This window comes from Brevibacterium sp. HMSC07C04 (assembly GCF_001815905.1).
In the GTDB taxonomy this organism is placed as follows: domain Bacteria; phylum Actinomycetota; class Actinomycetes; order Actinomycetales; family Brevibacteriaceae; genus Brevibacterium.
Window position 1 is genome coordinate 1 of sequence record NZ_KV823238.1, and the last position, 57,302, is coordinate 57,302.

Consider the following 57,302-nt stretch of genomic DNA (forward strand, 5'->3'; position numbering starts at 1 on the left):
CCGCGTTCACAACCTCACGGGGAAGTACACCTAGCCGGGGTCGCCTCCGGTTTTTTCGGCGGCATGCCCGCCACCGGTGCAATTGCCCGCACCGCCGTCAACGTCCGCGCAGGAGCGCGCACCCGCCTGGCAGCTGTGGTGCACGCGCTGTTCCTTGCCGGGGTCGTCTACCTGGCCTCCGGGCTCGTCAGCCAGATCCCGATGGTTGCCCTGGCCGGTGTTCTGCTGGTCACCTCGGTGAACATGGTCGATTATCACAACGTCGGCAGAATCCTTCGCACCAGCAGGCAGGACGCGTTCATCTTTGCGCTCACAGCACTCATCACGGTGTCCTTCGACCTGATCTTCGCGGTGCTCATCGGCATCGCGGTCACCGCCGTCTTCGCACTGCGGGCCCTGTCGAAAACCGCCGCGGTCGAACACGAAGAGATCCCCGAACCCCACCAGCCGGAAGACAAGCACATTGCGATCGTCCGCTTTGACGGGGCACTGTACTTCGGCATCGGCGATCGCATTCTCACTGCCGTCGAGGCCATTGAGGGCATTAACGATGTTGACGTCGTCATCCTCAAACTGTCCCAATTGAGGTTTATGGACTCTTCCGGCGCCCGAGTACTTGCCGAACTCATCAAGGTCTTCGGTCGGCGCAAGATCACAGTCATCGTCAAAGGCCTGCAGGCACAGCACGAGCACCTGGCGAGCTCGACCGGAGTCCTGTCATCGCTTGCCGAAGATGACTACGTCATAGCCTCACTGCCAGACGCAGTTGCCCAGGCCCGCGAAATCGTCGCGGCGAAGCGTGGCTGACTTTCAGCACCGAAGCTATATTGAGACAACTGGATCTCGGCGGCGAAGGAATGCCGGGACCGCTGGGAAGCGCGGAATCGGGGCATGGCCCCCGGCGCGGAAAGGAAAATACAATGCGTGATTCGAGCGGAGAACGCGGCAGTGCCCTGTGGCTTGCGGCAGGCGCCCTGTTTGTCATCGCGGCATGCATCAACGGATTCAGTGACGGGCTCCTCGACGTCCTCCCGTACACGTATGCGCTCATCGGAACCGCCGTTTTCGCAGCGGCAGGCATCCTCGTGGTCCTAGCTGCACCCGGAGAGCAAATCGGAATCTTCCTGCGAAACAACCGTATGGTCATGTATTTGGGACTGCCCCCGATTGTCTGCAGCATCCTCGTGCTGCTTGAAGCGAACATGGTCAGTCCTCCGATGGAGGAAACTCCGGGCTACCTCATGCTGTTCGCCCTGCCCGAGCTCATTGTGGTGGCAGCGATCTGCCTGGCATCAGCTTCTCCCCCAGACGTGTCTGCCGCCGCCACCGACAGTGCCGCGACCGACAGTCCGCTGACCGTCGACACCGAGCAAAGATCGCCCGCCTCGACGTGGATCATGTGCGCGGTCCTCTATGCTGCAGTGCTTGCCGTGAGCGTCGGCGGGACCTTCCTCGAAGGAATGCTCGCCAACAATGTGGCTTTCCCGGCTTCCCGGATTCTAGTGCTGTTGCTTCTGACCGGGGCGCTCACGTGCGCCCTGCGCGCTGATGCACTGATCAGCTTGGCGCAGCAGCAGAAACTGTTTGTCCCGCTGATGGTGCTGTCAATGCCGACGCTCATGGCGGTCTTCTCCCTGGCCATTACAAACTATGGCGGCTATGGCGAGCTCTACGACTTCACCTACCTCGACGTGATCCTCGAGTTCATCGGCGCGCTCGGGCTGCTCGCGTCCATCGTCCTAGTCTCTCTCGGTGCGTGGCGCTCGAGGAAGGCGTAGACCTCGGTGCGGTCAACACCGGGGAACACCCCCGGTGGGACCGCGGCAAGGAGTGATGCGTGGGTGCGGGCGGACGGCCACGAGGCGTCTTCCCACTTGGCACTGAGCTCTTGCGGCGGCTGCGAACAGCAGCTGGGGTCCGGGCACTTCGATGTTGACCGGTGCGGGGTTCCCTGGCCCGTGAACCACTTCACGTGGGCGAAGGGCACACCGACACTGATGGAGAACTCCCCGCCGGGCAGCACCCGAGCTGTGCACCAGAAGGTCCCTTCCGGGGTGTCCGTGTACTGGAAGTACGGGCTGAACCGGTCTTCAACCCGGTACACGGCACGCGATGTGAATCGCTTGCACGCAAACTGCCCTTCCACAGAGCCCAGGGGATCCTGGGGGAAGGGCAGTCCGTCATTGGAGTACGCCTTGTGAATGGTTCCCGTCTTGGCGACCTTCATGAAGTGCACCGGCAGGTCGAGGTGCCGGGTGGCGAGGTTCGTGAACCTGTGCGCGGCCGTTTCGTAGGACACCGAGAAACGGTCGCGCAGCTCCTCAATAGAAATACTCCGGTTTTTCTTGTCGTTCTGCAGCTGTTCGACAGCAGATTTTTCCGGCACGAGCAGAGCTGCGGCCAGATAGTTGACTTCTACGCGCTGGCGGAGGAAATCCTGGAAGCTTTTCGGCGGAGTGTGGCCGAGCACGTGTGAGGCCAGGGCCGTGAGCACGTGAGAGCGCGGATCGCCCAGTGCCTGTGAATCGTTCGACAGGTACAGCCGCTTATTGCGCGTATCCGATACCGAGCGCGTGGAGTCCGGAAGGTCCGGCACGTAGTGCAGGGAATAGCCCAGGTGGTTGGCGATTGCGGCTGTCTGTGCCTGTGACAGGGGGCCGTCGCCCGACCCAATGGCGCTAAGCAGCTGTGCCGCTGCAGCTTCGATGTCCGGGAAGTAGTTGTCCTGGGCGCGCATTTCTTCGCGCAGCACTCGGTTGGCCCGGCGCGCCTCCTCCGGTGTTGCGGCCCGCTGTTCAAGGACTGTCGCCAGGGCCCGCTGCAGTGAGGCAATCGCCTGGAGTTCGTCATTGCCCAATGACTTCGCTCGGACCGTCGGCAGGCCCAGGACGGAGTACAGCGAAGAGTTCTGGCGGCGCTCAACTTCGAGTTCCAGCGCAGCACGCGGATCGGCCGGGGTGGGGTTGAGGAGGTCGTCAACCGAAACGTCCAGCGCATTTGCCAGTGCCCCGAGCATGTCGAGGCTGGGCGCTCGCTTGCCGGTTTCAAAGGCGGAGATCTGCGATGCCGCCCGGCTCACGAGCGCACCCAGTTCCGCCATGGTCATCCCGGCCCGTCTGCGGTAGTGGCGCAGGTTCAGGCCAATCGACAGGGCATCTGCTTCCGCCTGATGCGCGCCTGCTTGAGAGCCTGCCGCAGGCGGTTTATGAGCGTTCGAGGGAGGAAAGCTGCTGTGATGTGGGCTCGTCATGGGGCAATTATGGCACTCGCATCAGCAGAAGCGCGAAAATTCTGCAGAGCAGAAAAACGGAGAAAATTCTTCTGAAAAACTCTTTTGGAGGCGTGCGTCACAGAGAAAGATAGAACCCAACACCGGAACCCGGCAGCGCATAGCCTTCCAGCAATCGCTTCCTCCGGTGCAACGGCTCAAACGGCTCACAAAGGAGAAACCATGACTGACCTGCACAACGCTTCGGCAATCCAGAAGGACTGGGACGAAAACCCCCGCTGGAAGGGCATCGACCGCGACTACACCGCGGAAGACGTCGTCAAGCTCCGCGGCTCGCTCATCGAAGAGCACACTCTTGCCCGTCACGGTGCCGAACGCCTGTGGGAACTGGTCAACACCGAAGACTTCGTCAACGCCCTCGGCGCGCTGACCGGCAACCAGGCCGTTCAGCAGGTCAAGGCCGGGCTCAAGGCCATCTACCTGTCCGGTTGGCAGGTGGCGGCAGACGCGAACCTCGCCGGTCAGACCTACCCCGACCAGTCGGTGTACCCGGCCAACTCGGTTCCCGCTGTTGTGCGCCGCATCAACAACGCCCTCATGCGCGCCGACCAGATCGAAGTCGCCGACGGCAAGAAGACCGTCGATGACTGGTTCGCCCCGATCGTGGCTGACGCAGAAGCAGGCTTCGGCGGCACCCTCAACGTGTACGAACTCATGCGCGGCATGATCAACGCCGGTGCTGCCGGTGTCCACTGGGAAGACCAGCTGGGCTCGGAGAAGAAGTGTGGCCACCTGGGCGGCAAGGTGCTCATCCCGACCGCGCAGCACATCCGCACCCTCAACACGGCCCGCCTGGCAGCCGATGTCGAGAACGTCCCGTCGCTAATCATCGCCCGCACCGACGCCGAGGCTGCAACGCTCATCACCTCGGATGTCGATGAGCGCGACCAGCCCTACATCACGGGTGAGCGCACCGCGGAGGGCTTCTACCGGGTCAAGAACGGCATCGAGCCCTGCATTGCCCGCGCCAAGGCATTCGCCCCGTACGCCGACATGATCTGGATGGAGACCTCGACGCCAGACCTCGAAGTCGCCAAGCAGTTCGCCGAAGCGGTCAAGGCCGAATACCCCGACCAGCTGCTGTCCTACAACTGCTCGCCGTCGTTCAACTGGAAGAAGCACCTGGACGACGACACGATCGCCAAGTTCCAGCGCGAACTGGGCGCTATGGGCTACAAGTTCCAGTTCATCACCCTGGCTGGCTTCCACGCGCTCAACTACTCCATGTTTGATCTGGCTCACGGCTACGCCCGCGAACAGATGAAGGCCTACGTCGACCTGCAGGAACGTGAATTCGGTTCGGAAGACCGCGGCTACACCGCAACCCGCCACCAGCGCGAGGTCGGTGTGGACTACTTCGACCAGGTTGCCAACATCATCAACCCGCAGTCCTCGACGACCGCAATGAAGGGCTCCACCGAGTCCGCCCAGTTCTGACCAAAGAGTCAGAAGAACCCAGAGCACGTCGGCTCTGGCCGTCAAGTCGGAGCCGACGTCAACCCAGAAAAGGAAAACACCGTGTCTCGCATGATTGTCCGCGGAACCCAGCAGCCCGAGTTCGGCAGAGTGCTCTCCACTTCCGCGCTTGAGTTCGCTGCGGCTCTGCACAGCGAGTTCGAGACCGAACTGCGCACAGTGCTGCACAGTCGGCAGGTCTCCCGTTCTGGTTCGGACGTGGGCCGCCTGCCGGCTTCGGGGCAGTCCGCCGAAGCCGAGCGCACGATGCCGGGCTTCCGCGTTGTCGGTGCTGGTCAGGACGTCTGTTCCTCCGCAGACTCCGCGACTGGCACTGCCGACGCGGGAAGCCCGCACGCGGTCGGCACCGCGGATGGCACCAGCAACACCGCGGGGTTTGTCGAGGTGGTTGCTCCTGCTCTGGGTCAGCAGATTTCCGACGCTCTGCGTTCGGGAGCACAGCTGTGGGTGGCTGACTTCCACACCGGGTTGAGCCACCGGTGGAAGAACGTCGTCATCGCTCAGCAGAACCTGAGGGCCGTTGTGCGGGGAGAGGCTTTTGCGCTCGATCCGCACAACGGTCACCGGGTCAGCATCCGCACTCGGCACATGCCGTTGGTGAGCATCCGTCCGCGTGACCTTCACGCCCGCGAAGCCGACCTGGTGTGGGAATCCGACTCCGGGCGGCGGGTGCGCTCGGTTGCCGGTCTTGTCGACTTCGGCCTGTTCTTCTTCCACAATGCGGCCGGTCTGCACAAGCGCGGTGAGCACCTGCGGGTACACCTGCCGGGCATTGAAACAGCAGCTGAGGCCGCCTTGTGGAACAGCGTCTTCGCTTTCGCGGAAGACCGCATGGGGTTTGAACGCGGTTTTATCCGCGCGACCGTCCAGGTGGACACCTTCGGCGGTGCTTCCTTCCTTGAGGACATTCTGTTCGCCCTGCGGGAGCACTGCGAAACCGTCACCACGGGTGTGCGCGCCTACATGTCTTCGCTCATCTCCGCTGCTCGCGACTACTCGGACATTTCGTTCGACGACTGGACGACGCTCGACTTCGACGAACCCTCCGTGACCGCACTGCTTGACCGCGCGGCGGCACTGAGCGCTGAGCACGGTGCCCTGTTCAGCGCCGAGTTCGATTCCACGCGGCCGGAGATGACGCGCATCCGCGTGGGCGAACCCGCCCTGGTTGACGATGCCCGCGAACTGCTGGAGACCACACGCGAACTGGTGGACGCCGGCACCACCAGGTCGACTGCCGACCCGGGCCGCCGCGCCCTCATTGTGGGCGCACGCACCCCGAACATCAGCATCGACGATGTTCACGCCAACATCCGCCGTGTGCTCGGCTACACCGACACCTACCTGTCGGGGCTGGGGGAGTACCGCGAAGACGGTCGGATGATCGGCACCGCCGCGGCGGAACTGTCGCACAGCCAGCTGTGGCAGTGGCTGCGCAACAGCGTGGAGCTCACCGACGGCCGCACTTTCGACACCGCTGTGTTCACGCGTGCTGTCGCAGAAGAACTCGCGATTGTGCCGCTGCACGCCGCCGACTACTTCCACGAAATCGCCGACATGCTGCGCGAAACCGTTGACCACCCCGACTTCACGGAGTCTTTCGTTCGGCTGGCCTACGACCGCTTCCTCGTAGAGCGAGCCGCACGTCGGGCCTCGTGATCCGGTTCCCGCACACGGAACTGAAGCACACACAAAGCGCACACAGAAAAACTGGCGAGGTGCCGCTCCTGGTGAGCGGCACCTCGTCAGTTTCTGCTCGGGTCAGCAGGGGTGTGGGTGGAACGGTCAGCCGTTCTTCAGTGCACTCCAGCGTTCGGCGTGGTCGGCGGCAAGCTGGCGGGCCCGGCCGATATACGTCTGGGGGCGCAGCTCTTTCAGGCGCTTGGCGTCGTCTTCCGGCAGGCCCAGGCCCTCAGTGAATTCCTGCAGCTCCGCCTGGCCGATCCGGTGGCCGCGCGTGAGGTCCTTGAGCTTTTCGTAGGGGTTGTCCATGCCGGGAACGCCGCGCAGATAGGCCGCGCGCATGACCGACTGGACGGCCTCGCCGAGCACTTCCCAGTTGCCTTCGAGGTCAGCGTCGAGGGCGTCGCGGTTGATGTCGAGCATTTTCAGGCCCTTGACTAGGTTGTTCATCGCCAGAATCGAGTGGCCGAACGCCACGCCGATGTTGCGCTGCATTGTCGAGTCCGTCAGGTCGCGCTGCAGGCGGCTGGTGACAAGCGTGTCGGCAAGGGTGTTCAGCAGAGCGCACGACACTTCGAGGTTCGCTTCGGCATTTTCAAAGCGGATGGGGTTGACCTTGTGCGGCATGGTCGAAGAGCCGGTGGCGCCCTCAACGGGGATCTGCTTGAAGTAGTTCATCGAAATGTAGGTCCAGAAGTCCGTCGCCAGGTTGTGGGCGATCCGGTTGAACCTGTCGATGTCGGAGTACAGCTCCGCCTGGAAGTCATGCGATTCGATCTGCGTGGTCAGTGGGTTGAACGTCAGCCCCAGACGGTCTTCCACAAAGCTGCGGGCAATCTCCGGCCAGTCAGCACCGGGAACCGCGACAGAGTGGGCGGCGTAGGTGCCGGTCGCACCGTTGATCTTGCCCAGGTAGACGGTGTCTTTGATCCGCTTGAACTGGCGGGCCAGACGGTGCGCGGTCACCGCGATTTCCTTGCCCATGGTGGTCGGCGTGGCCGGCTGACCGTGCGTGTGGGCGAGCATGGGAACCTCGGCGAGCTCCTGGGCCATGGCCGTCAGCTGATCGATGAGCGCTTCGGCCCGCGGCAGCCACTGGTTTTCAACCGCGCCCTTGAGCCCCAGGGCGTAGGACAGGTTGTTGATGTCTTCGGACGTGCAGCAGAAGTGCACGAACTCGCGCAGGTCATCCCCGCCGAGCTCAGCCAGGCGGTCCTTGATGACGTACTCGACGGCCTTGACATCGTGCACCGTGACCTTCTCAATGTCTTTGAGCTTGGCAATAGTGGCAGCGTCAAAGTCCTCGACCAGCCCGCGCAGGCCCGCCTTCTCTTCTTCTGTCACAGTGCGCACTCCGTCGACCACACCGTTTTCAGACAGGTGGATCAGCCACTCCACTTCCACGTGGATGCGGTCGCGATTGAGTGCGGCCTCAGACAGGTAGTCGACCAGGCCCGCCGCATCGGCACGGTAGCGGCCATCGAGCGGGCTCAGGGCAATAGCGGGATCAAGATCAGCCAAAGTCACGCGAGTCATAGGCCCATCATCCCACGTCTGCTCCGGCGACGATTTCCAGAACCTCGGCTCCATACGCCTCGAGCTTTTTGTCGCCGACCCCGCTGACCTTCCGCAGAGCAGCCGACGACTGCGGCTGGGCAATCGCAATGTGCATAAGTGCGGTATCCGGGAACACCACGTAGGCAGGCACGCCCGCGTTCGCGGCGGTGGTCTTCCGCCAGGTGCGCAGGCGGTTGAAGATCTGCTCCTGGTCTTCTGTCAGGTGGAACTTCCGCACACTTCCTGCCGAGGCGGAGCTCGTCCTGCTCTGCCTCTTCGGCTTGGCCAGTTCGACCCTCACCTCACCGCGCAGCACCGGGTCGGCAGACGCATCGACCATGAACACGCCGTACTCGCCGACCGGCACGGTCCAACCGCGCGCCGTGGTCTGTCGGAATACCGAACGCCACTGGGCTTCGCTCAGATCGGCCCCAATGCCCCACACTGACAGGCTCCCGTGGTCAGACTCTTCCGAGCGCGGATTGTTCTTACCGCGCAGCACGTCAATGATCTGCCCCGTGCCGAAGCGCTGACCGCGCTCGCGCTCCAAGCGGATAATGGTCGACAGCAGCATCTGCACCGGCACAGTCGCATCCCACGCCTGCGGGGGATGAAGGCACGTATCGCAGTTGCCGCACGGGCCGGATTCTTCGCCGAAATACTGCAGAATCTGCTGGCGGCGGCAGCTGAGCGACTCACACAGGGCGAGCATGGAATCCAGGTGGCGGCTTAGATTCTGCCGGTGCTGCGGCGAACCCTCCGACTGGCTGATCAGCCTGCGCTGAGCCACAACATCGCCCAAGCCGTACACCATCCACGCGGTCGCCGGCAGGCCGTCCCGGCCGGCTCGGCCCGTCTCCTGGTAGTAGCCCTCAACGGACTTCGGAAGATCCACGTGGGCGACAAAGCGCACATCCGGCTTGTCAATGCCCATCCCGAAGGCAATCGTGGCGACGATGACAACGCCGTCCTCACGCAGAAATCGCGCCTGGCGCGCCGAACGCTCATCCTGCGGCAGACCAGCGTGATAGGCCATCGCATCGATGCCCTGCTCACACAGATAGTCAGCAAACTGCTCCGTCGACTTGCGCGACAGACAGTAGACAATACCCGCCTCACCCGGATGTTCATCCTTGATCAGCTGCACCAGCTGACGGCGCGGAGAAGTCTTCTCCGCAATGCGGTACTGAATGTTCGGCCGATCAAAACTCGAAACAAAATGGCGCGCCTCACCCATGGCCAACCGCCGCGTCAGTTCATCATGGGCAGCCGGGGCGGCGGTTGCCGTCAGCGCGACACGCGGCACGGCCGGAAAACGCTCGTGCAGAACCGACAAACCCAGGTAGTCAGTCCGAAAATCATGCCCCCACTGGGACACACAGTGCGCCTCATCAATAGCAAACAGCGAAATCTGCGTCTGCTCCAACAGGCGCAGCGTCCTTTCCTGGACGAGCCTTTCAGGAGCCAAGTACAGAAGATCCAAAGCACCCGAACGCAGCTGGGCCTGCACCTCGTGAGCTTCTTCCGGGCTCAGACTCGAATTGAGGTAGGCGGCTTTGACCCCGAGCGCTTCGAGGGCGACAACCTGGTCCTCCATGAGCGCGATGAGGGGCGAGATGACCACGCCGGTGCCGGGGCGCACCAGCGCAGGAATCTGATAGCACAGCGATTTACCGCCGCCGGTGGGCATGAGGACTACCGCGTCGCCGCCTGTGCACAGGTGGTTGATGATCTCTTCTTGTTGGCCCCGAAACGACGAATAGCCGAAGACGGAATCGAGAACTTCGGCGGGGGTTCGCTGTGCGGCAGTCACGGGCACACCCTATCCGTGTCCATGCAGTGTGCGCCGCTGAGTATCGGCTGACTGTGGATAACTGCACGTGTGTCCACAGGCTTCGGTCCACCCTGGCCGGCGTGGGCAGGCCGCGCTGAGGATCGGGCCATGGATGAACTGCACGTGATGATGAAGCAATGGGAAGCCATCAGCGGCGAACTGGCGATGCTGGCAAACGCCGTGGCCGCAGCTGATCCCGATTACTGGGAAGGTGCCGCTGCAGAAGCCTTCCGCTGGCAGCTGCGGGAGCGAGCCCGCGCGTGCTCTGAGGCCGGGCGCATGGCGGACGAGGTCGTGCGGGCTTTCGCCGAGCACGTCAGGAAGGCAGCGTCATGACGTGGCTCGATCTGGACCCTCGCGCTTTCGCAGCGCTTCCGCCAGACCTCGTGGCGCTCCTGCCGCTCGGAATCGTACCGACTCTGACGGAGCCGGCTGTTGGGGAGCCAGCTCACGAGGTGCCGGTTCCGGGGGAGGGGAGTGGCACCTCGGGTGCTGGTGGGGAGGGCTCCCCCGGGAAGCCCGTCAACGGTGCCGAGCTTGCACTCGCAGTTGCCTTCGCCTCGAACCCATTTGTCTTTTCCGCCTATGCGTACGGACCGCCGGGCATTCTGGTCATCCACGCGGTGTTCGACCCGGCAACCGCCGCGGTCATCGTGCGCCGTGACAGGGGCGATGTGGAGGCGGACGGCGGTGCGGCAGACCGTGGTGCGGCCCTACACGGGCGTCTGCTGCGCGGAACATTCTGCGACCTTGGCGACCTCCCGCAGATTGTGGGGGACATCCTTGCCGCGGGCTTCAGCGACGGAGCCTTTGCCGTGGGCGCACTCACCCCTGACGTGACGCCTGGACAGGTTTTCGAGCACATTGAATTCACTGCGGCGGACCGTCCATCCGCCATCGTCGCAGCACTCGATGCGGCGCTCGCCGCGGCTTACGAGTGGGTGGAGTCATGAGGGTTATCGGCGGGGAGCGCGGATTTTCTGCCCGGCTTGAAAACATCCGCAGCGCGGCGGGCACTCTGCGGAACCTGGGTGAGAGCGCTGGCGACGTTGTGCGGGCGTCACCTCAGCCGCCCGGCGTGGGCTCGCTGCTGGACTCTCCGCTGACGTGGGCAAAGGTCGAGTACGCCTGTGCCGAGTTCTTCATGCGCACCCGTGGGCTGGGCGACAGCCTCACGAAGCTCGGTGCGCAGGCGCAGCTGGCAGCGGCGGGCTACGAAGCCGCCGATTCTGCCGCCCACAGGGCACAGCAGTTCGGCAGTTGGGCGGCCGGCTGGGGCCTGGGTGTGGCGGTGCGGGTGACAGCACCGGTGTGGGCGGTTCCGGCGGCCATTGCGGCACTGACAGCGGCCGGATGGACAGCGGCGGCGGACGGGCTTGTCACCCTCATCACCGGGCGCAGTCCCGAACTCGGAAAGAAGGCCATGGCCGCAGCCCGAGGCATCTTCGAGCAGGCGGTGGCAGACAACACAGGCGCGTTCAGCCGGGTGCTTGATTCCGGGCTCTCCGGCTTCGGCACGGGCCTGCTGGGCCTGCCGCCGCTGCCGCCCATCATCGATGCAATGCGCGCTGGCCCGCTGACCCGCTCTCTGGCCAAGACCGGCGAAGCGCGCGGGGCCTTTCCCACCGAACCTCCGGAGGTTCGCTCTCACGCGGCTGCGGCGGGCGGTTCGCCGCGTTCCCTGTCCGGCCTGTACGAACGCCAGGTAGCCGCACACTCCGGTCGCGAAAACGGCAGGGTTCGGGTGGATGCGGTCCGCGGACAGGACGGCAAGAAGCGGTACATCGTCTATGTGCCGGCAACAACCGACTGGAGTGTCAAAGGCGGACGCAACACAACGGACACGGCAACGAACGTGCAGACCATGGCAGAGCGAGAATCAGCCATGCGCCACGTGGTGAAGACGGCAATCAGAGAAAGCGGCATCCAGCCCGAAGACGAAATCATGCTCGTGGGCTATTCGCAGGGCGGAATCGTCGCGGCATCGCTGGCAGCTGATCCCGAATTCCGCAAACAGGCGCGCGTGCGGCAGGTGGTCACCGTCGGCAGTCCCGTCGGCCGCTTCGACGTGGGGAACACCAAGGTGCTGTCGATCGAACAGGACCGAGACGTAGTTCCGGCACTCGACGGAACGGACAACCCTGACAAGCGCACCTGGACCACGATCATCGCGGATTCACCGCCGGTGGACAGCCCCCTGGGTGCTCATTCCTCTGAGGCGTACACCGAGGTCATCCGCGATCTTGAGAGGAGTCGACAGCCGGATATTGTTCAGTTTTCGAAAGACAATCGCGACTTTCTCGGCGGCACCGTCGAAGAGTCGCGCGAATACGAAGGGGTCCGCCAGGAAAAATAAAAGTGCATATTGGCATAGGTCCTCACTTCCGTTAGATTGTGTTCACGATGTGAAACACGTCGCCGACGTGCAGGCAAACAGCCGAGCGCTCGGTTGGTATGGCAAAGAGGCCACAAGCCCATTCGGCCACGATTAGAGGAGACGCAATGACCTCGAATCTCGCAGGCAACACCAGTGCTGCTCAAGATTCAGATCGTCCGATGATTCAGATGCTTTCGCCGGAAGGCAAGCGCGTTCGCTCCGGGGAGTACGATTCCTACGCCGCAGATCTCACAGGCGAGGACATGCGCGATTTCTACCGCGACATGGTGCTCATCCGTCGAGTGGACGCAGAAGGCAACGCCCTGCAGCGCCAGGGTCAGCTGGGGCTGTGGGCCCCGCTGAAAGGCCAGGAGGCAGCGCAGATCGGACTGGGCCGCGCACTGCGCAAACAGGACTTCGTGTTCCCCACCTACCGTGAACACGGCCTGGCGTGGTGCCGCGGAGTTGAACCCGAAACGCTGCTGGGCATGTTCCGCGGACAGCACCACGGCGGCTGGGACCCCCAGGAAAACCGCTTCCACACCTACACGATCGTCATCGGCTCGCAGGTGCTGCACGCCACCGGCTACGCCATGGGCGTGAAGTTCGACGGCGACGTTGCCACCGGCGACCTCGAACGCGACACGATCTCGGTTGCATGCATGGGCGATGGCGCAACCAGCCAGGGCGACGTCTCCGAAGGCCTCAACTTCGCGGCGGTTTTCCACGCGCCCGTCCTGTTCTTCATCCAGAACAACCAGTTCGCCATTTCCGAACCGAACTCCGCACAGATGGCAGCACCGCTGTTCAAGCGCGGAACCGGCTTCGGCGTTCCCGGTGTGCGCGTCGACGGCAATGACGTGCTGGCCATGTACTCCGTGGCCAAGGCAAGCGCCGATTCGATTCGCGCGGGCCTGGGCCCCATGCTGATCGAAGCGTTCACCTACCGCATGGGTGCACACACCACCGCTGATGACCCCACCAAGTACCGTTCGGACGCGCTGACGGAATCGTGGCTCGAAAAGGACCCCATCGACCGGGTTCGCCGCTTCCTGCACCGCGAAGACTACGCCGACCAGGAATTCTTCGACTCGATCGACGAAGAAGCCGACGCGCTTGCCGCCCGGATTCGCGGGGCCTGCATGGCCATGGATCCGCCGGCGCCGTCTGAGATCTTCGATTCCGTGTTCGTCGAAGAGCACCCCCTCATCGAAGCCGAACGGCGTGAGTACCTGGAATACCTCGACTCCTTCGCAGAGGAGGGCGCACTGTGACCGCGGCATCCGCACTCGACTCGGTTCAGAAGATGCCCCTGTCCAAGGGCATCACCGCGGGGCTTCGCAAGGCAATGGACGAAGACCCCAAGGTCGTTCTCATCGGTGAGGACATCGGCAAGCTCGGCGGCGTCTTCCGCGTGACGGAAGGACTCCAGAAGGACTTCGGCGAACAGCGCGTCATCGACGCCCCGCTGGCGGAATCCGGCATTGTCGGCACCGCAATCGGCATGGCCATCCGCGGCTACCGCCCGGTTGTCGAAATCCAGTTCGACGCCTTTGTCTTCCCGGCCTACGACCAGATTGTGACCCAGCTGGCAAAGCTGCACGCGCGCACCCGCGGCAAGCTCAATGTGCCGGTGGTCATCCGCATCCCCTACGGCGGCGGCATCGGCTCGCCCGAACACCACTCGGAGAGCCCGGAAACCGTCTTCGCCCACCATGCGGGGCTTAAGATCATGGCGCCGTCGAACGCACACGACGCCTACTGGATGATCCAGGAGGCCATTAGAAGCCCCGACCCGGTCATCTACTTTGAGCCCAAGCGCCAGTACTGGCTGCGCGGCGACGTCGACCTCGGCAATCCCGCCACCACCGCGTACAGTGCTGAAGTCGTCCGGCCCGGACGGGACTGCACGCTCGTGGCCTACGGCCCGCTCATACCGCAGGCACTCGACGCGGCAGCGGCAGCGGCGGAAGAAGGCGTTGACCTCGAGGTCATTGATCTGCGCGGTCTCAACCCCATCGACTTCCCGGCCATCGAAGAGTCCGTGAAGAAGACGGGCCGCCTTGTTGTTGCCCACGAAGCCCCCGTGTTCCTGGGCTTGGGATCGGAGATCGCCGCACGGATCAGCGAACGCTGCTTCTACCACCTGGAAGCGCCCGTGCTGCGGGTCGGCGCCCCGCACGCCCCGTACCCCGGTTCGAAGCTCGAACAGCACTACCTGCCTGACCTCGACCGCATTCTCGATGCCGTCGACCGGGCCATGGACTTCTAAGGAACCCAATGACAGACACATTTCTCCTGCCCGACCCGGGCGAGGGGCTGACCGAAGCTGACATCATCTCGTGGAAGGTCGCCGAAGGCGACACCGTGACGGTCAACCAGATCCTCGTTGAAATAGAAACCGCAAAATCACTCGTCGAACTGCCCAGTCCGCACGCCGGTGTGATCGCCAAACTGCTGGTTGAAGAAGGCCAGACCGTCGAAGTCGGCACCCCGATCCTCGAGTTCGAAGGCGACGGCACGGCCTCCGGTGACGCTCCCGCAGCCGGTGGCGCTGCGGAGGACACTGCGGCCGACGAAGGCACCGGCCCGAACCTCGTGGGCTATGGAACCACCGCGCAGTCCAAGCGCCGCCGCCCCCGCAAGGGACAAAAGCCGCAGGACCAGCATGCAGCCCCGGCACCGGAAGCCCGTGCGGCTGCGGCGGATCCGGCTGTGCAGCCCGCACCGGAACTGCCAGAGACAGCCGGGCGCGCTCTGGCCAAGCCGCCGGTGCGCAAACTAGCAAAAGACAACGGCATCAACCTGGCCGATGTCCCCACGACCGGCGAAGGCGGCGTCGTCACCCGCGCCGACCTCATGAACTACATGGAGAACGGTCAGGCGAGCTCTGCGCCCGCCCAGACGGCCGCCGTGGCGACAGGCACCTCGGCAGCTGGCGGCCCGGGTGCAGAAGAGCGCATCCCGTTCAAGGGCGTCACCAAGTTCATGGCGCAGGCAATGGTCGACTCGGCGTTCACCGCACCGCACGTCACCGAATTCCTCGACGTCGACGTCACCGCAACCATGGAACTGGTGTCGCGCTTCAAGGCGTCCGGCGTGCTCGGCGACGTCAAGCTGTCACCCCTGGCCGTCGTTGCCAAGGCTGTGACCTGGGCGGTAGCTCGCAATCCGCGGATCAACAGTTCGCTGGAAGGCGATGAAATCGTCGTCAAGCACTACGTCAACCTCGGCATCGCCGCGGCAACACCGCGCGGCCTCGTCGTGCCGAACATCAAGGGTGCTCACACGATGGGCCTGGGCCAGCTTGCAGGAGAAATCCGCGAACTGGCACTCACCGCCCGCGAAGGCCGCACCACCCCGGCCGCGCAGACCGGTGGAACCATCACGATCACCAACGTCGGAGTGTTCGGCGTAGACGCCGGAACCCCCATCATCAACCCCGGCGAAGCCGCCATCCTCGCCTTCGGTCAAGTGCGCCAGCGCCCGTGGGTTGTCGACGGTGAGATCGTGCCGCGCGACATCACAACGCTGGCAGTGTCCGCCGACCACAGGCTGGTAGACGGGGAGATCATCTCGAAGTTCTTGGCTGACGTGGGCCGAGCGCTCGAAGACCCCGCGATCATGCTGGCCTAAGCGGCAGCGCCGATGCGCCGCGGGCTGCGCCGGAGAGCCAGTCCGATTTGGCGCATCGGCGCGCAGCGGCTTAGAATGATTGACTGTTGTGGCCGAATTGCGCCTCAACGCGCTCACACAGCGATGCTGAGCACAGGCCCTTCTCTCACAGGCCTGACACACGCTGGTGAGACATCGTCGGAACACGGGACTATCCACCCCGCAGGTTTCGCACACGCCCTTCACCGGGCAAAGAGCATAACCACCGCTGTGTTCACGTCGACGCGACTGTCGACATGGGAACGTGCCCGGTGGAACTGTGAAGATGTCTCGGCGGCCCTCACGCACACGGCGCGAGGACAGCGCCGCCGGCAGAAGTCAACTGGAGGAGAGTCATGGCAGCAGTCTGCCAGGTAACCGGGGCCACCCCTGGTTTTGGGAACAACGTCTCCCACTCGAACCGCCGCACCCGTCGTCGGTTCGACATCAACATTCAGAAGAAGCGCTACTACGTGCCGTCGCTGCGCCGCAAGGTCACGCTGACGGTTTCGACCCGCGGCATCAAGGTCATTGACGCCCGCGGCATTGACGCTGTGGTCAACGAGCTCATCGCCAAGGGAGTGAAGCTCTGATGGCAAAAGCACAGGACGTACGCCCGATCATCAAGCTGAAGTCAACGGCAGGAACCGGTTACACCTACGTGACCAAGAAGAACCGCCGCAACACCCCCGACCGCATCGTCATGAAGAAGTACGACCCCGTGGTCCGCAAGCACGTCGAATTCCGCGAGGAGCGCTGATAGTCAATGGCTAAGAAGTCTAAGATCGCACGCGAAAAGCAGCGCCAGGTCATCGTCGAGCGCTACGCAGAGCGCCGTGCCGAACTCAAGCGTCAGCTGGTTCACCCTGACTCCACAGACGAGCAGCGCGAAGAAGCACGCCTGGGTCTGCAGAAGCTGCCCCGCGACGCTTCGCCGGTTCGTCTGCGCAACCGCGACCAGGTTGACGGGCGCCCGCGCGGCTACCTCCGCAAGTTCGGTGTTTCACGCGTTCGCTTCCGGGAAATGGCCCACAAGGGCGAACTTCCTGGCGTTACCAAGTCGAGCTGGTAAGGTTTTTCCTGTTCGTCTCGGTTATACCGAAACCTGAGTCCTAGAGGAGGACGCTTTTATGGCTAAGAACCGCAGCGAGCTTGTCGCAGAAGTTGCAGACAAGTCCGGCCTGACGCAGAAGCAGGTCTCTGACGTTCTCGACGGTGTCTTCGATGCCTTCGCAGATGTTGTCAGCAACGGCGAAAAGCTCACAATCCCGGGCTGGCTGTCCGTTGAGCGCACCGAGCGTGCTGCTCGCAAGGGCCGCAACCCGCAGACCGGCGAGGAAATTCAGATTCCCGCCGGCTACTCGGTGAAGCTTTCGGCTGGTTCGAAGCTCAAGGCTGCTGCAGGCAAGCCCTGATCCAGCAGACTGCGAACTTCACGTTCTTGAACTCTGATCGCGGCGTCTAGCGCTGCGGCGAGCACCCACGAGGGGACTCCGACAACTGTCGGAGTCCCCTCGTTGTGTTTCAGGCCCAGAGGGTGAATCCGGCCCACCGGCATGTTGGCCAATTGGGGCGTGTCGATTCGCTCGCGAAGCAGAAGAGCCGCACTAAGGTTGAAACTTCAATAAATCGTTGTTAGTGTTTTCCTTGAAAGTTCACTTAGCTTAGGAGTTTCATCATGGCCGCACTGCCGGCAGGCCTGACCGCAGGCACTTGGAATATCGCCCCCAGCCACTCAGAGTTCGCTTTTCGGGTCCGTCACGCGGGGGTTTCACGCGTGCGCGGTTCCTTCGATGTGATCGGCGGCAGCTTCACGGTGGGGGAGTCCCTGGAAGAACTGTCTGTCAGCGCCCACGCTGATACCGCGTCCGTTGATACGGGCAATGCTGACCGTGACGCGCACCTGCAGCAGGCGGACTTCTTCCTGGCCGAGGAGCACCCTCGGCTGACATTCGCTTCAACTTCGGCTGTGCTCGGGGCTGACGGTGAGTTCACCCTCGTCGGCGACCTCACGATACGCGGTGTGACAAAGAGCGTCGAGTTCGCCGCAAGCTTTAACGGCGCCGCCGAAGATCCCTACGGACAGACGATCGCCGGTTTTGACGCAAGCGCAAAGGTTGATCGCCGCGACTTTGGGATCGCATTTGACGCCGCCATGCCCGGCGGCGACCTTCTGGTGGGCAACCGTGTCGACATTCTGATCGAGCTTGAGGCAGTGAAGGCCTGACCGGGCTCCAGGCCGAAGCGTGCGGGTCCAGGCGGTTGCGCTGAATCGCGGCCACAGGTTGCGGTAGTCTGCCGAACAGACATTGTCACCGCCCAGCATGCACATGTGCGCACGGCCATCACGCGGAGCGCGCGGCTGTGTCGGCCACCCGCTGCAAGCGTCAACATCGTTGTCGACCGAGTTCGCAGCTCTCGTCCAGTGGTGTGCCGAATAGGTTCCGCTGGGCGAGCTCTGCGCTCGGTCTTCAAGGAGGAATGACGTGGCAGAAGTTCCCGCACTCAGGCGGTCTATTGGGATTCTCCGGCACCTGGGGTCCTCGCTGCTGCCGGTCAGTGCCGGCGCTCTCGCCCGAACCCTGAGCATTCCCCGCTCCAGTCTGTACGACCTGCTTTCGGTTCTTGAAGAGTTCGACATGGTGCGCAGGTCTGAGAACGGCTATCTCCTCGGTTCAGGTGTGGGCGAGCTCGATGCGGCCCATTCGCGTCACGATTCTCTGCGGCGAATCGTCCAGCCCGCTGCAGCTGAGGCTGCCGAAGCAGCTGGCGGTTCAGTGTGCGTATCCGTTCTGCGCGGTGGAGAAGCGCACTGCCTGCTGAGGGAAACTGCGACGTGGCTGCCCGGCACCGGGGCGCAGTGTGAAGCCCGCAAGCCCGCCTATCTCACCGCAGCGGGCCGGGCGATTCTGTCGCGGCTGGAGTGGCGGGAAGTTGCGGTGATCTATTCCTCAGAGCCCGTCTTTGCCCAAAGCGCCGGGCAGGAGCTGCCGTCGTTGCGGGAATTCAATGCAGAACTGGCGGAGGTTCGATCTCGCGGCTGCGCGCTTGAGCACCCTTCAATGGGCAATGCCGTCTTGACGGTTGCCGCGCCCATAGTCGATGCCGCCGGGCGGCCGATTGCAGCGTTCGGCGTTTCGGTGTCGCCAGAAGGCATCGTGGCGGATCGTGAAAGGGAGGTCAGCGCACTGGCGATCGAGGCTGCTGAGGGGGTTTCAGCAAGTCTGCGATGAGCGGATTCCAGTAGCCCGGACGATCGGACCAGTGAGAGCGCCCCTGTGTTTTGATTGAAAGCTAATGTATTAATATACGAAAACAGTAAAGGTTAATTTCCCCAAAACGTCTGTTGGTTCACGAAGCGCGCAGATGCATCTCACGTAATCGCGCTCGGGGCTTCGTGTCCCTATTTCTCGGTAGGCTGAGAATCGAAATAATCATCTTCGGTTCGCTGTTACCGTCAACGCCACAGCAGGCGCACGTGCAGAAAGGAGCACGAATGGCGGATGTCCCTGCTCTTCGGCGAGCAGTTTCTATGCTGCGCGCTATATCCGTCAGCAGCGAGCCCATGAGTGCCGGGCAGCTGTCCCGCGAACTTGAGATCCCGCGGTCGACGGTCTACGACATCCTCACGGTTCTCGAAGAACTCAACGTTGTCATCAAACGCAAGATCGGCTATCTTCCCGGGCCCGCTTCATCGGGTTTCGGGGCTGCGTATCTGCGGTCCATGCCGCTGGTCAACGCGGCAGCTCCGGCTATTCGCGCGCTTGCTGACGCTATGGACGGCTGTGTTCACCTGTCTATGCTTCGCGGCAGAAAAGCTCAGATCCTCGCGGTTGACCGCGGCACCGGCGCACCCGTCTGCTCAGACTGGGCCGGCGACATGCAGCCGGTGGAAACATCAGCTCCGGGCCGGGCGATCTTGTCGTGCCTGCCCAGGGACGCGGTTGCTGAACTCGTTGACGACAGCATGGTCGAGCGAGTATTCGAAGAAATCCGAGCGGTTCGCCTGCGCGGCTACGCGGTCGAACGCAGCAAAAACGACAACACGTGGATCATCAGCGCTGCTGTGCAGCCCAGGTCCGGTTCGCTGGTTGCAGCGCTGTCGGTTGTCCTGCCTGCCGAGCAATGGGATAACGACAGCGAACTGCGCGCTTCCAAGGCCGTCAAGCTTACTGCCAAGAGGCTTTCCGACCGCCTGAGCTGACGGTTAGGGTTGATCCGTGACCCTCCGACACGACCCGGCGGACGAACCCTTCTTCCGCGAATGGAACAACGCGCGGCGTCGCGAAACCGGGCGGGTGCGGACGATCACCCGGTCCCGCGCACGTTCAGCTCTGCTTCAGCAGCATTTGGGGCTCACGCGGGATCTTCCAGTCCCTGCCTGCCTTATCGTCGGATCCAAGGGCAAGGGCACAGCGGTGGCGGCAGCAACGGCGACCCTGCACGCTGCAGGCCTGCGCGTGGGAACCATCACGAGCCCGCCCCTGCGGCATAATCGCGAACGGATCCGCGTCGACGGCGCCGCTGCTTCTCAGAGTGACTACGAGGCTGTTTCTCGGCGGGCCGCCCGTGCGCTTGACTGCCTGCCCGCACCGCATGCGGGCTATCTTCCGCCTTCGGGCATGTTCACTCTTGTCGGCCTGCGTTGGCTATTGGATGCCGAGGTGGATGTCCTGGTTGTCGAAGAGGGCCTGGGCGGTCTCAGTGACGATGTTTCGCTGTTCTCGTACCCGGCCGTCGGCGTCACGCAGATCTTCAGCGAGCACCTGGATGTTCTGGGCGGTTCGCTCGATTCGGTTGCAGCTGATCTGCTGGGAGTCATCGACGAAGCCACTGAGCGGGTTGTTGCTTTCTCTCCGCAGCCGCCCCAAGCGCAGACCCGCCTGCCCGCAAATACGGTGCCGATTGAAACGGGGGCGACGCTTGAGCGCAATATCCGCGTTGGTGCTGAAACCGCCCGCAGCCTGTTGGCCGTCAGCTTCCCGGACAGACCGCACCAAGCCCTGCCGAATGCCCGGGAGCTCGCCGACAAGCTGATTCTGCCGGGCCGAGCGTCCCTGCACGCCGTGGATGGGGCACAGTGGTGCATTGATACGTCAATCAGCCCGGAGGGTGTTGCCGACATCCGCGGCCGGGCCGAGCGGATTCTGCGCCCGGGCTTTCGCGTGCTGGCAGCATTTCCCGATGTCAAAGACGTCGAAGGCTGCATAGCTGAACTCGACGGACTGCCGGTGACATTCGTCGGCGCAGGCCGCGAATACCTCAACTACACCCGCTCACAGGCAGGCACGACAACTCAGAAAGCAGCACACGACGCCCGAACCGACGGCTGCGATGTGCTGGCCGTGGGCACCCAGTCCTTCGCCGGCGAGCTGCTGGAACTCCTTGAAGTCGAAACCGACCGCTGGTGGTGAGGAAGGCCCGTCAGTCGTCGTCGACGATCTCGCCTTCGATCACCTGGGGGCCTTCGCCTCGGCCGTTCCAGCCCCCAGCCCGCCCGTCCTGCGTGCGGAAAGCGCGGAAGGTGGTGGTGATCCGGCGGGCCAGCATCAAGCTGAAGACACCGTAGACGCCCAGCAGGAAAGCAGCCAGGTACATGCCGACGGTGATGGTGTCTGCCGGGAAAATCGGCATGACAAACCCGGCGATCACAGCGGCAATGCCGAGCACCAGGCCCAGCCACCACGACCGAACGCCCAGGCTGCGCATGAGAACAGACACGAGAATGACGCCCGTGCCGAACAGAACGGCGACAACGCTCATCACCACAACGAGGAATCCGAGGAGTGCAGTGGGTGCGGCCAGAATGAGAATGCCCAGCAGACCTGACAGCAGCGCGTGACCCAGGGCCAGGCCTGATTTGCGGCGCACCGAGGCGACAAGGGCAAGAACGGCATCAACCAAGAGCCACGTGCCGACCAGGTAGGAGAACACCACCGCGCTGTGGCCGGGCCACACAATCAGCAGAATCGAAGCGATGAGCGCAAAGACACCCTGCAGGACTAAGAAGAGGTTGATCGGTCGGACTGCCACGGTAGATCCCTTCCTCATACAGCTATGTCCAAAAGCGCCTGGCCGGCTGGGTAGGCGCTGACTGCGGCCGGGAGCTTCCCCGGTCGTCCCGACAGGTACACCTGCAGCAGCCGCCCGGTGGGCTGTGCTTCCGAACTGGGGTTCAGCCCCAGCCGGTGCAGTGTCTGCTGGGCAACGGCGCCGTGCGAATCGTACAGCTGCCCGATACCCGGTCTGGCGGCGCGAATGACGTCGGCCACTAGTCCGTAGTGGGTGCAGCCCAGCACTATGTCGGTGATGCCTTCGGGGGTGTCGGCCATTGCTTGGGCGACTGCCGCGCGAATGCTCACGGGGTCAGCTGCGTCAATGGCCTGCGCCAGTCCGAAGGCCGCTGTCTGGTGAACGTCGAGACCGGCGGCAAACTTCCCGATCAGCTCATTCTGGTAGTCGCTGTTCGTTGTGGCCGGAGTGGCCCACACGGCGAAGGGCCGTCCGGTTTCAGCTGCGGGTTTGATGGCGGGCACGGTGCCGATGATCGGAATGCTGAACTCTTTGCGCAGAGCGGGCAGCGCATTGACCGAGGCGGTGTTGCAGGCCACGACGATCGCATCGGGGCTGTGCTGGGCCAGGGTGCGGGCTGAGAACAGCGCCCGCTTGGTGACATCGGCACCGGAGAGTCTGCCGTAGGGGGCGAAGTCCGGGTCCATGGCAAGCACGAGGTCCGCCTGCGGGGCTGCCCGGTGGATGGCGTGGGCAAACGCCGTCAGTCCCAGTCCGGAATCGAAGACGCCGATGGTGGTCATAGCCGCAGCTTTCTGGGTCGAGGTGTCAGCGAGTACGGGTTGTTCTGTTCCGGTCCGGTGGGGTCAGGGCGGGTCTCGGTGGGTGGGACAGCCGCCGGGCCGCTGGGTCCGGCAGGGTCAGCTGACATTTCCGAGGTGGCGATCTCCGCCGGTGTTGTCCGGTGCGGAGTTCTGGGGGCGGGTGGGGTGAACCGGCGCATCTGCTTGAAGTGCGCCTCGGTCAGCCCCTTGCTGTATTCGGGGGCGATCATGAGCAGGCGCTCGCCGAAGAGCACTGTGAAGTGCTCCAGGGTGGCAGGCTGGACCAGGTCGTCGTCAATCCAGATGGCCCGTTCGTCCGGGTGCTCGCGCAGAAACCTTTCGACCGCTTTGGCCTTCCACCACGTGTGCGGATCGTCCGCGTAGTAGTTGAATGACGAGTCCGGCATGGGCTCGACCGCGTAGCGGCCGGTGAAGCCGAGCTTCGGTTCGATCTCTTCCGTGCACAGGTGCGACCACGTGGACAGCCAGACCAGCTGGGCGTGACGGCGCCGCACAAAGCGCTCCATGAGCTGCACGATGTGCGGCCGGTAGTGGAGTTCATAGTTCCAAGCGCGCACAGCTTTGCGCTTTTCCCGCCTGAACCGAGGCTCCGGCACGGGATAGGAGTTGAGGACGCCGTCGACGTCGAGAAAAATCCGCACGGGCGACTGGGCTTGGACCATAAGTTCATGGTAGCCGCGACCGTTGACAGAGCGGACATCCGTGCCGCAGCTCGAGTTGACCCGTGGCTTGAGGACGATAAAGTACAGGTGCACGGTTTTCAGTGTTCATTCAGCTAAGCGGCTGATTGGTTGACGGAACTGTCAGGGTTGATGCGTTCCGGCACTCGTGAGTTCTGTGTGAAAGCCAAGTTGGTGTCAACGGAGACAAAGGAACATCATGCTCAAACGTTTGCGCTCTACGGCTGTTGTTGCAGCAGTCGCCTCAATAGCCCTGGTCGCTTCTGGCTGCGCTGGCGGCGGTGGAGACAAAGGCACAGATATAGTCACGATCGCGACCGGCGGTTCTTCTGGTGTCTACTATCAGGTGGGCGCTGGATATGCGAACCTGCTCAAAGACTCACTGGGTTCTGATGCAACGGTCCAGGCCACTGGCGCTTCGGTCGAAAACGTCACGCTGGTCCACGACGGCAACGCCGAAATCGCGTTCACGCAGGCTGACGCAGTCGACCAGGCAATCAAGGGCGAGGGTCCCTTCGAAGACAAATCCGCAGACAATATTCAGGCCATCGGTGCGCTGTATGACCAGTACATCCAGGTGGTCACAACAGAAAAGTCCGGGATCAAGACCTTTGACGACCTCAAGGGCAAGAAAATCTCAGTCGGCGACGCGAACTCCGGTGTAGAGCTCAATGCGCGCGCTGTTGTCAAGGCCTACGGGTACACCTATGACGACTTCAACGTCGACTACCTGTCCTACGCAGATGCCATTGACGCCATGAAGAACGGCCAGCTTGACGCCGCTTTCTTCACTTCGGGCATCCCGAACTCAGCCGTCAGCGACCTTGCGACAACCGAAAAGGTGGTTGTGCTTCCCCTGGATGGTGAGGGTGCGAAGACTCTGCTCGATGAGTATGACTACCTCGGCGAAGCCACTGTTCCGGCTGATACGTACAAGTCTGCCGAGGACGCCAAGACCCTGACCATTCCGAACCTTCTGATAGCCAGCCCCGACCTCACAGAAGAGGCGGGCTATGAGATGACAAAGGTCTTCTACGACAACCTGGACAAGCTCGAGAAGTCGCACAGCTCGGTTGCGGACATCGACATCGACAAAGCGGCTGACGTCAAGGTTGCCGAGCTGCACCCCGGGGCTAAGAAGTACTTTGAAGAAAAGGGACTTCTGTAGAACCCGCATGGCAGGCCGTAATCCGCTGCCCAGCAGCGCGCGATCGCTGACGCGCCGCGCGCTGCTGGGCGCGGGGCTCGGCCCGGCGGCAGCACTGGTGCTCGCCGCCGATGTCCCCGACCGGCGCCTCGTAGTCAGCTCTGTCCGGCCCGAGAAGCAGACTTTCTACCGTGCGCCGATCGGCGACGGCGACAGGATCACACTCCGATGGATCCACTCGGTGGATCACAACCCCTGGGTGGAGCACTACGCGGTGTATGGACGTGAACTCCGCTTGGACTGCATAGAGCTTCGGACAATGGGGGCGGGAACCCCGTCGAACGCACCCCGGGTGTACCGGTCTGGAAGCTCGCTGCACATGTGCGGCTATGACCGGCCGTACCAATCTCTCAACTGGATACATTCCCACGATGTTGCACACACAGTGACAATTCGTCGACAGCGGGGCAGTGAGTGGTCTTCGGACTTCATCGAGACCACAGATCTTCCCCATCGCGCTTCGATCACCCTGCGTGTTCTCTGAACGTCACGTCCTTACGGGGCAGTTCGCGTTCGGCGTTCATCGCCCTTCACATTTGGAGATTTCATGAATTCGACTGCATCACCGAAATCGACGTCTGATGGCTTCAGCAGCACAGACGAACTCAGCGAAGACGCCCAAGAGCTGTTGGAAGACCTGGACCGGGAGTCGCGCACCCGGCCGTATCAGGACACGTGGCTGAAGACCCCGGTTCTCATAGTCGGAGTGCTCCTGTCGCTCTACCACATGTACATCGCGCTGTTCTCCGGCCCGCCGCAGCTGGTGCACCGCGCCATCCACGTCTCAGCCATCCTCGTGCTGTGCTTTGCCCTCTACCGCCCAACGCGCAAACAGGGCAAAGCAACCGTTCCCTGGTACGACTGGATTCTGGTTGCCATATCAGCCTCAATCGCGGTCTATATTGCGCAGCAGTACAGCCAGATCGTCTCCGCTGGTGGGCGCTTCGACACGATTGACGTGGTATTCGGCGCGCTTCTGGTGTTCGTAGTCTTGGAAGCCGCCCGCCGCCTCACGGGGTGGGCGCTGCCCATCCTGGCCGTGCTGTTCATCGTGTATGGCATCTACGGTCGGATGATGCCGGGGGCATTTAAGCACCGCGGCTACGATCTCGACCGCATTCTCAACTTCATGCTCTCGACGAACGAAGGCGTCTTCTCCACGGCGATCGGCGTTTCGTCCACCTATATATTCCTGTTCATTCTCTTCGGCGCAGTGCTTGCCAAGTCCGGCATGGGAGAGTTCTTCAACAACCTCGCCATGGCCGTAGCCGGCCAGACTCGCGGCGGTCCGGCCAAAGTGTCGGTGATCGCCTCTGGCTTCCTCGGGTCAATCAACGGTTCGGCTATTGCCAATGTTGTGACCACGGGTGCTTTTACGATTCCGCTCATGAAGCGCATCGGCTACCGACCCAACTTCGCCGGGGCGGTTGAAGCCTCCGCTTCGGTGGGTGGTCAGCTGCTTCCCCCGATTATGGGAGCGGCGGCATTCATCATGGCCGAAACCCTGGGCATCCCGTATCAGCAGATTGCGCTGGTCGCGATCGTGCCCGCGCTGCTGTACTACCTGGGCATCATCGCCCAGGTGCACCTGCGGGCCACGCGCGACGGGCTGAAGGGAATCTCAAAGGACAGCATCCCGGCTGTTCTGAGCGTGCTGAAGGAGCGCGGTCACCTGCTGATTCCGCTGGGCTATCTGCTGTTCATGCTGTTCTTTTCGGGCCGCACGATTCTCTTCTCCGCTGTCACAACGGTCATCGTCACCATCATCGTGGCTCAGCTGCGCAAGACCACGCGGATGTCAGTCAAGGACATTCTCGAATCTCTCCGCGACGGGGCGATCACCGCTGTCTCGGTTGCTGTTGCATGTGCGTGCGTCGGGATCATCGTCGGCATCGCAACGCTGACGGGGCTGGGCGTCAAACTCGCCGGAGCGATTGTCGCCATCGGCGGAGGCCTTCTGCTTCCCACGCTCATCATGACGGCTCTTGCCTGCATCATCCTCGGCATGGGACTTCCGTCTATTCCGGCCTACATCATCACTGCGACCATGGCGGCTCCGGCTCTGGGCGAGCTTGGCGTCGAACCGCTGGTTGCGCACCTGTTCGTGTTCTACTTCGGCCTTTTTGCCAACATCACACCGCCGGTGGCGCTGGCGGCCTTTGCCGGAGCGGGCCTGGCCGGGGGCGATCCGATGAAGACCGGCTTTGCGGCCATGAAACTGGCAGTCGCGGGCTACATCGTCCCGTTTATCTTCGTGTACAACCCCGGCCTGCTGTGGCAGAACGTGCCGATCCCGGAAGCCGTGTGGATCACCGTCACCGCAGCCATCGGCGTTTTGGTGCTCGCGGTTGCCGCGGAGGGAATGTTCATGGCCCCCGTTCCGCTTGCGCTGCGGATCGTTCTTGCCGCAGGCGCAATCCTGCTCATTGTGCCCGGCTCGATAAGCGACTTCGTCGCCTTTGGGGTTCTGGCCGCAGGCTTTGCCGTTCAGCTGGTGGTGGCCGCGAAGAAGCAGCGGCTGAGCATCCGCAATATCTGAGAAGAGCTTCAGAGGGGAAACCGGCGATGCTCAAGCAGAACTTCGGAGTGATCGGTGCGGGAATCATCGGGGCTGCAGTCGCGCGGGAACTGACCAAGCGCTTCCCGGGCGCTTCGGTCACGGTGCTCGATAAGGAGCCCCGTGCGGCGCAGCACCAGACGGGCCACAATTCCGGTGTGGTGCATGCGGGGCTGTACTACGAGCCCGGCAGCCTGAAAGCGCGCCTGTGTCGGCGGGGTGTGAGCCTCATGCGCGAGTACGCTCTCGACCGCGGTCTGCCGTACGAAGAGTGCGGCAAACTGGTCGTCGCATTGAATGAGGCCGAAGAGGCTCGTCTCGGTGCCATCTATGAAAGGGCCGTCGCAAACGGGGTTCCAGGCGTCGAGATGATCGGACCCGACGGAATTCGGGATGCGGAGCCCAACGCGGTCGGCCGTTCGGCGCTGCGCTCACCGCAGACGGCCATCATCGACTACGGCGCGGTGACACGAGAGCTTCTTTCTGATGTAGAGCATGCCGGGGGTCAGCTGATCTTCGGCGCAGAGGTGACGGACATCGCCAACTGCGGCGGCGGCTGTGCGGTCGGCGCGCGCCGCGGTGAAGAAACCCTGCGTTTGACCTTCGATCACGTGGTCGTGTGCGCTGGCCTGCAGTCCGACAGGGTCGCCAAGCTGGCAGGCGGTGCTGAACACCCCAAGATCGTGCCGTTCTTCGGCCAGTACTCCCGGCTGTCCCCGGAGTACAGAACCGTTCTCAACGGGCTGGTCTACCCTGTGCCCGATCCCGCGTACCCGTTTCTCGGAGTTCACCTGACTAAGCGGGTCGACGGTGAGATGCTGGTGGGTCCGAACGCATTTCTCTCGTTCGGACGCGAAAACTACAGTGGTCGGCACATTGGAATCTCCGACAGCTTCGCAGTGGCTTCGGACCCGGGCTTCTGGCGGTTTGCCAGCCGAAACGTCAAGGCGGCCGTCCGTGAGTTCGGCGGTGTGATCTCCCGCCGCAGATTCCTGGCGGGCGCAGAACAGTATGTGCCGAGCCTTCGCGGTGCTGAATCGACCCCGATCACCCGAGGCATCCGCGCTCAGGCAATGGATCGCAGCGGGAACCTCGTCGATGACTTTGTGATCGAAAGGATCGGGGAGGCGACTCTCGTCCGCAATGCTCCCTCACCCGGTGCGACTTCGTCCTTGGCAATCGCCGAGAACTTAGTTGACACTACGGTGTTGCGGTGAGCACGGGAACGTCGGATTCCAGCAGAATGCGCTGAGCCTGGGAGCCCAGGATGAATTTGCCGATGGCGCTGCGCTTGCGCAGACCGATGACGATCATGCTGGCCCCGTGCTCCCCGGCGCACCGGTTGAGGGTTTCCACCAGATTGTCTTCGTGTTCCGGCTGCAGAACCTCAGCATCAACACCTGCCCTGCGGGCTTGTTCTTCCAGTGCGGCGGTTTCGGAAGCGTTGAGAGTTGTGACTTCGCTGGCCGCCCCCAGCCGGGGAGAGTTCACCACGAGTGCGCGAGTGCCGCGTGCCTTCGCCTCGGCAAAGCCCGCATCGAGAGCAGCCTGACCTTCCGGCGAGGGGAGATAGCCGATGATGACTGTCATAGGACCACTGTAACGTGGAGCGCATGATCGATCCGCTGTTGGCGCTCGCCCGGGACGCCGCGTTTCTCGGGTGGTCGCGCATGAGTCTGTGGGCTTCGAAGCTGTACCGCGCACACGTTGAAGCCAAAGACGACCCCAACAATCTCGTCACGGAAGCCGATGCTGAAATCGAAGGGCTCGTACGCGGCTACTTTGCGCGGTTCCGCCCCGAGGACACGATCGTCGGCGAAGAATCCGCGGAACTTCTTGAGGCTCACGAGGTGGAAGACGGTTCCGCTGTGCTGTCCGGTCTCGTGCTTCCCACCCTGGCAGAAGACCCGCAGTTCGCGGCGCGTCTACGTGAAATCGAACCACTGGAGTGGCACGTCGACCCGATTGACGGGACCGTCAACTTTGTCCGCGGACTGCCCGCCTACTGCATTTCCCTCGGCGCCCGCCGCCCCGACGACTGTCATCCGGCACACGGCCGGTGGGAGATCGGCCTCGTCGCAGCGCCGGTGCTGGACACCGTCTGGTACGCCCGCGCCGGTGCCGGCGCGTGGGTGCGCACAGGACTGCCGGAGGCTGCAGAACTGGCAACAGGCGCCTCGGCGGACCGGATCAGCGGAACCCCGGCGGGACTGCCGGGGGCGGTTGCCGCGACCGGGTTCGGCTACGCCCCACAGAGGCGCGCTGAACAGGTCAGCAGACTCAGCCCGGTGCTGCAGGAGTTCGACGATGTGCGGCGCATGGGCTCAGCCGCAATCGACCTGTGCCTGGCGGCGGAAGGGAAAGTCAACGCCTATTTTGAGCGCGGCCTGGGCATCTACGACTGGGCCGGGGGAGCGGTCATCGCCCGCGAAGCCGGCCTGCACGTGCAGCTGCCCACCGACCGCAGCGAGCCGGTCATAGTCGCAGACACAGCCGAACGCATGGAGTTTCTGCGGCGCCACGCCTGAGCGCTTGAAGCGAGTGAACGCCGAAATGGCCTGCGCGCAGTCGGGTCAGTAGTACACGGCCAGCGGTCCGCGCGGCCCGTCAACCACCTGGACGGGAGTGTTGAACACGCGGGTGAGGACCTCGCTGCGCATAATGTCCTCCGGCGGGCCGAACTCGACCACCTGACCTTCTTTGACAGCGCAGATGCTGTCGGCGTAGGCGGCGGCGAAGTTGATGTCGTGCAGCACGATCACGACCGTGCGGCCCAGTTCATTGGCCACGCGGCGCAGGTGGCGCATCATGATCACCGAGTGCTGCATGTCGAGGTTGTTCAGCGGTTCGTCCAACAGGACGTAGTCGGTTTCCTGCGCCAGGACCATGGCCACATAGGCCCGCTGGCGCTGGCCGCCGGAAAGCTCATCGAGGTAGCGGCCCTCAAAGCGGCTCAGCCCCAAGAAGTCAATTGCTTCGCTGATCGCGGTTTCGTCTTTTGAGGTAAGACGGCCCTTGGAGTGGGGAAAACGGCCGAAGCCCACCAGCTGGCGCACCGTCAGCCGGGTCACGAAGTGGTTCTCCTGCCGAAGGATCGACACGATCTTCGCCAGTTCGTCGCTTTTGGTGGTCGTCACATCATGGCCGGCAACTGTAATGTGTCCGGAGTCCATGGCCATGAGTCGGCCGATCATCGTCAGCAGAGTCGACTTGCCCGCCCCGTTGGGGCCCACCAGCGCTGTAATGCCGTGCGCCGGGATCTCCAGGTTGACCGGACCGATGCAGACGTCGTCAGCGTATTTCCGCGCGACGTCGGACAGGTTGATCACAGGCGCCCCTTTCGGAGGATGTAGACGAGGAAGAACGTGCCGCCGACGATCTCCATGATGATCCCCACGCTGCCTTCGGCGTAGAACAGGTTCTTGAGCACAAAGTGCGAACCGGCCAGAATCACATAGCCGACGAGCACGCCCATGGGGAACAGCAGACGGTGATCGAAGGTGTCTGCCAGCTGGTAGGTGATCATCGCGGTGAGAAAGCCGAAGAAGGTCATCGGCCCGACCAGTGCGGTGGAAACTGCCATGAGCACAGCGATCAGCAGCAGCGAGCCGATCAGGAGCCGTTTGTGGTTCAGTCCCAGGTTCACGGCCGTCTCACGGCCCAGCCCCATGAGGTTGAGCCTGCGGCCCATGGCCCACAGTCCGCCGCCGGCTGCCAACACAAGCGGTATGGCGATCGGCAGGTAGCGGACATCGGCGTTGGCGATCGAGCCGATCAGGCGGGCGGTGAGAACATCGAATTCGCTCGGGGTCAGCAGCCGCTGCATGAAAGTGGACAGGGCGCCCAGCCCGCCGCCGAGGACAAGACCGATGAGCAGGGTGATCTGCAGGTCGTGTCCGGAAACATCGCGCCCCCGGCCGAATCCGCCGAGCAGCCACCCGTAGAGCAGACCCGCCGCACCGGTCATGACGGCCGCCTGGACCAAGAACGGCACGGTGCCGGTCAGTGCGGCTGTGCCGCCGGCGCCGAGGAAGAACACCGCCGCGGTCTGCACAAGCCGGTACAGGGATTCAAAGCCCATGATCGACGGGGTGAGGATTCGGTTGTTCGTCACAGTCTGGAAGGCAATAGTCGCGGTGGCCTGTGCAAATGCGACGACGGCGATGACCAGCAGGGTGGAGGCCCGCAGCTGTGAGATGGCCCAAAAACCCGGGTGACTGATGGGCACAGGGCTCTTCCAGGCCAGCGTGGCGGCCGTAACCGCCAGGGCAAGCAGACCCAGGACGCCCATCATGATCCAGTAGCGGCGCTTCTTGGCCTTTGTGGGAAGAGCACCGGAGAAGCGTTCGGGGGCCGCCCGCATCGAGTCGGCGACCAGGCACTCCTCAAACAGGATGGGGTGGCCGGCGGGAAGGCGCTCATTGGCCGAAACCCGCGGCGGCAGGGAGCGGGGAGTATCAGGCATGAGACTTCTTCCTCAGCAGGAGGGCAACGAACACGACTGAGCCGACAACACCCAGAATCAGGCTGACCGGGATCTCAAACGGGGCGATGACAATCCGCCCGATGAGGTCTGACACAGTCACCGCGGCAATGCCCATGAGGGCCACCCACGGCAGGTTTGAGCGCAGGTCGTCACCGCGGAACATAGACACGATATTCGGGACCACCAGGCCGAGGAAAGGCAGATTGCCGACGACGACGGTGACAACACCGGTGGCCAGGGCGACCAGGCCGGTGCCCAGCAGAATGACCCGGTTGTAGTTGATGCCGACGTTGACGGCCACGCTTTCGCCCAGCCCGACAACGGTGAAGCGGTCAGCGGCGATGAAGATGGCAATGGCTATCGCAACGACGACCCACAGCGGTTCGTACTGGCCTTTGAGCACCGAGGTGAAGGATCCGGCAAACCAGATTCCGAGGCTTTGCAGCATGTCGGTGGCCAAGGCTATGTAGGTGGAGACTGCACCGACGACAGCGCCGAGCATGAGTCCGACGATCGGCACGATCACGGATGAGCGCAGCGTCACCTGGCGCAGGAAGGCAAAGAAGATGAGTGTGCCGATGAAGCTCATGACGATTGCCCCGGCCATGTGGACCAGCAGGCCCGAATCGGGGGCGATGATCATCGTCAGCAGAAGGCCCAGCCCCGCCCATTCGGTGGTGCCGGTGGTTGTCGGCTCGACAAAGCGGTTCTGGGTCATGAGCTGCATGACGAGTCCGCACATGGCCATTGCCGCACCGGAGAGCACGAGGGCCAGGGTGCGGGGAACGCGTGTGATGCTGAACATTTCGGCACCGCCCTCGCCGAAGATGTCGAAGACGCCCACAAAAAGAGAAGCAACGACCAGCGCCGCAGTCACAGCGACTGCGGCGCCGAATCGCCACGTGAGCAGGGCAGGACGGGTCACTGCTTGTTGAATTCCTCCGCGAGGTTTTCAAGAGCCTCGGTGTAGGTCTGGATAGATTCGTTGACGTAGGTGTCCTCCGGCATGTATAGCACGTGGCCTTCCTTGATGGCGGTCACGTTCTTCAGAGCAGCGGAGTTCGAAACGACGTCCTTTGCCGGGTGGTATTTTTCGCCGTCCTTCATGGTGATGGCGGCATCACGGTCCATGACGATGATCCAGTCAGGGTTGGACTTGGCGATCGCTTCAACGCTGACGTCATCGCCCTCGTGGTCTTCCGAGGCTTCCGGAACGTCAAGGGCGGGCTTCAGGCCGACCATGTCGAACAGCGGGCCGGCGCCGCGGCCCTGGGAAGGAGCGGAGTAGTTGAGGTTGCCGCCGGTGGAGATCAGACCCATGACGGTCTGGTCCTTGTTGTAGCTGTCCTTAGCTGCCTTTTCGGCGTCCTCGAACTTCTTGACGAGTTCGTCAGCCTCTTTTTCTTTGCCGAAGACTTCGCCCAGGGCAGTGGTCTGGCGCTTGAACTCTTCGTCCAGGGGCTTGCCGTCGCGCGGTTCGAGATCGACGATCGGGGTGTCCCCGGCGAGCTCCTTGATCTTGTCTTCGTGCTGAGTGAAGCGCTGACCGGTGATGATCACGTCAGGTTCAGCGGCCACGATCGCTTCGAGGTCGGGTTCGCGGTGGTTGCCCAGGTCGACAACTGATTCGTCTTCGCGCAGCTCCAGCGACTTCGGAACGATCTTGCGGGGAGCTGCAACGGGCTTGACGCCCCAGTCTTCAAGCGTCTGGAAAGAGCGGTTGTCCAGAGCAACAACCTTCTTTGGGTTCTTCGGAACCTCGACGGTGCCGTCGTTCGTTTCGATGCTGACGGTTTCAGCGCTGCCGGATTGGCTGTTCTCAGCGGTGCCGGAGCCGCATGCAGCAAGGGTCAGTGCGAGGGTGCTCGCACCGATGAGTGCGGCGAAGCGTCGTGCAGTCTTCATGATGTTTCTTTCATGTCCGTGTCGGAAGAGTGAAAGTTAGGCGAGGCTTACCTAACGGGCCCGAGAACAGCATAGGCGAAGTATTTCCGAAAGGAAAGCCTAACCTAATGCCCTGGCCCCTGTCGTACCGCCGTGGGCTCTAGACTTGCGGCTATGTCATCACGCCGTCGCCTGTTTCTCGGTGCCCGTTTCCTCACCTTCGACCGCTCCCTGCCGCAAGCATCAGCTGTCCTCGTCGAGGACGAAAAGATTGTCGCTGTGGGGGAGGCGCCTGAGCTGCGTGCCCACGCTGTCGGCGCTGAAACCGTCGACCTCGGCGGGACCGTCGCAGTGCCCGGCTTCGTCGACGCCCACATCCACGGACTGTCACAGGCACTCGGGGCAGAAGAGCTCAGCCTTTTCGGCACCGAAACACTTGACCAGGCAATGGCCGCACTGGCCGACTATGCGGGGCAGGTGCCCGACGGCGAATGGGTCATCGGCGCCGGCTGGGACTTCACCAAATGGGGTCTCGACGCACAGCCAGACCGCGCTTTCCTCGAAAAAGCCGCCCCGCACAACCCCGTTGCCCTGTGGTCGATCGACTACCACACCCTGTGGGTCAACGGACGCGCCCTCGCAGAAGCGGGAGTCGGCCCACACACCCCCGACCCGCACGACGGTGAATTCGTGCGCGAACCCGGAGGGCGGCTCACCGGCATCATCCGCGAAGGTGCTGCGGACCTCATCAAAGCCGTAATCCCGGACCCTTCCGCCTCGGCGGCTGCCGACGCCCTGAAGATCCAGCAGCGTAAGTGGCTTTCCGAAGGGCTCACGGGCCTGCACGAAATCGAAGGCGAACTGTCGCGGCTGGCCTGGCAGGAACTCGGTGCGCGCGGCGAACAGAACATCCGGGTGGTCAAATACCTCCGCCCGCGGGAGCTCGACTGGGCACAGTCCTCCGGCTGGATCACCGGTGGGGGCGACGCCTGGTTCCACCACGGCGGGCTCAAGCTGTTCGCCGACGGAGCACTCGGGTCCCACACCTGCCACATGTCCTCGCCTTTCCCACGGGTCGAAGGCGAAGGGGCTCCCAACTACGGCGCCGAGGTGATTTCGGAAGACGCCCTGACTCAGGCCATGGTCGAGGTGTATCGGGCAGGCATTGTGCCGATCGTCCACGCCATCGGCGACCAGGCCGTCCACCAGGTGCTCAGCGCCTACGCGCGAACAGATGCTGAACACCGTGCCGCAGAAAAGCGCTTGGGTCGTGCCCTGCGGCGTCGCATCGAACATTCGCAGTTCATCCAGCCTGGTGACATTCAGCGCTTTGCCGCCCTCGGCGTCATCGCCTCGATGCAGCCGCGGCACTGCATTTCCGACCTGCACCTGCTGGCGCAGATTCCGCTGGACGCGGCACTCGCCGGCTACGCCTGGACGCAACTGGAAGACGCCGGTGTTGCGCTCGCCTTCGGATCCGACGCCCCGGTGGAGCCGAGCACTCCGTGGGCTGCCGTGTACGCGGCAATGACCAGGGCGGACATCAGCGGCGACCGGTCGAGCACCTACCAGCCCCAGCGGCGGATGAGCGCCTACCGCGCAATCGCCGCTCACACCTCTGGTGCTGCCTATGCCGCCGGCAGAGAAAGCGTGTCCGGTCGCATTGCTCCGGGCATGGAGGCCGATTTCATCGCCGTCGACACTGACCCGCTGGCGCGCGAAGGAGCCGACGGCGCACTGCCCTTTGCGACTGCCTACCCCGATGAGGACGCCCTGTTCGAACAGGCTGAGGCCATCCGCGACACTCAGGTGGAGACCACGATCGTCGGCGGGCAGGTGCGGTTCAGCCGCTGACGCCACTCTGGTGGGCTGTGGAAGACCACACGCGCGAGGCTGACTCAACCGCACAGATTAAGTATCATGGGTCACACAAACTGCCGTCATCACGCTCTTCGGGAGAGCCCGCGCGAAGCCATCGCGTCGGCGCCGTAGGTGCAATCCCCTCCCCGGGAAACTCTCAGGCCCAGTACTGAAGAGCGGAGGCGACTCTGAAACCGTTGCCGGAACGCGCTTCGCCGCCGACCGCACGGCAACAGAGCGGGGAGGAGACCGCAGCTGAGCCAGCTGGCCAGCAAGACTCCAACCCAAGGAACGCCCGTGACTTTCGAGAACCGCACCGCCACCCCGGAAGCCGCCACTGCCGCTCTGTCCCACGTCACCGCTTTCACCGGTGATTCCGCGCGCCCCTTTGCCGACCGCCACATCGGCCCGCGTGCCCACGAAACCGCCGCGATGCTCGAAGCGGTCGGCTTCGATTCGCTTGAAACTCTGGCCCGTGCCGCCGTACCGGAGAACATCCAGGACGACGGCGTGCAGACACCGGCGGCGCTGTCGGAAGTCGACATGCTCGCCCACCTGCGCGAACTCGCCGCGAAGAACGTGCAGAAAACGCAGATGATCGGCCGCGGCTACTACGACACGATCACCCCGACCGTCATCCGCCGCAACCTGGTCGAAAACCCCGCCTGGTACACCGCCTACACGCCCTACCAGCCGGAGATCTCGCAGGGCCGCCTGGAGGGCCTGCTCAACTTCCAGCAGATGGTCCAGGACCTCACCGGCCTGGACATCGCCAATGCCTCGCTTCTGGATGAGGCCACCGCGGTCGCAGAAGCCGTTCTGCTCATGCGCCGGGCCAACAAAAAGGGCTCCTCGGTTGTTCTGGACTCCGAACTGCACCCGCAGACCATTGCGATCGTCCGCGCTCGCGCCAAGGCCATGGACTTCCAGGTGCAGATCGCCGACCTGTCCCAGGGGCTGGTCGGCGAAGACGTGTTCGGCATCGTCTGCGCACAGCCGGGCACCACGGGTGCCGTGCGCGACTTCACCGACGCCGTACGAGGCGCCAAGGAGCGGTCTGCCATGGTCACCTTCGCGTGTGACCTCCTTGCTCTGACCCTGCTGCGCACCCCGGCCCAGCAGGGTGCGGACATTGCCGTCGGCTCAGCGCAGCGCTTCGGCGTTCCGCTGTTCTTCGGCGGTCCCCACGCCGGCTTCATGGCGGTGACCGAAAAGCTCAAGCGGCAGATTCCCGGCCGCCTGGTGGGTGTGTCCAAGGACGCCGACGGAAAACCCGCCTACCGTCTGGCCCTGCAGACCCGCGAACAGCACATCCGCCGCGAAAAGGCCACATCGAACATCTGCACCGCACAGGCGCTGCTGGCCAATGTCGCCTCCATGTACGCCGTGTACCACGGCCCCGTCGGCCTGGCGAAGATCGCCAGCCGCATACATCGCCTGGCCACAGCGTTCGCAGACAGACTCGACGGCGATTCCCAGTCCGTGTCCGAGAACTTCTTCGACACAGTGTTGGTGCGCGTGCCCGACGCTGACGCCGCAGTTGCCGCCGCCTGCGAGGCAGGCATCAACATTCTGCGGATCGACGACACCCACGTGGGTGTGAGCTTCGGCGAACCGCACACGGTCGCTGACGCCAACACGCTGCTGGAAGCTCTCGGAGCGACCGGCCGCATCGACGCGGAAGAATTCGAAGCCGCAGGCACCGGCACCTTCGGCCCAGCAGGTGTCCCCGCACCCCGCGTGCCGCAGGCCCTGCAGCGCGACACCCAGTACCTCACCCACCCGGTGTTCAACACCTACGGTTCCGAAACCCTCATGATGCGCTACCTGCGCACCCTGGCCGACCGCGACCTCGCGCTGGACCGCACCATGATTCCGCTGGGCTCGTGCACCATGAAGCTCAACGCGGCAACCGAAATGGAAGCCATCACCTGGCCGGGCTTCGCATCGATCCACCCGCTGGCACCAGAAGACCAGACCGCCGGCTGGCGTGAGCTGATCGACAACATCGAAGAGCTGCTGGCCGAAGTCACCGGCTACGATGTCGTGTCGATTCAGCCCAACGCCGGTTCACAGGGCGAACTGGCAGGCCTGCTGGCCATCCGCGGCTACCACGTGTCCAAGGGCCAGCCCGAGCGCACCGTCATGCTGGTGCCCAGCTCCGCTCACGGAACCAACGCCGCATCGGCCATCCTCGCAGGTCTCAAAGTGGTCGTTGTGAAGTCCGCAGAAGACGGTTCGATCGACCTTGACGACCTCGACGCCAAAATCGAGAAGTACCGCGATGTGCTTTCGGGCATCATGATCACCTACCCGTCGACCCACGGCGTGTACGAATCCGATGTGCGCCGCGTGTGCTCGTCCATCCACGACGCAGGCGGCCAGGTGTACATCGACGGTGCGAACATGAACGCGCTCGTCGGCGTGGCCAAACCCGGCCACTTCGGCGGCGACGTCAGCCACCTCAACCTGCACAAGACCTTCACCATCCCCCACGGCGGCGGCGGCCCCGGCGTGGGCCCGGTCGCTGCCCGCGAACACCTGCGCCCCTTCATGCCCGGTGATTCCAGCGACAGCCGTGCCGTCAGCGGGGCAGAGGACTACACCTCGCTGCCGATCTCCCAGGCCAAGTACGGTTCCGCCGGCGTCCTGCCGATCTCGTACGCCTATCTGAAGATGATGGGCCCAGACGGTCTGCGCGAAGCCACCTACTCGGCACTGCTGGGAGCCAACTACATCGCAAAGGCACTCCACGAAGACTTCCCGACCCTCTACACCGGTGAAAACGGCCTCGTTGCACACGAGTGCATCCTCGACCTGCGCGCCATCACCGCCGAAACCGGGGTAACCGCAGAAGACGTAGCCAAGCGGCTCATCGACTTCGGCTTCCACGCCCCAACCCTGGCCTTCCCGGTCGCCGGCACCCTCATGGTCGAACCGACCGAATCGGAAGACAAGGGCGAACTCGACCGCTTCATCCAGGCGATGAAGACCATCCGCGAAGAAATCCGCGCAATCGGCAGCGAATACACCTACGAAGAATCGCCGCTGAAGAACGCGCCGCACACCGCAACCTGCGTCATGGACGACTGGGACCAGAAATACTCGCGCAAGACCGCGGTGTTCCCCGTGCCCGGCCTCGAACTGACCAAGTACTTCCCGCCGGTGCGCCGCATCGACGGCGCCTACGGCGACCGCAACCTGGTCTGCGAATGCCCGCCGCCAGAAGCCTTCGACATCGAATCGGCCGACGCCGAAGCCTGACAGAGGAGACCCCATGACCAAGCAGACGCCCCTGTACCAGATCAACGCCGAACTCGGCGCGAACTTCACCGACTTCGGCGGCTGGGACATGCCGCTGAAATACGGCTCCGAACTCGCCGAACACCGTGCCGTCCGCGAATTCGCGGGCATCTTCGACCTGTCCCACATGGGCGAGGTCCGCATCACCGGTGCGGACGCCGCCGTCTTCATGGACTACGCGCTCCTGTCGCGCTACTCCATCATGAAGAACGGCAAAGCCAAATACGGCGTCATCATCGACGAGGCCGGTGGCATCCTCGATGACGTCATCACCTACCGCCTGGCCGATGGCGAATTCCTCATAGTGCCCAACGCCGGGAACACCTCGGCCGTCGTTGCCGCACTCGAAGACCGCGCAGACAAGGCCAAAGCCGCCGGAGCAGCTGCGGACTTCGAAGTGCGCAACGAATCCGATGACACTGCGCTCATCGCCGTACAGGGTCCCAAGTCGGAGGACATTCTGCTGGCCGCCGTGTGCGGCAGCACCGAGTGCGTTGACCGCGAAGACTGCACCAGGATCAAAGACCTCGAATACTACGCGTGGACGAATATCGCAGTCGACGGCGTTGAGGTCTTCTTGGCGCGCACCGGCTACACCGGCGAAGACGGCTTTGAACTGTATGTCAAAAACGCCGATGCCGCCGCCCTGTGGAACCGGCTGATGAGCATCAACGAAGCCGAATTCGACGGTGCCGCGCTGCCGTGCGGACTGGCTTCGCGCGATTCCCTGCGGCTGGAGGCGGGCATGCCGCTCTACGGCAACGAACTGACGCGCGAAACCACGCCGTTTGACGCGGGCTTCGGCGGTATGGTCCGCGGAGCGCTCAAGAACAAGGGCGACTTCTACGGCCGCGAAACACTGCAGAAGCTCGGCGACGCCGACCAGGCCGAAGGCACGCCGCGCAAACTCGTCGGACTGTCCTCCGAGGGCCGCCGGGCCGCACGCGCAGGAGTGGGCGTTTTCGCTGACGGAGCGGAAGTCGGGGTCATCACCTCCGGCCAGCCGTCACCCACCCTGGGCCACCCCATCGCCCTGGCCTACATCGACACGGCACACGCCGAACCCGGCACCGCCGTGACCGTCGACATCCGCGGAAAGTCCTATGACTTCACCGTCGTCGAAACGCCCTTCTACAGCAGCGGTGCCCACTGACGCCCGTTCGGCGCGCCCCTGACGCCGTTGGCTGCCCGCTGACACCAGAATGACGAACCGTCGGAATCCAGGCTGGCTCCCAACCCCCAGACCTTCTGAATGAAAGGAACCCACAATGGCTGAACTGCCCCCGCTGCCAGAGAACTTTTCGTACTCGGCAGAACACGAATGGATCAACGCCACAGGCGATGACATCGTCGGAAACACCGTCCGCATCGGCATCACCGCAGTAGCCGCTGACGCACTCGGCGAAGTCGTCTTCGCAGACCTTCCCGAGGTCGGCGACACCGTGACCGCTGGCGAAGTCTGCGGAGAAGTCGAATCCACCAAATCGGTTTCCGACCTCTACTGTCCCGTTTCAGGCGAAGTGACCGCCGTCAACGCTGACGTCGACGACAACCCGTCGCTGCTGAACTCCGACCCCTACGGTGAGGGATGGCTCATCGAAGTCTCCGTCACCGAAGTCGGCGACATCATGGACGCCGCCGCCTACGGAGAAGCAAACCACGTCTGATGCGCACGCCTGGCCGCCCGGACCGGACCCCCTCCCGGTCCGGGCTCGCATCCCCGTCCCCCCTCGCCCCACCTCGGGCATCCCCAGCTCGTCACCACCTTGGTCGTGCAGCGTCGCACACGGGAGGAAACATGACCGTCAGCGTTTTTGATCTGTTCAAAGTGGGCGTCGGCCCATCGTCATCCCACACAGTCGGGCCCATGCGGGCAGCCGCGCGCTTTGTGCAGCTGGTCGGCGACCGTCAGCCCGCATCGCTTGCAGTTGACGTGTTCGGATCGCTCGCAGCTACGGGAGCCGGCCACCGGACATTCGACGCGATCCTGGCAGGCCTCGAAGGCTGCGAACCCGAAAAGATTCAGCCGGAGGACTTCGGCGAACGCACCGAGCGGATCGAACAGACCGGCGTGCTGCGCTTCGGCGACAAGTGGGACATTGAATTCAGTGAAAAGGACATGGTCAAACGTCCGCTGACCGTACTCGACCACCACACCAACGCGCTGACAATCAAAGCAGAAGACGCCGACGGCGGTGTCATTGCCGAAGAAACCTACTACTCCGTCGGCGGTGGGTTCGTCGTCAGCCAGTCCGAACTCGACGGCGGCCTTCAACAGGAAGCGGAAGAGGAAAGGGCAGAAGCCCCCTATCCGTTCACCTCGGGAGCGCAGCTGCTGGAACAGTGCCGCGCATCCGGGCTCGAAGTGTGGCAGGTGATGCTGGAAAACGAAAAAGCCCACCGCAGCGAAGACGAAATCCGGGCGGGACTGCTGCACATCTACTCCGTCATGGAGGAGTGCGAAAAGAACTCGGTGGCCCGCGACGGCATTCTGCCCGGCGGCCTCAATGTGCACCGGCGCGCCCACAAGTGGTACCAGCGGTTGCTGCAGGAAGACCCCGAACGCAGGCCGGAGTACTACCAGGAATGGGTCAACCTCGTAGCACTTGCCGTCAACGAAGAGAACGCCAGTGCGGGGCGAGTGGTCACCGCGCCGACCAACGGAGCTGCGGGCATCATTCCGGCGGTCATGTTCTACGCGCTCAACTACGTGCGCGGTGTCGAAGGCGGAGCCCGGCACGGCGGCATCACATCCGAAACACCCATGAGCCGGGATGAGGCCGTCGTTCGGTTTATGCTGACCGCAGGGGCAATCGGTGTTCTGTACAAGGAACGCGCCTCGATTTCCGGTGCCGAAGTCGGCTGCCAGGGCGAGGTGGGGTCAGCTTCCTCAATGGCTGCGGCAGGTCTTGCCGCAGTTCTCGGCGGAGGGGTCATGCAAGTGGAGAACGCCGCCGAAATCGCCATGGAGCACAACCTGGGACTCACCTGCGATCCGATCAACGGGCTCGTGCAGATTCCCTGCATTGAGCGAAACGCCATAGCATCCGGCAAGGCAATCAACGCCGCAAAAATGGCCATGTGGGGCGACGGGACCCACCGCGTGTCCCTCGATGAGGTCATCGCCACCATGAAAGCCACCGGCGAAGACATGATGGACAAGTACAAAGAAACCGCCATGGGAGGTCTCGCCGTCAACGTCGTTGAATGCTGATGGGTGTTGGGTGGCAGCTGGCTTTCGGTTGGTGCCGGGTGGCTGGTGCGTCCGGTTGGCGGGGTTGCCAGTTGGCGAGGCGCGGATTTGCGCTTTAATGCGCCTTTGCGCGCTGCTGCAGCGCATTAAAGCGTGAAGTTGCATTAGCGCGTGATTCTGCCTGGCTCGGGTGCCGGGGCAGAATAGGGTGTTGATTTTTGGTGTCGAGGTGCCGACTGGCGTGGGAAGGTGACTGTTATGCCTGGCAGGGCTGGTCTTGTGGGCGACGGCGTCTATCGCTCGAAGCTCAGCGTCTTCACGGCTGCAGTGGTCATTGCCGTCGCGAGCATTTTCATGATCGATGCTCTTCTTCGGGGCACACCTGCCCTATGGCTCATTGCCGGTTCGGCGCTGCTTGCCGTGTGTACAGCCGCATGGGCGTTTATCTACAAGCCGTGCCTGCGCCTGCGGGATGACCACTTGGTGCTGCGCGGGCCGATTCGGGAAATCACCGTGCCCTACGCGGCGGTTCGCGATGTTCAGGTTCGGTCCGTGGTGACAGTGACGACGGATGAACGCACCTATTCAGCATGGGCGGGGCCGGAGCGCAACCGCAGGTTTGCCGGCCCGGATGCCGCGCACGACGCATCGACTCTCATCCGCAGCCGAGCCGCCGACGCCCGAGGCGGTGCGGCTGAAGCTCGCAGTGGCGATGGCGCGGTTGGTGCGCCTGGAGGGCAGGGGAACGGCGCCTCGCATGGGGTTGGTGCTTCCCCGGAAGACTCCGGCGGCGTGCGGGTGCGCTGCCTGTGGGCGCCGTGGGCTGTATGCGCGGGGCTGGCCGCCGTGAGCGCGGTCGTCGCCCAGGTACTGTAAGCCCAACTTTCGTTGCAGACTTGCGGCGTAATGCGTTCTCACGCGCAAATGCGCCGCATTAAAGCGTGACTCTGCATTAGCGCGTGAGTCTGGCGTGTGAATGCGGCACCCACCAGGCGCGCCAACCCAGCCGCCGTCAACCCAGCCGCCGTCAACCCGGCGCAGGGACACACAGAAGCGGGGCCCGGGCATGCACCCGAGCCCCGCTCTGCGTGACTGCCTCAGCTTCAGCGCCGATGTGACTGCATCAACGCCTCGGCGTCAGCGTTTCAGCTGATCACTTCTTGTGGCCGATGATGGTCCAGTCCTTGCTTTCGAACTGCGTCGCACCGAGGTTCACGATATCTTCGGAAACACCGTGGACGGTCGGGGTGGCGTAGAAGGGGATCATGACCTTCTCAGCCCAGAACTGCTTGTCCATTTCGTTGGCGAGTTCGAGGCGCTTGTCCGGGTCAGCTTCGTTCTGTGCGGCCTTGACGGCGCTGCCGATGTCTTCGTTGGAAATGCCGAAGTAGTTCTGCTGCGATTCAGCCGGGTAGAACAAGTTCGCGGTCGTGGTGATCGGGAACTCGGTGCCCTGCCAGGAGAACGTCACCATGTCGAAGTTCTTCGGGGTCACGTAGTCGGTGAAGTACTTGTCCGACGGCACGGTGTCCAGCTTGACCTTCATGCCGATCTTGTTGAGGTCGTTCATGACCTGCTTGGCGCGCTTTTCGTTCGATTCGGTGTCGGCGGGTACGACGACGGAGAACTCGAGTTTCTCGCCGTCCTTTTCGTAGACTCCGTCGCCGTTCTTTTCGTAGCCGGCGTCCTGCAGAATCTTTTCGGCGTCTTCGGGCTTGTGCTGGGCCCAGCCGTCGGTGTTGTCCTGGTAGCCGTCCTGACCGGGCATGAACGTGTAGTTGTTGACGTTGATGACCGGAGCTTCAACCGGGCCGACAGCAGCCTGGCCGATGACGTCGCGGTTGACCGCCAAGCCGATTGCCTCGCGGACCTTCTCATCCTTCAGGCCAGGACGGGTGGCGTTCATGGTCAGGTGCGTGTACATCAGACCGGTCGACTTGTAGATCTTGGCGTCGCCGCGGTTCTTAGCGGTTTCGTAGGCATCGCCGTCGGTGCCGATGTCCACAAGGTCGATTTCCTTGTTGGCAAAGGCCTGACCCTGCTGGGGCTGTGAGACCACGCGGAAGGTGATCTTGTCCAGCTTCGGCTTGTCGCCCCACCACTTGTCGTTCTGCTCCATGGTGACGGTCTTGGCGCTCTTGTTGAGTTTGACTGCCTTGAACGGGCCCGAAGACGGCACGAACTCGTCTTTGAAGTCCTCGTTGAACTTCTTGGCGTCAGACGAAACTTCTTTCGGCAGCAGCGGGAACACGTAGTTCTGCCAGTCACCGAACACACCGTCGTAGGTGATGGTGACTTCCTTCTTGTCTGAGCCGATCTCGACGGACTTGATGCTCTCCCAACCCTGAGTGGAACTGACCTGGTAGTCCTTGTCCTTGCCGTTGTTGGCTTCCCAGAATGCCTTGAGGTCTTCACCGTCGATCGGCTTGCCGTCTTCCCAAACAGCGTCCTTGTTGTACTTCAGCTTGACTGTCGTCGGGTCGTCACCGGTGAGCTCCATCGATTCGATGTAGTTCGGGTCGGCTTCAGCCTTGCCGTCAGCGTCATATTTGAGGCCAGTACTGACGCTTGGCCCGTACATATCTTTGACGTCGGTGAGGGTGCCGTCAGCGTGGCTGTAGTTGAAGCTGCCAGGCCATTCCGTCAGGGGGAGGGTCAGGTCGCCGCCGTCTTTGACTTCATCGGCCGCTGCTTTTGTCATGTCGACATTCGGCAGTTCAGGCTGGTCACCGCCGTCACCGCCGCCGGATGAGCCGCTTTCGCCGCTTTGGCAGGCCGACAGCACCATCGCTGCTGCCGCCGCTGCGGCGACTAACGCGCTCAGGCGCGTTTTCTTGATTGCCATGGTCTTTCCTTTCTCCGGGGGTCGTTCAGACCGCAGGGTGGTTTTTCTCCAACAGTCCGCTGTTGTCCGTGTGGTGGCACGCGGCTGCCGATTGCCCGACCTTGTTCAGTCCGGGGCTGACCTCTCGACACTGAGCCTGGGCGTCGGCGTCGAGCAGTTTGTATAGGGGGCAGCGCGCTGCGAATGCGCACCCCGTGAATTCCTGCGTGGGGGCAGGAAGATCGCCTTCCAGAAGCACCTGGGAGCGCTGCGATTCGATCTTCGGGTCTGGGACGGGCACTGACGAAATGAGCGCACGCGTGTAGGGGTGCTTGGGGTTTTCATAGACTTCGCCGACGGGTCCGTATTCGATGATGCGGCCCAAGTACATAACGGCGATGATGTCGGAAATCTGGCGGATGACGGCGAGGTCGTGGGCCACGAAGACATAGGACAGCCCCAGGCGGTCGCGCAGGTCTTCAAGCAGATTGATGACACCGGCCTGAATCGACACGTCGAGAGCCGAAACCGGTTCGTCGAGTATGAGCACCTTCGGGTCGGTGATGAGCGCTCGTGCAATGCCGATGCGCTGCTTCTGCCCGCCGGAGAATTCGTGCGGGTAGCGCGATGCCATGCTTCGGTCGAGCCCGACCAGCTCCAGCATGTCGCCGACGCGCTTTTCGCGATCGCCTTTTGCCACGCCGTGAGCCGTCAGCGGTTCGCCGACGATGTCGAGCACCGGCAGGCGCGGATCGAGAGCGGCCGAGGGGTTCTGGAAGACGATCTGCACGTCCTTGCGCATCTCCCGGCGCTGCTGGGGGCTTGCGCTTTCGATGTTGATGCCGTTGATGGTGATGGTGCCCGACTGGGGTTTCTTCATCTCCATCACCTGCGTGACGGCGGTCGATTTGCCGCAGCCGGATTCGCCGACCAGGCCGAGTGTTTGCCCGGTGTGCAGCTCGAAGGAGATTCCGTCGACGGCCCGTACGGTGCCCACGCGTCGGCGGAACACAGCGCCCTTTGTCAGCGGGAAGTGCTTCACGAGGTCAGTCACCTCGAGAACTTTCTCCGAACCGGAGCGATCGACGATTTCCACTGGTTCGGGCCGCGGGAAGATTTCGTGGGCTTGAAGCGCACCGGATTCGATTTCGTCAGCCCGGATGCAGGCGGCGAAGTGCCCTTCGGAATCGACCACGGCCTGCTCAGCCGGCACCTCGCCGTGGACCTCTTCGAGGTGCGGTTCGGTTTCAAGGCAGGCCTCCACGGCAATGGGGCAGCGCTGCGCAAACGGGCAGCCCTTCGGCAGAGCGTTCAGCTGCGGCGGCCTGCCCTCAAGGGGGACAAGGCGCTCTTTGCCGGCGGTGACGACGTTGGGCACAGAGCGCAGCAGGCCGATGGTGTACGGCATGCGGGGCCAGTAGAAGATGTCGTCAATGCTGCCGGTCTCAATGAGCTTCCCGGCGTACATGACGGCCACCTTGTCGGCGTAGCCGGCGACGACCCCGAGGTCGTGGGTGATGAGGACGATGGCCGCACCCGTGAGTTCCTGGGCCTTGCGCAGCAGCTCCATGATCTGGGCCTGAATCGTCACGTCGAGGGCCGTTGTGGGTTCGTCGGCGATGATGAGGTCGGGGTCGTTGGCAATCGCAATTGCGATCATCGCTCGCTGGCGCATACCGCCGGAATATTCGTGGGGAAAGGCATTGGCCCGGTTTTCCGGGTCGGGAATGCCGACCACCCGCAGCAGTTCGACCGCGCGCTCCCACGCATCGTCCTTGGAGAGTTTGGGATTGTGGATGATGAGCGCTTCCACGATCTGCTTGCCCACCGGGTGCACCGGGTTGAGTGCTGACAGCGGGTCCTGGAAGACCATGGCGATGCTCGATCCGCGCAGCTGTGACATCTGGTGGTCGGTTTTGCCGATGAGAGACTCGCCCTTGTAGCGGATGTCGCCGCTGATCTGCGCGGTCGACGGCAGCAGCCCCATGACCGCGGTTGACGACACCGACTTTCCGGAACCGGATTCGCCCACAATCGCGAGGAATTCGCCTTTCTTCACGGAGTAGCTGACTCCGCGGACGGCCTCAACGGGAGCCGATTTCCGCTGCGGGAAGGTGACGGACAGGTTTTCGACTTCGAGAACGGGAGCCTCGTCAGCGGTATTGCCCGAGGTGGTGGTCTGTGTGGGCAGTTCGGTGTCAGCCACGGTTCACTCCTGATGTGGGGTCGATGGCATCGCGCAGCGCGTCGGCAACAACGGACACTGCTGTCAGCAGCAGTACGAGAGCGGCGGCGGGGAAGAGGAACACCCAGGGGCGGGTGACCGCACCGGAGGTTCCAGCTGAGAGCAGAGTGCCGATTGAGATGTCCGGTGACTGCACGCCGAGGCCGAAGAACGACAGCGATGTTTCAGCCAACACAGCGCCGACCACGCCGAGGGTCGCATCGACGATGAGCAGTGACGAAATGTTCGGAATGATGTGGCGGACCAGAATCGTAGGTGTTCCCAGGCCCATGTAGCGGGCAGCCTGGACGAATTCTGCGTTGCGCAGCGATTTGGTCTGCGCTTTGACGACCTGCGCGGTCACCATCCACGCGAACAGCGCCACGATGATGATGATTGCCACCCACGACAAGCCCTTCAGCGCCGGGGCGAACAGCAGCAGGACGAAGAACGAAGGCAGCACCAGCATGAAGTTGATGAGCCAGTTGATGGCCATTTCGACCTTGCCGCCCAGATACCCGGCGAGTGAGCCCATGATGGCGGCGATGAGGGTGCCGATGATGCCGGCGGCAAGCCCGATGATGATCGACTTGCGCAGACCGATGACAACCTGTGCGTAGATGTCGTAGCCGTCGGTGTCGGTTCCGAACCAGTGTTCGGCCGAAGGCCCCTTGTTGAGGTTGAAGGCGTCCTGGTCGTTCGGCCCGTAGATGTTGATCACGTTGCCGAACAGGGCGAACAGGACCATGAACGCAAGTATCGAACCGCCGATCCAGAAGCGCGGGGAGGAGAACAGCCGACGGAAGATCAGACGGGACCGGGACACCGGCTGCGCTTCGGCAACTGTTTTCAGTGCGTCTTCGCCGATATTGCCCGCGGGGCGTTCAATGTCTGCGGTGGGGGCTGCATTGATGGAGGGGTCTGCGTTGTGCGCGGTCTTGTCGTTCATCATGACCTCACTCGGGGGTCGAGTGCGGCGTAGAGCACTTCTGACAGCGTGGAGGAGATCAGAACGAGCATGGCCGCGAAGAAGGTGGTGCCGGCTGCCGCGTTGATGTCGGAGCCTGTGATGGAGTCAAGGGCCATCCTCCCCATGCCGTTCCAGGAGAAGATGATTTCCAAGAACGTCGAACCGGCGAGCATCGTGCCGAAGCTGTATGCGAAGTACGTGGACATGGGAATGATGGCTACGCGCACGCCGTGTTTCCACAGTGCGGTCTTACGGGTGAGCCCTTTTGAGCGGGCTGTGCGGATGTAGTCGGCGCCAAGGACATCAAGCATCATTGAGCGCTGATAGCGGGAGTAGATGGCGGCACCGAACAGCACGAGCGCAATCGTCGGCAGGAGCATGTGGGATATTGTGTCGGCCACTTGCGGCCAGAAGCCGTGCACCCCCGGGGTGGCGGGCCCGACGAATCTGATGAGCTGCGTGCCCACGGCATTGTTGAACCCGGTTGCGAGGATCATGAGGATGATGCCCAAGACGAACGTCGGGGTTGCGTTGATGACGTATGTCAGACCGGTGATGATGTTGTCTGAGGCTTTGTACTGTCGGACTGCGCCCCACACGCCGAGTGCCACTCCCAGGATCGCACCCAGAATGCTGCCGACGATCAGCAGGCGCAGGCTGACAACGGAGCGGCTGAGCATTTCGGTGAGCACGGGCTGTCCGCCGACTGTCAGACCGAAATCCCCGTGGAAGAGGATGTTCGTTGCCCAGTTCCACGTGCGGGTGATGAGCGGAGTGTCGGGGTTGACGCCCAGTTCATCGAGCCTGGCAGTGATGGTGCTTTCGGGAAGCGGGGGATTCTTGCCTCGGTAGCGCTTTGCCGGATCCATAAAGCTGGAGGTCAGCATGTACGCGCACGTGGTTGCCAGCGCCGTGAGGATCACGTAGTTGACAACGCGCCGGAGGATGTAGGCGATCATCTGGTCTCATTGGTGTCGGGGACATTCACAGGGGGCGCCCGATGTTCTCTGCCGCCCCGCTGACGAGGTGACGTGAAGCACATCAGTGGCTTAGATATTAGTGCAAATGATGCGGGCCTGCCCCTGAAGTCTCAAAAAACCGTTAAAAAACCCTCCAGTAAGGTTGAGCTATGGAATGGGGCGAATGGCATCGGGACATCCTCGGTCCCGGCTTTCAGCAGCTCGCTCTGCCGCTTGCCGGCAGGCAACGGGCTACCCTTGTCCGGTGCGATGCGGTCCCGGAACCGCAACGCACTCCGGGAAGCGAGAGCTTCCTGCGCGACACGGCTGTTCTCTACCTGCACGGCTGGTCTGACTATTTCTTCAACCGCCGATTGGCGCGCCTGTGGAAAGATTTCGGAGCACAGTTCTACGCGCTGGACCTGCGCGACTACGGCCGGAATCTGCGGCCGGGGGACCCTGAACAGAAACCCGGCTACATAGACGACCTTGCAGCCTATGACGAAGAAGTCGAGGCGGCGCTCGCCGTCATCAGTGAAGAGAACCCGGGTGCGCGGACAGTGCTTGCCGCCCATTCGACCGGCGGGCTGATTGCAGCCCTGTGGGCCAACCGCAATCCGGGCCGCCTGGCGGCCCTCGCCCTCAATGCGCCGTGGCTGGAGTTCCAGTTCTCCACCGCGGCCAGGAGGATCACCACTCCGTTCCTCGGCGGCAGCAAGCGCAAGGAGAGGGCACCTCGTGCGCTTCCGCTGGTCATCCCGAACTTCTACGTGCAGGCGGCCAGCGAAAACCACGGCGCCCCGCCGTGGGATCTGGCGCTCAAACCGCCGAACGGCTTTCCCGTCTACGGGCAGTGGCTGCGGGCAATCTTCGACGGGCAGGAAGCGGTTGCACAGGGCCTGGACATTCGCGAACCGGTGCTCGTGCAGATCGCCATGGAGAGCTTTCGCGCCACGTCGTACACAACGAAGATGGCGCACTCGGACATCGTGCTCGACGTCGATCGGATTGCCAGGCGGGCCGAAAGCCTGGGCCGCGAAACCGTATTGGCCCGGGTGCCGCGGGCCGTGCACGACGTCTTCCTGTCCGACCGTGCGGCCTTCGATGTAGCGGCGGGGCAGCTGCGCCGGTTTGCCCGCGGCTACATTGCAGACTGACAGGGCCCGAGGCGCCGCTCACCTCCCGCTTTGCCTGCTTCTTCCGCTGAGATAGCGGGGAGTGGGGATCGCAAAGCCCGCCGGGTCAGGCCCGGCGGGCTTTGCTGTTCTGTGCGTTGGAAGGGTCAGCTGTTCTTTTTCTCGGCCTTCTTCTGGCGCTGGTTCTCCCAGAATTCCCTGGTGGTGACTTCGTCGGTGCCGTCCCAGGCGGTCACACCGTCGAACTCGGGGAAGTCCTTCTGGTTGAAAATGGGCGCTTTGCCGCTGCGGCGCTGCTCCGTGTAGTGCTTGAGCAGCTTGAATGCCTTCTCAGACAGCATGACCACGGCGAACAGGTTGATGATGGCCATGATCGCCATGAAGATGTTCGCAGCCGTCCACACGGTCTCCAGTGCAATGACTGCGCCGATGAACACCGAGGCCATGACCACCAAGCGGTAGGTCAGCATGGCGCCCCTGGACTTGGTGATGAATTCGAGGTTCGATTCGCCGTAGTAGTAGTTGCCGATGATCGACGAGAACGCGAAGAAGAAGATTGCGATCGTCAAGAAGTGCACCGCCCACGGGCCAAGCTGTGCAGCCAGCGCGGTCTGGGTCAGCTGAGCGCCGACCGCTTCATCGTATTCGGGGTTCGACAGCAGGACGATGAACCCGGTGATGGAGCACACGAGGATCGTGTCGAAGTACACGCCGAGCGCCTGCACGAGGCCCTGCTTGGCAGGGTGGGAAGCCGATGCGGTGGCAGCCGCGTTCGGTACGGAGCCGATGCCGGCCTCGTTGGAGAACAGCCCGCGTTTGATTCCCTGCGTGATGATGACGCCGAATGCGGCACCGGAGATCGATTCCATGGTGAAGGCCTGCTGGACGATGAGCGCGAGCATCGGCGGTACGGCCGAAAGGTTGGCGATGACCACCAGGATGCCCAGGAACAGGTACAGGATTGCCATTACCGGCACGATGAAGGCGGTGACGTTGGAGATCCGCTGCACGCCGCCCAAGAAGATCGCCAGGCCGGCAGCACCGAGGACAATGCCGATGATCGCCTTGAAGCCGAAGGTGGGGGTGTCCATGTCGAACGAGGTGGACAGGGCATCCACGATCGAGTTCGACTGCACGGTGTTGAACACGATGCCGTAGGTGACGATCACGATGACGGCGAAAACGGAGCCCAGCCACGGGCTCTTGAGCCCGCGCGCAATGTAGTAGGCCGGTCCGCCGCGGAAGGTCGCGCGGTCTTTCACTTTGTACAGCTGTCCGAGGGTGGACTCGACGAACGCGGTGGCACCGCCGACGATTGCGGTCACCCACATCCAGAACAGGGCACCCGGTCCGCCCACGGATATTGCCAGGGCCACACCGGCGATGTTGGCGGTGCCCACGCGCGAAGCCGCTGAGATTGAGAATGCACGGAAGGGTGAGATGTTCTTGTTGCCCTCAGCGTCACGTCCGGCTGGTTCTTTGATGACCCGGAACATCTCCGGCAGCAGGCGCAGCTGCACAACTCCGGTGCGCACCGTGAAGTACAGGCCCAGCGGCAGCAGAGCGAACAGCAGAAGCCACCCGAGCCACCCATCGACGGTTGACAGCAGTTCGTTGAAGGCTTCCATGGGGACTCCTGGGGTGTTGATGGGGATGCTGTGGTCACACGAAGCGTCTGTCTGCAGCGCTCGCCTTGGCCACGAAAGAACTCTCTCCACTGTAGAACAGGCCTGAGAAGACTGTGGGAGAGAGGGGGAACACGCGCGGTGTCTTCAACTGTGCTGAGGGTGCGGCAGGGTAGTGTTCTGTTCTCGAATCTTATGTGAAGTCCTGCCGCGGGCGCCCACCTCCCGCCCCGAAGTGCTCACATTCCCCTAACTACGGAGATCCCGTGCAGAAGCAGACCACCCAGACCGTGCCGTTCAGAACAGTGATCACGCTTGGGCTGATGTTCTTCGCAGTGTTCATGGGTGCTGGGAACATCATCTTCCCGCCGCTTTTGGGCCAGCAGGCGGGAACCGCCTTCCCGTGGGCGATTCTCGGTTTTCTTCTGACGGGTGTGGGCCTGCCCGCACTTGCGCTCGTGGCGGTGTCCCGAGTGGGCGGACTGGCCCGCCTATCGGCCCGGGTCGGTCACGCTTTCGGTGTTGTGTTCACAGTGGTCGCCTACCTGCTCATCGGGCCGTCTTTCGGGATTCCGCGCACCGCAACCGTGTCCTACGAGGTGGGGGTTGCCCCGCTTCTGCCGAACGCGGGCGATGCCCAGTGGCCGCTGGTGCTGTACGCGCTGGTGTTCTTCATCATCACCCTGGTGCTTGCGGCCAACCCCACGAAGATTGTCGACTGGATCGGGAAAATGCTTGCCCCGGTTCTGGTGCTGGTCATCGCGGTGTTTGCGATCAAGGCGCTCATCAGCCCCCTGGGTGGGTTCGGTGAGCCGGTTGGCGATTATTCAAATGCGGCTCTGCAGACCGGTTTTGTTCAGGGTTATCTGACGGTCGATGCGGTCGCTGCCCTGGTGTTGGGCATTCTCGTGGTGTCGGGCTTTTCCGGTGTTGGGGTGACCAATCCGACCGTCATCCGCAGGAAGATGCCGTGGGTTGTTCTGGTCATGTCGATCGGCTTGTCGCTGGTCTACATTTCGCTGGGCTACATCGGGGCCACAAGCCGTGGTGCGGTGGGCGAACAGGACAACGGCGGAGCGCTGCTGGCCGAGGTGTCGCGCGCCCTTTTCGGTGACATCGGGGGTGCTCTTCTGGCGGCTGTCATCATCATGGCCTGCCTGACCACTTCGATTGGCCTGGTGTCGTCGATGGCGGAGTTCTTCTCGGAGCTTGTGCCGAAGGTGTCCTACCGGGTGTGGGCGGTCGTGTTTTCGCTGATCGGCTTTCTGTTCGCCAATGTCGGCCTGGACGCCCTCATTGCGCTGGCCCTGCCGATGTTGATGGCGGTGTATCCCGTCACCCTGGTGCTGGTGCTCCTGTACTTCTTTGAGAAGCTCTTCCGAGGTGACCGTCTGGTCTACCGTCTGGCTGTCATCTTCACGGCTGTCATCAGTGTTCTGGGCGCCCTGAAGGAAGCAGGGTTGGGCGGCACAGCAGTCGATTCGATGCTCAATGCGCTGCCGTGGGGTGCTGAAGGGCTCGGCTGGGTTGTTCCCGGTTTGATAGGTGTGGCGATCGGTGTTGTCCTGCACTTTGTTTTGGGCCGTCACGATCAGGACCACACGGCCCGTCTTGATGCCCGGATGAAGGAGAAGTCCGGCGGAACGCTGTAAACCTGCGGTTCAGCGTTTAGACTCAAGCATCACGGCCCAGAATTCAGGAGGTTCCCAGTGAAGATCACCGGCGCAGTGCTTGAGCGCATGGATGCTGAACGGCCCTACGCACAGTCGCGGCCCATCAGCATTTCCGACCTCGACCTGGCCGACCCGGGACCGACTGAAGTCCTGGTGCGCATTGAGGCGGCGGGAGTCTGCCACTCCGACCTTTCGGTGGTTGACGGCAACCGTCCCCGTCCCATGCCCATGCTGCTTGGGCATGAATCGGCGGGCATTGTCGAAGAGATCGGCAGTGAAGTCGAAGGCATTTCCGTAGGCGATCGGGTCAGCATGTCATTCCTGCCCCGCTGCGGGGAATGCCGCGAGTGCCGCACAGACGGCAAGCTCCCGTGCTCAGTGGGTTCGAAGACCAACAATGACGGCGTTCTGCTGCACGGTTCGGCGCATCTGAGCCGAGACGGCGAGAACGTCTACCACCACCTGGGCGTCAGCGGCTTTTCCACCCACGCGGTTGTCGATGCGGCCAGCGCGGTCGTTGTGCCGCCGGAATTGCCTGCAGACATCGCGGCAGTGCTCGGCTGTGCCGTGCTCACCGGGGGAGGGGCGGTGCTCAACGCCGCCCAGCCCGGCCCGGAGGACTCCGTCATGATCGTCGGCCTGGGTGGGGTCGGCATGGCCGCCCTCATTGTGGCCCTGGCCCAAGACGTCAAAGAGGTCATTGCCGTCGACGCGCTTGAAGAAAAACTCGACCGCGCCAAGGAACTCGGCGCTGATCGTGTTTTCACACCGCAGGAAGTTGCCGAACAGGGCATTACAGCAGACCGGGTGATCGAAGCCGCCGGCAACGCCAAGGCCTTCGAAACCGCCTATAACGCGATCGGCTTCGGCGGGTCGATGGTGACGGTAGGCCTGCCCAACCCGGCAGCCACCTCGACCATCGCCCCGCTGGCGCTGACTGCCGGTGCTCGCGAAGTCAAGGGCTCCTACCTGGGCTCTGCCGTGCCCGCCCGCGACATCCCCACCTACGCGCAGCTCTACCTGGAAGGCAAACTGGCGGTAGACGAGCTCATCTCCTCGCGCATCCGCCTGTCGGAAATCAACGAGGCGATGGACCAGCTGGCTGACGGGCGGGCCATCCGCCAGGTGATCGTGTTCGACGATTCAGCCGAAACCGCCGCGGTCTGACAGCCGAGGAGCGCAGTGCGGGCGGGGCGGGGTGACCTGTCCCGCCCGCTTCTCTATGACGAGGCGCCGTCCAGCAGTCGTCGCACCTGTCCCGGATCCGCTGTGGGCAGGCTGCATTCGTGGCCGAGGCACACTGTTGCTGCCTCCGCCTGCGGCTGGCCGACAGCACTTCCCGGTGCCTGCCGACTGAGCACGGTTGTCACAGGGTGGCAAGCCCCAATGCTCAGCAGCCGTGGGTTGGCGCTTTCAACCCGCACTGGGTTGAGCAGCCCCTCCGCGGTGACCTGCAGCCATCCGGCTGCCCGCGGGGCACGGTACATGACGTCCGATGCGGCAAGCACCAGACGCTCAGCCGTCTGCAGCCACTGTGTGCCGTCGGCTGTTTCATCAAGCAGTCCCAGGCACAGGGCCGCGTGGGCGGCAGCTGCCACACCGGACGGTTCGGTGTCATCAAATGCGCTCATCCCACCGGCAGCCAGAAGAGGATCGTGTTCGTAGTCCCGCACTGTCCCGTCCAAGAAGCGCTTGCTGAGTTCGGTCAGAAGCTCCCGGGCGGTGCTGACACGGCCCAGTGCAACGGCGCAGTCGGCCAGCTGTGCCCAGTCCACAAGCCCCGCCGCACCCGGGCCGGGCTCCCCGTGAAAAGCAGAGCGAGCCAAACCGGTCTGCGTGCGCAGTGCTGCCGCAGCCGCAAAGGCCTGTTCAGCGGCAGTGAACCATTCGGGCTCGTCAAAAACGCATGACGCAAAGGCAAATGCCGAAGCCGTCATGGCGGTGTGTGCCGTTATGAGCTTGTCATCGCGCAGTGGGACGGCGCGGTGTTCGCGCGCTCGCAGAAGATCCGCGCGGGCAGCCAGCGCCGTCTGTGTCAGCCACGGCTCTGGCTGGTTGTCATCGCTGTTCTGGCCAGCCTCATCATTCTCAGCCCACTGCTCAATTCCCGGGGCGTGGAGCACCAAGCCCAGCCCTTGCGACAGAACAGGTTCGTAGGGAGATCCGGTGAGCTCCACCTCGTGATTTTCCAGATAGAAAGCGCCCTCGGCAGGCTGGCCGTGCGCGTCGAGAGAATCGGCGTCCAGCGCGGTGGCAAAGCCGCCGGAGTCCAACCGCATGTCCCGCAGCAGAAACTCTGCCGTGTCATAGGCTTCGCGGCGAGCAAGCCTGGCCCAGCGCGAACCCGGGGCCAAAGACTCTTCAAGCCCGAACCACGCGGCACTCGCCCGCAGGTACAGCGCATTGTCGTACAGCATCTTCTCGAAGTGCGGCACCGACCAGTGCGGATCGACGCAGTAGCGGAAGATCCCACCGGCAACGTGGTCGCGCAGACCGCGCGAAGCCATCGACAAGAACGTGCGGCGGATGAAACCCAGCCGCTCGGGACCGCGGTGGTGACCCTTGATGAGAGCCATGAGCGACATGAGCGGCGGGAACTTCTGCGCCGAGCCGAAACCCCCGTTCGTCGTGTCGGCTTCGTCCATAAGCGCCCAGTGCTGGGCGTTGAGAATGTCCGAAGACACCGCGCTTTCGAAGGGACGGTCGAGGGGTCGCTGTTCGGATTGCGCGGCAGGGTCGGCGGGGCTGGTCTGCGAGCTGGGCCCGGCCTGCGCTGGAGCCCCGGTCTGTGCGGCCTGCGCTGGAGTCTGCGCAGATTCGGGGCCAGCCGCCAGCTGCTCCAGGGTTGAGCGCATCTTCGCCGTGATGTCGGCAACCTGCGCTCGCCGCTCCCGCCACGTGTTGGCAACGGCCTGCAGGACCATGGAAAACGACGGCTGACCCATGCGCGGCTCGGGCGGGAAATAGGTGCCCAGGAAGAACGGCACCCCATCAGCGTCCGCGAAGGCCGTCAGCGGCCAGCCGCCGTGACCGCGCATGGCCTGCAGCGCGTTCATGTACTGCTCGTCGACAGCGGGAAGCTCTTCGCGATCGACTTTGACGGCAACGAAGTACTTGTTGATCTGCGCTGCGACGCCCGTGTCGCTGAAGGACTCCCGCGCCATGACGTGACACCAGTGACACGTGGAATAGCCGATGGACACCATGAGGGGCGCATCGCGGCGTTTGGCTTCGGCAAAGGCCTCCGCGCCCCACGGGTGCCAGTCGACCGGCTGGTCGGCGTGGGCGCGCAGATACGGCGAGGTCGCATGAGCCAAACGGTTCACGTGTTCGGCGCTTTCCGCATCATTCATCCGGCTGTCCTCATCCCAGGTGCGCGTGGGCGAGCCTGACGAGCGCTTCGATATCGCTGACGGCCGCCATTTCTCTTGCCGAGTGCATCGACAGAAGCGGAATGCCCGCGTCGATGACAGTCATGCCCAGGCGGGTGGCCGTCAGCGGGCCGATGGTGGAACCGCAGGGCTGGGCGTTGTTCGACACGAACGGCTGAAACTGGGCACCTGCCGCGTTACACAGGCGTGCCCATTCGGCGGTGCCCGCAGCATCCGTTGCATAGCGCTGAACCGCGTTGAGCTTCAGCAGCAGCCCGTCACCGAGGGTCGGCCGCACCTGCGGGTCGTGGCGCTCCGGGTAGTTGGGGTGGACAGCGTGGCCCGCGTCAGCGGAGACGCAGATGGAGCCCGCTACAGCCCTCAGATGTTCTTCCCGGTCAGCCCCCACGCTGATCGAGATGCGCTCCAGAATGTCTGCAAGCATTGGGCCCGATGCACCGGTGCGGGTTTCCGAACCGACTTCCTCGTGGTCGTTGGAGATGAATACCGATACGGCCGTCAGGTTGTTCGCGTCGAGTTCTTCCATTGCCCGCAGGCCAGCGAATGTGGAGGACAGGTTGTCCATGCGCGAACAAGCCAGAAGCTCCTGCGCGGCTCCGAAC

Annotated in this window: 50 protein-coding genes and 1 riboswitch (1 of these 51 running past the window's edge); of the genes, 32 read left to right on the forward strand and 18 right to left on the reverse strand. The window is 63.2% G+C overall.

The window, feature by feature from the left end; all coding sequences use genetic code 11:
• Both HMPREF3162_RS01610 and HMPREF3162_RS01615 read left to right on the forward strand, forming a co-directional pair.
• Positions 1–807: SulP family inorganic anion transporter (locus HMPREF3162_RS01610; RefSeq protein ID WP_141759521.1), on the forward strand; the 807-nt coding region annotated here is incomplete at its 5' end.
• A gap of 113 nt (positions 808–920) precedes the next feature.
• A complete protein-coding gene (locus HMPREF3162_RS01615) occupies positions 921–1,778 on the forward strand; it encodes a hypothetical protein (RefSeq protein ID WP_070776741.1) in 858 nt (285 codons plus the stop codon).
• On the opposite strand, the gene HMPREF3162_RS01620 is transcribed toward HMPREF3162_RS01615, so the two are convergent.
• Positions 1,682–3,250 (reverse strand): helix-turn-helix transcriptional regulator, encoded by a 1,569-nt coding sequence (locus HMPREF3162_RS01620; protein WP_083318867.1) that lies wholly within the window; start codon positions 3,248–3,250, stop codon positions 1,682–1,684. The two genes, HMPREF3162_RS01615 and HMPREF3162_RS01620, sit on opposite strands and share 97 nt — an antisense overlap.
• A gap of 201 nt (positions 3,251–3,451) precedes the next feature.
• Between HMPREF3162_RS01620 and aceA the strand changes: the two genes are divergently transcribed.
• Both aceA and HMPREF3162_RS01630 read left to right on the forward strand, forming a co-directional pair.
• Complete coding sequence (aceA, locus tag HMPREF3162_RS01625; RefSeq protein WP_070575837.1) at positions 3,452–4,726, forward strand: isocitrate lyase; 1,275 nt, start codon at positions 3,452–3,454, stop codon at positions 4,724–4,726.
• 90 nt (positions 4,727–4,816) lie between these two features.
• A complete protein-coding gene (locus tag HMPREF3162_RS01630; RefSeq protein WP_070776743.1) occupies positions 4,817–6,424 on the forward strand; it encodes an aldolase/citrate lyase/malate synthase family protein in 1,608 nt (535 codons plus the stop codon).
• Between the two features lie 126 nt (positions 6,425–6,550).
• Here the strand turns inward: HMPREF3162_RS01630 and purB are convergent, their stop codons facing one another.
• Both purB and recQ read right to left on the reverse strand, forming a co-directional pair.
• Positions 6,551–7,984 carry an adenylosuccinate lyase gene (purB, locus tag HMPREF3162_RS01635; RefSeq protein WP_070776744.1) on the reverse strand — a complete coding sequence of 478 codons (1,434 nt, stop codon included), beginning with the start codon at positions 7,982–7,984 and terminating at the stop codon, positions 6,551–6,553.
• A gap of 7 nt (positions 7,985–7,991) precedes the next feature.
• Positions 7,992–9,824, reverse strand: coding sequence for a DNA helicase RecQ (recQ, locus tag HMPREF3162_RS01640; RefSeq protein ID WP_370919398.1), 1,833 nt, complete (start codon positions 9,822–9,824; stop codon positions 7,992–7,994).
• 123 nt (positions 9,825–9,947) lie between these two features.
• Between recQ and HMPREF3162_RS01645 the strand changes: the two genes are divergently transcribed.
• The 14 genes from HMPREF3162_RS01645 to HMPREF3162_RS01710 all read left to right on the forward strand — a co-directional run bounded on the left by HMPREF3162_RS01645 (position 9,948) and on the right by HMPREF3162_RS01710 (position 21,284).
• A complete protein-coding gene (locus HMPREF3162_RS01645; RefSeq protein ID WP_070575828.1) occupies positions 9,948–10,175 on the forward strand; it encodes a hypothetical protein in 228 nt (75 codons plus the stop codon).
• Positions 10,172–10,792 (forward strand): hypothetical protein, encoded by a 621-nt coding sequence (locus HMPREF3162_RS01650; RefSeq protein WP_070776745.1) that lies wholly within the window; start codon positions 10,172–10,174, stop codon positions 10,790–10,792. The genes HMPREF3162_RS01645 and HMPREF3162_RS01650 overlap by 4 nt, the downstream gene beginning before the upstream one ends.
• Entirely contained in the window at positions 10,789–12,195 is a 1,407-nt protein-coding gene (locus HMPREF3162_RS01655; RefSeq protein WP_070776746.1) for a PGAP1-like alpha/beta domain-containing protein, read from the forward strand. Before HMPREF3162_RS01650 ends, HMPREF3162_RS01655 begins: the two co-directional genes overlap by 4 nt.
• A gap of 146 nt (positions 12,196–12,341) precedes the next feature.
• A complete protein-coding gene (gene pdhA, locus HMPREF3162_RS01660; RefSeq protein WP_070575820.1) occupies positions 12,342–13,490 on the forward strand; it encodes a pyruvate dehydrogenase (acetyl-transferring) E1 component subunit alpha in 1,149 nt (382 codons plus the stop codon).
• Between the two features lie 32 nt (positions 13,491–13,522).
• Positions 13,523–14,488 carry an alpha-ketoacid dehydrogenase subunit beta gene (locus HMPREF3162_RS01665; protein WP_070776791.1) on the forward strand — a complete coding sequence of 322 codons (966 nt, stop codon included), beginning with the start codon at positions 13,523–13,525 and terminating at the stop codon, positions 14,486–14,488.
• Between the two features lie 8 nt (positions 14,489–14,496).
• A complete protein-coding gene (locus tag HMPREF3162_RS01670) occupies positions 14,497–15,852 on the forward strand; it encodes a dihydrolipoamide acetyltransferase family protein (protein WP_070776747.1) in 1,356 nt (451 codons plus the stop codon).
• 374 nt (positions 15,853–16,226) lie between these two features.
• Complete coding sequence (gene rpmB / locus HMPREF3162_RS01675) at positions 16,227–16,463, forward strand: 50S ribosomal protein L28 (RefSeq protein WP_019174295.1); 237 nt, start codon at positions 16,227–16,229, stop codon at positions 16,461–16,463.
• Positions 16,463–16,630: a 50S ribosomal protein L33 gene (gene rpmG / locus HMPREF3162_RS01680; protein WP_019174296.1), complete on the forward strand. Its 168-nt coding sequence runs from the start codon at positions 16,463–16,465 to the stop codon at positions 16,628–16,630. The genes rpmB and rpmG overlap by 1 nt, the downstream gene beginning before the upstream one ends.
• Before the next feature lie 6 nt (positions 16,631–16,636).
• Positions 16,637–16,942 (forward strand): 30S ribosomal protein S14, encoded by a 306-nt coding sequence (gene rpsN, locus HMPREF3162_RS01685; protein ID WP_070575814.1) that lies wholly within the window; start codon positions 16,637–16,639, stop codon positions 16,940–16,942.
• A 58-nt stretch (positions 16,943–17,000) separates the two neighbouring features.
• The gene (locus HMPREF3162_RS01690) at positions 17,001–17,285 is read left to right on the forward strand and encodes an HU family DNA-binding protein (RefSeq protein WP_070575812.1); all 285 of its coding nucleotides are present in this window, start codon (positions 17,001–17,003) and stop codon (positions 17,283–17,285) included.
• A 263-nt stretch (positions 17,286–17,548) separates the two neighbouring features.
• Positions 17,549–18,097 carry a YceI family protein gene (locus tag HMPREF3162_RS01695; protein WP_070776748.1) on the forward strand — a complete coding sequence of 183 codons (549 nt, stop codon included), beginning with the start codon at positions 17,549–17,551 and terminating at the stop codon, positions 18,095–18,097.
• Between the two features lie 259 nt (positions 18,098–18,356).
• On the forward strand, positions 18,357–19,103 hold the full coding sequence (locus HMPREF3162_RS01700) for an IclR family transcriptional regulator (RefSeq protein WP_070776749.1): 747 nt from the start codon (positions 18,357–18,359) through the stop codon (positions 19,101–19,103).
• A gap of 263 nt (positions 19,104–19,366) precedes the next feature.
• Positions 19,367–20,074 (forward strand): IclR family transcriptional regulator, encoded by a 708-nt coding sequence (locus tag HMPREF3162_RS01705; protein WP_070575803.1) that lies wholly within the window; start codon positions 19,367–19,369, stop codon positions 20,072–20,074.
• Between the two features lie 16 nt (positions 20,075–20,090).
• Complete coding sequence (locus HMPREF3162_RS01710) at positions 20,091–21,284, forward strand: folylpolyglutamate synthase/dihydrofolate synthase family protein (protein WP_070776750.1); 1,194 nt, start codon at positions 20,091–20,093, stop codon at positions 21,282–21,284.
• 10 nt (positions 21,285–21,294) lie between these two features.
• Here the strand turns inward: HMPREF3162_RS01710 and HMPREF3162_RS01715 are convergent, their stop codons facing one another.
• Genes HMPREF3162_RS01715 through HMPREF3162_RS11280 form a run of 3 tightly spaced genes read right to left on the reverse strand, consistent with a single transcriptional unit; the run spans position 21,295 to position 23,482 of the window.
• Positions 21,295–21,903 (reverse strand): DUF308 domain-containing protein, encoded by a 609-nt coding sequence (locus HMPREF3162_RS01715; RefSeq protein ID WP_070776751.1) that lies wholly within the window; start codon positions 21,901–21,903, stop codon positions 21,295–21,297.
• A gap of 14 nt (positions 21,904–21,917) precedes the next feature.
• On the reverse strand, positions 21,918–22,685 hold the full coding sequence (locus HMPREF3162_RS01720; protein WP_070575793.1) for a glutamate racemase: 768 nt from the start codon (positions 22,683–22,685) through the stop codon (positions 21,918–21,920).
• Entirely contained in the window at positions 22,682–23,482 is an 801-nt protein-coding gene (locus tag HMPREF3162_RS11280; RefSeq protein ID WP_070776752.1) for an HAD domain-containing protein, read from the reverse strand. The genes HMPREF3162_RS01720 and HMPREF3162_RS11280 overlap by 4 nt, the downstream gene beginning before the upstream one ends.
• Before the next feature lie 124 nt (positions 23,483–23,606).
• Between HMPREF3162_RS11280 and HMPREF3162_RS01730 the strand changes: the two genes are divergently transcribed.
• From HMPREF3162_RS01730 to lhgO, 4 genes are all read left to right on the forward strand, one after another.
• Entirely contained in the window at positions 23,607–24,575 is a 969-nt protein-coding gene (locus HMPREF3162_RS01730) for a TAXI family TRAP transporter solute-binding subunit (protein WP_070776753.1), read from the forward strand.
• 7 nt (positions 24,576–24,582) lie between these two features.
• The gene (locus tag HMPREF3162_RS01735) at positions 24,583–25,098 is read left to right on the forward strand and encodes a DUF1850 domain-containing protein (protein WP_070776754.1); all 516 of its coding nucleotides are present in this window, start codon (positions 24,583–24,585) and stop codon (positions 25,096–25,098) included.
• Between the two features lie 63 nt (positions 25,099–25,161).
• Complete coding sequence (locus tag HMPREF3162_RS01740) at positions 25,162–27,153, forward strand: TRAP transporter permease (RefSeq protein WP_070776755.1); 1,992 nt, start codon at positions 25,162–25,164, stop codon at positions 27,151–27,153.
• Between the two features lie 26 nt (positions 27,154–27,179).
• A complete protein-coding gene (lhgO, locus tag HMPREF3162_RS01745; protein WP_070776756.1) occupies positions 27,180–28,388 on the forward strand; it encodes an L-2-hydroxyglutarate oxidase in 1,209 nt (402 codons plus the stop codon).
• Here lhgO and HMPREF3162_RS01750 read toward each other — a convergent pair.
• Positions 28,372–28,761 carry a universal stress protein gene (locus HMPREF3162_RS01750; protein ID WP_070575772.1) on the reverse strand — a complete coding sequence of 130 codons (390 nt, stop codon included), beginning with the start codon at positions 28,759–28,761 and terminating at the stop codon, positions 28,372–28,374. The two genes, lhgO and HMPREF3162_RS01750, sit on opposite strands and share 17 nt — an antisense overlap.
• A gap of 23 nt (positions 28,762–28,784) precedes the next feature.
• On the opposite strand from HMPREF3162_RS01750, the gene HMPREF3162_RS01755 reads away from it, so the two are divergent.
• Positions 28,785–29,699 carry an inositol monophosphatase family protein gene (locus HMPREF3162_RS01755; RefSeq protein WP_070776792.1) on the forward strand — a complete coding sequence of 305 codons (915 nt, stop codon included), beginning with the start codon at positions 28,785–28,787 and terminating at the stop codon, positions 29,697–29,699.
• A 45-nt stretch (positions 29,700–29,744) separates the two neighbouring features.
• Here HMPREF3162_RS01755 and HMPREF3162_RS01760 read toward each other — a convergent pair whose 3' ends face one another.
• From HMPREF3162_RS01760 to HMPREF3162_RS01775, 4 genes are read right to left on the reverse strand one after another with little or no spacing between them, the layout of a single operon-like run.
• A complete protein-coding gene (locus tag HMPREF3162_RS01760; protein WP_070575769.1) occupies positions 29,745–30,500 on the reverse strand; it encodes an iron ABC transporter ATP-binding protein in 756 nt (251 codons plus the stop codon).
• Positions 30,497–31,636 (reverse strand): iron chelate uptake ABC transporter family permease subunit, encoded by a 1,140-nt coding sequence (locus tag HMPREF3162_RS01765; RefSeq protein WP_083318869.1) that lies wholly within the window; start codon positions 31,634–31,636, stop codon positions 30,497–30,499. The genes HMPREF3162_RS01760 and HMPREF3162_RS01765 overlap by 4 nt, the downstream gene beginning before the upstream one ends.
• Positions 31,629–32,582 (reverse strand): ABC transporter permease, encoded by a 954-nt coding sequence (locus HMPREF3162_RS01770; RefSeq protein WP_070776757.1) that lies wholly within the window; start codon positions 32,580–32,582, stop codon positions 31,629–31,631. Before HMPREF3162_RS01770 ends, HMPREF3162_RS01765 begins: the two co-directional genes overlap by 8 nt.
• Complete coding sequence (locus HMPREF3162_RS01775; protein WP_070776758.1) at positions 32,579–33,562, reverse strand: siderophore ABC transporter substrate-binding protein; 984 nt, start codon at positions 33,560–33,562, stop codon at positions 32,579–32,581. The genes HMPREF3162_RS01770 and HMPREF3162_RS01775 overlap by 4 nt, the downstream gene beginning before the upstream one ends.
• A 153-nt stretch (positions 33,563–33,715) precedes the next feature.
• Between HMPREF3162_RS01775 and HMPREF3162_RS01780 the strand changes: the two genes are divergently transcribed.
• From HMPREF3162_RS01780 to HMPREF3162_RS01805, 6 genes are all read left to right on the forward strand, one after another.
• A complete protein-coding gene (locus tag HMPREF3162_RS01780; RefSeq protein WP_070776759.1) occupies positions 33,716–35,395 on the forward strand; it encodes an amidohydrolase in 1,680 nt (559 codons plus the stop codon).
• Positions 35,396–35,484: 89 nt separating this feature from the next.
• Positions 35,485–35,583: riboswitch (glycine riboswitch) on the forward strand.
• 115 nt (positions 35,584–35,698) lie between these two features.
• Positions 35,699–38,665 carry an aminomethyl-transferring glycine dehydrogenase gene (gene gcvP / locus HMPREF3162_RS01785; RefSeq protein ID WP_371089250.1) on the forward strand — a complete coding sequence of 989 codons (2,967 nt, stop codon included), beginning with the start codon at positions 35,699–35,701 and terminating at the stop codon, positions 38,663–38,665.
• Between the two features lie 13 nt (positions 38,666–38,678).
• Positions 38,679–39,857, forward strand: a complete 1,179-nt coding sequence (gene gcvT, locus HMPREF3162_RS01790) for a glycine cleavage system aminomethyltransferase GcvT (RefSeq protein WP_070776760.1) — start codon at positions 38,679–38,681, stop codon at positions 39,855–39,857.
• Positions 39,858–39,972: 115 nt separating this feature from the next.
• The gene (gene gcvH, locus HMPREF3162_RS01795; protein ID WP_070575753.1) at positions 39,973–40,371 is read left to right on the forward strand and encodes a glycine cleavage system protein GcvH; all 399 of its coding nucleotides are present in this window, start codon (positions 39,973–39,975) and stop codon (positions 40,369–40,371) included.
• A 131-nt stretch (positions 40,372–40,502) separates the two neighbouring features.
• Complete coding sequence (locus tag HMPREF3162_RS01800; protein WP_070575750.1) at positions 40,503–41,918, forward strand: L-serine ammonia-lyase; 1,416 nt, start codon at positions 40,503–40,505, stop codon at positions 41,916–41,918.
• A gap of 237 nt (positions 41,919–42,155) precedes the next feature.
• The gene (locus HMPREF3162_RS01805; RefSeq protein ID WP_141759523.1) at positions 42,156–42,773 is read left to right on the forward strand and encodes a hypothetical protein; all 618 of its coding nucleotides are present in this window, start codon (positions 42,156–42,158) and stop codon (positions 42,771–42,773) included.
• Between the two features lie 277 nt (positions 42,774–43,050).
• Here HMPREF3162_RS01805 and HMPREF3162_RS01810 read toward each other — a convergent pair whose 3' ends face one another.
• Genes HMPREF3162_RS01810 through HMPREF3162_RS01825 form a run of 4 tightly spaced genes read right to left on the reverse strand, consistent with a single transcriptional unit; the run spans position 43,051 to position 48,874 of the window.
• Complete coding sequence (locus HMPREF3162_RS01810; RefSeq protein WP_070575745.1) at positions 43,051–44,742, reverse strand: ABC transporter family substrate-binding protein; 1,692 nt, start codon at positions 44,740–44,742, stop codon at positions 43,051–43,053.
• Positions 44,743–44,767: 25 nt separating this feature from the next.
• A complete protein-coding gene (locus HMPREF3162_RS01815; RefSeq protein ID WP_070575742.1) occupies positions 44,768–46,927 on the reverse strand; it encodes an ABC transporter ATP-binding protein in 2,160 nt (719 codons plus the stop codon).
• A complete protein-coding gene (locus tag HMPREF3162_RS01820) occupies positions 46,920–47,897 on the reverse strand; it encodes an ABC transporter permease (RefSeq protein WP_256278303.1) in 978 nt (325 codons plus the stop codon). The genes HMPREF3162_RS01815 and HMPREF3162_RS01820 overlap by 8 nt, the downstream gene beginning before the upstream one ends.
• Positions 47,894–48,874, reverse strand: coding sequence for an ABC transporter permease (locus tag HMPREF3162_RS01825; protein ID WP_070776762.1), 981 nt, complete (start codon positions 48,872–48,874; stop codon positions 47,894–47,896). The genes HMPREF3162_RS01820 and HMPREF3162_RS01825 overlap by 4 nt, the downstream gene beginning before the upstream one ends.
• Positions 48,875–49,044: 170 nt before the next feature.
• Here HMPREF3162_RS01825 and HMPREF3162_RS01830 point away from each other — a divergent pair, with 170 nt between their 5' ends.
• The gene (locus HMPREF3162_RS01830) at positions 49,045–50,031 is read left to right on the forward strand and encodes an alpha/beta hydrolase (RefSeq protein ID WP_070575738.1); all 987 of its coding nucleotides are present in this window, start codon (positions 49,045–49,047) and stop codon (positions 50,029–50,031) included.
• Between the two features lie 125 nt (positions 50,032–50,156).
• On the opposite strand, the gene HMPREF3162_RS01835 is transcribed toward HMPREF3162_RS01830, so the two are convergent.
• Positions 50,157–51,638: an alanine/glycine:cation symporter family protein gene (locus HMPREF3162_RS01835; protein ID WP_070575735.1), complete on the reverse strand. Its 1,482-nt coding sequence runs from the start codon at positions 51,636–51,638 to the stop codon at positions 50,157–50,159.
• Between the two features lie 263 nt (positions 51,639–51,901).
• Here HMPREF3162_RS01835 and brnQ point away from each other — a divergent pair, with 263 nt between their 5' ends.
• Positions 51,902–53,287, forward strand: coding sequence for a branched-chain amino acid transport system II carrier protein (gene brnQ, locus HMPREF3162_RS01840; RefSeq protein ID WP_141759524.1), 1,386 nt, complete (start codon positions 51,902–51,904; stop codon positions 53,285–53,287).
• Between the two features lie 57 nt (positions 53,288–53,344).
• Complete coding sequence (locus HMPREF3162_RS01845; protein ID WP_070575731.1) at positions 53,345–54,475, forward strand: alcohol dehydrogenase catalytic domain-containing protein; 1,131 nt, start codon at positions 53,345–53,347, stop codon at positions 54,473–54,475.
• A 53-nt stretch (positions 54,476–54,528) separates the two neighbouring features.
• On the opposite strand, the gene HMPREF3162_RS01850 is transcribed toward HMPREF3162_RS01845, so the two are convergent.
• On the reverse strand, positions 54,529–56,661 hold the full coding sequence (locus tag HMPREF3162_RS01850) for a thioredoxin domain-containing protein (protein ID WP_070575728.1): 2,133 nt from the start codon (positions 56,659–56,661) through the stop codon (positions 54,529–54,531).
• Positions 56,662–56,671: 10 nt separating this feature from the next.
• Positions 56,672–57,302, reverse strand: partial view of a M18 family aminopeptidase gene (locus HMPREF3162_RS01855; protein ID WP_070575725.1) — the final stretch only. The gene runs 674 nt beyond the window's last position; 631 of the gene's 1,305 nt are visible here — the last part of the coding sequence; its start codon lies off the right edge, out of view — the gene reads right to left on this strand; it ends in the stop codon at positions 56,672–56,674.

What these genes read in the sequence shown, in the direction of transcription:
- HMPREF3162_RS01615 (WP_070776741.1), top strand. Translation starts at nt 921, where the DNA reads ATGCGTGATTCGAGCGGAGAACGCGGCAGTGCCCTGTGGCTTGCGGCA.
- HMPREF3162_RS01620 (WP_083318867.1), bottom strand. Translation starts at nt 3,250, where the DNA reads ATGACGAGCCCACATCACAGCAGCTTTCCTCCCTCGAACGCTCATAAA.
- aceA (WP_070575837.1), top strand. Translation starts at nt 3,452, where the DNA reads ATGACTGACCTGCACAACGCTTCGGCAATCCAGAAGGACTGGGACGAA.
- HMPREF3162_RS01630 (WP_070776743.1), top strand. Translation starts at nt 4,817, where the DNA reads ATGATTGTCCGCGGAACCCAGCAGCCCGAGTTCGGCAGAGTGCTCTCC.
- purB (WP_070776744.1), bottom strand. Translation starts at nt 7,984, where the DNA reads ATGACTCGCGTGACTTTGGCTGATCTTGATCCCGCTATTGCCCTGAGC.
- HMPREF3162_RS01645 (WP_070575828.1), top strand. Translation starts at nt 9,948, where the DNA reads ATGGATGAACTGCACGTGATGATGAAGCAATGGGAAGCCATCAGCGGC.
- HMPREF3162_RS01650 (WP_070776745.1), top strand. Translation starts at nt 10,172, where the DNA reads ATGACGTGGCTCGATCTGGACCCTCGCGCTTTCGCAGCGCTTCCGCCA.
- HMPREF3162_RS01655 (WP_070776746.1), top strand. Translation starts at nt 10,789, where the DNA reads ATGAGGGTTATCGGCGGGGAGCGCGGATTTTCTGCCCGGCTTGAAAAC.
- pdhA (WP_070575820.1), top strand. Translation starts at nt 12,342, where the DNA reads ATGACCTCGAATCTCGCAGGCAACACCAGTGCTGCTCAAGATTCAGAT.
- HMPREF3162_RS01665 (WP_070776791.1), top strand. Translation starts at nt 13,523, where the DNA reads ATGCCCCTGTCCAAGGGCATCACCGCGGGGCTTCGCAAGGCAATGGAC.
- HMPREF3162_RS01670 (WP_070776747.1), top strand. Translation starts at nt 14,497, where the DNA reads ATGACAGACACATTTCTCCTGCCCGACCCGGGCGAGGGGCTGACCGAA.
- rpmB (WP_019174295.1), top strand. Translation starts at nt 16,227, where the DNA reads ATGGCAGCAGTCTGCCAGGTAACCGGGGCCACCCCTGGTTTTGGGAAC.
- rpmG (WP_019174296.1), top strand. Translation starts at nt 16,463, where the DNA reads ATGGCAAAAGCACAGGACGTACGCCCGATCATCAAGCTGAAGTCAACG.
- rpsN (WP_070575814.1), top strand. Translation starts at nt 16,637, where the DNA reads ATGGCTAAGAAGTCTAAGATCGCACGCGAAAAGCAGCGCCAGGTCATC.
- HMPREF3162_RS01690 (WP_070575812.1), top strand. Translation starts at nt 17,001, where the DNA reads ATGGCTAAGAACCGCAGCGAGCTTGTCGCAGAAGTTGCAGACAAGTCC.
- HMPREF3162_RS01695 (WP_070776748.1), top strand. Translation starts at nt 17,549, where the DNA reads ATGGCCGCACTGCCGGCAGGCCTGACCGCAGGCACTTGGAATATCGCC.
- HMPREF3162_RS01705 (WP_070575803.1), top strand. Translation starts at nt 19,367, where the DNA reads ATGGCGGATGTCCCTGCTCTTCGGCGAGCAGTTTCTATGCTGCGCGCT.
- HMPREF3162_RS01720 (WP_070575793.1), bottom strand. Translation starts at nt 22,685, where the DNA reads ATGACCACCATCGGCGTCTTCGATTCCGGACTGGGACTGACGGCGTTT.
- HMPREF3162_RS01730 (WP_070776753.1), top strand. Translation starts at nt 23,607, where the DNA reads ATGCTCAAACGTTTGCGCTCTACGGCTGTTGTTGCAGCAGTCGCCTCA.
- HMPREF3162_RS01735 (WP_070776754.1), top strand. Translation starts at nt 24,583, where the DNA reads ATGGCAGGCCGTAATCCGCTGCCCAGCAGCGCGCGATCGCTGACGCGC.
- HMPREF3162_RS01740 (WP_070776755.1), top strand. Translation starts at nt 25,162, where the DNA reads ATGAATTCGACTGCATCACCGAAATCGACGTCTGATGGCTTCAGCAGC.
- lhgO (WP_070776756.1), top strand. Translation starts at nt 27,180, where the DNA reads ATGCTCAAGCAGAACTTCGGAGTGATCGGTGCGGGAATCATCGGGGCT.
- HMPREF3162_RS01750 (WP_070575772.1), bottom strand. Translation starts at nt 28,761, where the DNA reads ATGACAGTCATCATCGGCTATCTCCCCTCGCCGGAAGGTCAGGCTGCT.
- HMPREF3162_RS01755 (WP_070776792.1), top strand. Translation starts at nt 28,785, where the DNA reads ATGATCGATCCGCTGTTGGCGCTCGCCCGGGACGCCGCGTTTCTCGGG.
- HMPREF3162_RS01765 (WP_083318869.1), bottom strand. Translation starts at nt 31,636, where the DNA reads ATGCCTGATACTCCCCGCTCCCTGCCGCCGCGGGTTTCGGCCAATGAG.
- HMPREF3162_RS01775 (WP_070776758.1), bottom strand. Translation starts at nt 33,562, where the DNA reads ATGAAGACTGCACGACGCTTCGCCGCACTCATCGGTGCGAGCACCCTC.
- HMPREF3162_RS01780 (WP_070776759.1), top strand. Translation starts at nt 33,716, where the DNA reads ATGTCATCACGCCGTCGCCTGTTTCTCGGTGCCCGTTTCCTCACCTTC.
- gcvT (WP_070776760.1), top strand. Translation starts at nt 38,679, where the DNA reads ATGACCAAGCAGACGCCCCTGTACCAGATCAACGCCGAACTCGGCGCG.
- gcvH (WP_070575753.1), top strand. Translation starts at nt 39,973, where the DNA reads ATGGCTGAACTGCCCCCGCTGCCAGAGAACTTTTCGTACTCGGCAGAA.
- HMPREF3162_RS01800 (WP_070575750.1), top strand. Translation starts at nt 40,503, where the DNA reads ATGACCGTCAGCGTTTTTGATCTGTTCAAAGTGGGCGTCGGCCCATCG.
- HMPREF3162_RS01805 (WP_141759523.1), top strand. Translation starts at nt 42,156, where the DNA reads ATGCCTGGCAGGGCTGGTCTTGTGGGCGACGGCGTCTATCGCTCGAAG.
- HMPREF3162_RS01810 (WP_070575745.1), bottom strand. Translation starts at nt 44,742, where the DNA reads ATGGCAATCAAGAAAACGCGCCTGAGCGCGTTAGTCGCCGCAGCGGCG.
- HMPREF3162_RS01820 (WP_256278303.1), bottom strand. Translation starts at nt 47,897, where the DNA reads ATGATGAACGACAAGACCGCGCACAACGCAGACCCCTCCATCAATGCA.
- HMPREF3162_RS01825 (WP_070776762.1), bottom strand. Translation starts at nt 48,874, where the DNA reads ATGATCGCCTACATCCTCCGGCGCGTTGTCAACTACGTGATCCTCACG.
- HMPREF3162_RS01830 (WP_070575738.1), top strand. Translation starts at nt 49,045, where the DNA reads ATGGAATGGGGCGAATGGCATCGGGACATCCTCGGTCCCGGCTTTCAG.
- HMPREF3162_RS01835 (WP_070575735.1), bottom strand. Translation starts at nt 51,638, where the DNA reads ATGGAAGCCTTCAACGAACTGCTGTCAACCGTCGATGGGTGGCTCGGG.
- HMPREF3162_RS01850 (WP_070575728.1), bottom strand. Translation starts at nt 56,661, where the DNA reads ATGAATGATGCGGAAAGCGCCGAACACGTGAACCGTTTGGCTCATGCG.